This window comes from Serpentinimonas raichei, from assembly GCF_000828895.1.
GTDB classification, from domain to species: domain Bacteria; phylum Pseudomonadota; class Gammaproteobacteria; order Burkholderiales; family Burkholderiaceae_C; genus Serpentinimonas; species Serpentinimonas raichei.
In genome coordinates, this window is sequence record NZ_AP014568.1 from 389,072 (window position 1) to 444,312 (window position 55,241).

Genomic DNA, 55,241 nt, shown 5'->3' on the forward strand with positions numbered 1-55,241 from the left:
TACCCGCTGATCTCGCGGCCCCGGCCAGCCTGAGGTCAGGATGAGTCTCGGCTGCTGGTGGGGTGTCTTCCACATTAAGCTCGGTCATCGCCCTGTTATTGTAACGGGAATTTTCTGGCTTGAAGCCGCCTTGCGCTTTTTTTTGAGGAAAATGGTGTCAGGCCACGGTTTCGGCATACAAACTTTTCCCAAGCGGCATCGATCAGAGGGAGGCCACCCGGGCTGTCATGGGTTTGTGAGCAGGGCGGTCGTAGCGCGGGATGTGGGGCAGCACATCGGCTAGGCGCTCGCGCACCACTTGCGCATCGTAGTGCGCCTGCAAGGCCAGCCAGCCCTCGGCATCGACGCCAAAGAAAGCACCCAGCCGTGCAGCGGTATCCGCGCTGATGGCCCGGTGGCCTTGCACGATTTCATTGATGCGCCGACGCGGCACATCAATCGCCTTGGCCAACGCGTACTGGCTAATCCCCAAGGGTTCGAGCCAGTCTTTGAGCAGGATTTCACCCGGATGGATGAGGGGTACTTCGCGTGTCATGGTGTGTTCCTCCATCAGTGGTAATCCACGATTTCAACCTGCCTAGCATGCCCTGCATCCCACACAAAGCACACCCGCCACTGGTCATTGATGCGGATGCTGTGTTGCCCCGCCCGATCTCCCGAAAGCGCTTCCTTCGCGGCGTGTGAGCCTCAGCGCTTGGACGCGGCAGGGTGGGTGTTCCCGCCCCCCTCACTCCCGCGTCACGCGCAGCAGTTCTTCGGGGCTGGTGAGGCCCTGGGCGAGCAGGCGGAATGCGCTCGATAGCGATCTGAGGCCCTTGCTCTTGGCCCTGGCGACCGACCAGCCGCCGTCATGGGCGGCGCTGGTACACCTCGCGCCTGTTACCGATACGAATGACCAAAATTCGCAGGGCATCGTCTTCGATCAGGCTTATGACTCGATAGTCGCCGACGCGGTATTTCCAAAACGCACCCAAGCTCGAGCCTTTGAGCGGTTCTCCGATGCTGCGGGGATCATCCAGCAGCGCCACGCGCTCACGCAAAAATGCGGTGATGCGTCTGGCAACTGGTTTGTCGAGCTTGGACAAGTCATTTTCAGCGGCACCATCAATCTTAATCAGATAGGCCAAGGCGGCGCTCCACTTCTTCGATTGAGTGCGCCTCGCTGCGTCCGGCGCGGGCCTGTAGCAGCCTGTGCTCAGCCAAGTACAAATCCTCTAGATCGTCCAAGTGCTCGATGATCGCCTCACGTGCATAGTAGGTCTTGGTCCGTCCGGTGGCGTGCGCTAGCGCGCTCAGCCGGCTTTCGATTTGCTCGGGTAGTCGTATGGCAAGCATGGCAGTCCTTTGGGCGTTGACTGCCTTGATTATACGTGTATATCAAAGATCCCGTACCCCCCCCTCACTCCCGCGTCACGCGCAGCAGTTCTTCGGGGCTGGTGAGGCCCTGGGCCAGCAGGCGGGCGCCGTCGTCGCGCAGCAGGGTCATGCCTTGGGCTTGGGCGGCGGCGCGCAGTGCGGCTTCGGGGGCGCGCTGGTGCACCAGCGATCGCAGGGCGTCGTCGGCCAGCAGCAGCTCGAAAATGCCGCTGCGCCCGGCGTAGCCGGTGTGGCCGCAGTGGCTGCAGCCCACGGGGTGCAGGTGGCCGTCAGGGCCGGGCTGGCGGCAGTGGGGGCAGAGTTTGCGCAGCAGCCGCTGCGCCAGCACGCCCAGCAGCGAGCTGCTGAGCAAAAAGGGCTCGACACCCATGTCGGTCAGGCGTGTGACGGCGCTGGCGGCGTCGTTGGTGTGCAGGGTGGCCAGCACCAGGTGGCCGGTGAGCGAGGCCTGGATGGCGATTTGCGCGGTCTCGAAGTCGCGGATTTCGCCGATCATGATCACGTCCGGGTCTTGGCGCAAGATGGCGCGCAGGGCGCGGGCGAAGCTGAGCTCGATTTTGGGGTTGACCTGGGTTTGCCCGATGCCGCTGAGCTCGTACTCGATCGGGTCTTCCACGGTCATGATGTTGAGCCGCAGCGCGTCCAGCCGCTGCAAGGCGGCGTAGAGGGTGGTGGTCTTGCCGCTGCCGGTGGGGCCGGTGACGAGCACCAGGCCGTGCGGTTGCGCGATCAGGTGCTCGAAGCGCTCAAGCGTGCTGCCCTGCATCCCGACGGCGGGCAGGGTGAGCTTTTGGCCCGATTTGTCGAGCAGGCGCAGCACGGCGCGCTCGCCCTGGGCGCTGGGCAGGGTGGAGACGCGCACGTCGATGGCGCGCTGCCCCAGCCGCAGGCTGATGCGGCCGTCTTGGGGCAGGCGTTTTTCGGCGATGTCGAGCTCGGCCATGATTTTTAGGCGCGAGATCAGGGCGGCGTGCAGGGCGCGGTTGGGTTGCACCACTTCGCGCAAGATGCCGTCGATGCGAAAGCGCACGCTGGAGTGGCGCTCGTAGGGCTCGATGTGGATGTCGCTGGCGCCATCGCGGGCGGCTTGCGTGAGCAGCGCGTTGAGCAGGCGGATGATGGGGGCGTCGTCGGCGGCTTCGAGCAGGTCTTCGATGGCGGGCAGCTCTTGCATCAGGCGCCCGAGGTCGGCTTCGCTCTCGACTTCGCTGACCACGGCGGCGGCGCTGTCGGCGTCGCGCTCGGCGTAGGCGGCGCTGATGTGCGCGCTCAAAGCGCTGGCTTCGCTGGCCTGCCAGGCGCAGGGGCCGTGGCGGCGCAGCACCTCGTTGATGGCTTGCAGTTGGGCGCGGGCGGCTGCGGGCTCGGTGCAGTGGCCGATGAGCAGCGTCTGCTGGCCCGATTCGTCGAGCAGCAGCAGCTTGTGCTGGCGCGCAAAGGCGTAGGGCAGCGGGTGGCGGCGGCTCATGGGGTGGATTGCGGGGCGGGTGCCGTGGGGGTGGGTTGGGGCAGCAAGCGCAAGGGCAGTTGCGGCTGGCTCAAGTCGAGCGCTGGCAGCGCCGGGGCCTGGTTGATGGAATGCACCGCGCTGGGGGTGGGCTGCTGCTGCTGTTGGGCGGCGCGGATCAGGTCGTAGCGGTCTTGTGACAGCGCGTCGCTGGCGCGTTGGTCGCGCAAAATCACGGGTCGCAAAAACACCATCAGGTTGGTTTTGTTGCGGTTGCGCCGTTCGCTGCGAAACAGGCTGCCCAACAGCGGCAGCTGGCTCAGGCCGGGGACTTGGTCTTGGGCGGCGCCGTATTCGTCTTGCAGCAGGCCGCCGAGCACGATCACGGCCCCGTCATCGACCAGCACGTTGGACTCGATCGAGCGCGTGTTGGTGATGGGGCCGGTGGGCGAACCGATGGAGGCCGGCACCACCGAACTCACTTCTTGGAAGATCGACAGCCGCACGGTGCCGTTTTCGCTGATCTGCGGCCGCACCCGCAGCGTGAGGCCCACATCGCGCCGCTCGATGGTCTGAAAGGGGTTGACGGCGCCACCTTGGCCGCCGACGTTGGTGAAGCTGCCGGTGATGAAGGGCACGTTTTGCCCGATCACGATGCGCGCTTCCTCGTTGTCGAGCGTGAGCAGGTTGGGGGTGGACAAGATATTGGCCTGCCCGCTTTGCTCCAGCAGCCGCACCAAGGCCGAGAGCACGTAGCTGCCGTTGATGCGCTGCGCTAGCCCCAAGTTGAGGCCGGTGGAGGGCATTTGTTGAGCACCCGTGGCCAGGTTGAGCAGATTGGCTCCCCGTTCACCGAAGTTGGTGCCCAAAAAGCCGATGGTGCCAGCGCCCGAGCGGCCGATCAACTGCTGCCACTGGATGCCGAATTCGCTCGCTTGGTCGGCGCTGACTTCGGCGATCACGCTCTCGACGAAGACCTGCGCACGCCGGGTGTCGAGCCGCTCGATGAGGGCGCGCAACTGCCGAAACACCGGCTCGGGGGCGCTGATGATGAGCGAGTTGGTGGCGGCATCGGCCTGGATTTGGCCGCCGGTGCTGCTGGGGGCAGGGGCTGCTCCAGCGCCCGCTGCGCCGCCGCTGGCACCCACGGCGGCCCCGGCAGCGGTGCGACGCAGCGCTCCCAAGGCCCCTGCGGGTGCGCCAGCCGCCGGGGCGGTGGCTGCGCCGGTGGCGGGGCTGGTGTCGCCGCCTAGGCCGGAGTCGGCAGCCAGTGCGGCGCGCAGCGTGGTGGCGAGCTCGACGGCGTTGGCGTTGCGCAAGTGCACCACGTGGATGTTGCCTTGTGCGCCGCCGCTGGGGGCGCGGTCCAGTTGCGCCACCAGCGAGCGCACCAGCGCCACCCGGGCCGGGTTGGCGGCGCGCACGATGATCGAGTTGCTGCGCGGCTCGGGCAGCAGCACGGTGCGAAAACCCGCAGCAGCGGTGGCGGGCTGGCCAGCGGCGGCGGGAGCGGCGGCATCGCCATCGAGCAGGCGCTGCAGCACCGGAATCAGCTCACCCGCCAGCGCGTGCTGGAGCCCAATCACCTCGACCCCGGTGGCGTTGGCCACATCAAAGGCGGCAATGATTTGGGCGATGCGGCGCAGGTTGTCGGCGTAGTCGGTGATGATCAGGCTGTTTTGGCCCGCATTGACGTTGATCGGGTTGTGCGCGCTCACCAGCGGGCGCAGGATGGGCACCAGGTGGTTGGCGTTTTCGTGCGTGAGGCTGAAGATCTGCGTCACGATCTGCTGCCCACGCGGCATTTGGGCTTCATCGAGCACCGCGCCGCTTTGCAGCCGGGCGTCGGCCTCGGGCAGCACCTTGAGCAGGCCTTGGCTTTCCACGATGGCAAAGCCGCGCAGGCGCAGCGCCGAACTGAACAGTTGCAGCGCCTGCGCCGGCGTCACGGGGCGCTCGGTTTGCAGGTTGAGCGTGCCGCTGATGCGCGGGTCCACCACCACGTGGCGCCCGACCAGCACCCCCATGGCGCGCGCCACGGCGTCGATTTCGGCCTGCACGAAGTTGAGCGTGATGGGCGCACCGGGGCGCACGGCGGGCGTGAGCGCTAGGGTGGGTGTGCTGGCTGCCGTGGCTGGGGCAGGGGCCGGGTTGTTGGCCAAGGCAGCGCCGGTTGTGGCGGCCAACAGGGCCGCGCCACTCAGGTGGAGCCAGGTGCGGAGCAGGGTGCGGGGCAAGTGGGGCATGGGGGTCATCCGATTCTGATGTGGGCGCGCAGGCGGCCGTCGCGCTGGCCCAGCATGTTGAGCAGGTTCGACAGGGCGCCCAGATGGGCTTCGTCGGACTCGGCCAGCCCACGAAAATGCACGCGGCCACTGACGATCTGCCCTTGGCCGCTGAGCTGAAATGGCCCGGCCAGGGTGCTGAGGCGGATTTGGGTGGGCTGCTCGGAAGGGGCGGAGGCAGCGAGCGGGCTGCCCTCGATGTGCAACTGGTAGCTGCCCAGCGGGCGCAGGGTGGAGAGCGCGGTGGCCAGCCCGTGCGCTTGCAGCACCAGGCTGCCGTGCAGTTGGGCGCGGCCCAGGTGCAGGTGCAAGCGCAGCCCTTCGCTGTGTAGGCCGATCTGGCCTTGCAGATGGAGCGAATTCCAGGGGCTGCCTAGGCCGCTGAGCAATTCGGCCGGCCAGGCGCTTTGGTGTGCGTCGAGGTGCAGGGTGGCGCTTTGCCAGCCTAGGCTCAAGACCCCGGCCAGCGGCTGCGGGGTGCAGCAAGGCGCGCGGATTTGCCAAGCCAGCGCCGGCCCGCCCTGCCAGTGCGGCCGCAGCCGCCACTGCAGCCCTTGCGCCAAGGCCGTGCGGTCGTGGCTGCCGGCACCGGCGCTCAGCAGCAGGTCGGAGCGGCCATTCCAGACGCTGCCCTGTGCATTGGGCAGGTTGATGCGCCCGGCGCTGGCGCTGCTCACGGCCTGCGCCAGCCACTGCGCCGGGGCAAACAGCGCCAGGCCCAGCAGGAGGCCCAGCAGCAGCCCTATGAGCGCCGCCAGTGCGGCCCAAGTGCCGGCCCCCTTGCCTTGGGCGTGCTTGGGGGGCGCTTTAAACGCCGCCGCCAGCCGTGGCAGGGTTGCGGATGGGTTGGGCTTCATGGTGCCGCCAGCCCAGCGCCGCCAAACCACACGGTGCCGCTCCACTGCGCCGCAGGGGAGGCTCCGGCGGGGGTGGCGGGGGCGGCATCGGCGCGCTGCAAATCGGCGCGCAGTGGCAGCAAGCGGGTGTTGAGGCGCACCGCTTGCAGCCAATCGGCCAGCGCCTGTGGACTGGCTTGGCTAAAGGCGACCGCCAGCGCATCGGGCTGCGCGCTGATGCTCGCCTGTGGCCCGAGGTGGCTCAGGCTCAGGGCTTGCAGCGCTTGCAAGGTGGCTTGGCGGCTGGGCGCGGCCCCGGGCGGGGCTTGCTGCAAGGCCTGTGCCTGCGCTGCCAGTGCCTGCATCTGTTGCCACTGCGCCAGTGCAGCGGCGCGCTGCTCGGGCGCCTGTTGCAAGGTGCGCAGCGCCGGATGGATGGCCCACTGCCACAACACAAAAGCCAGCAGCACGGCCGCACCCAAGATGGCGGCGCGGCGCTCGCGCTGGGCCAAGGCGCGCCAGCGGGCTTGCAGCACGGCCAGGGCGGCCTTCATCGGGCGCTGGCCCAGCGCAGGGTGCTGCGCTCGGAGTTTTGGGGCTGAAATTGCCAGCCGCTGGGGGCCAGCGCCGCGCCCAGCTCCTGCTGCGCCGCCGCGCTCAAGGGGGCGTGAGCGAGTTCGGCGCTGCCGCCTTCAAAACGCAACTGGCGCAACTCCAAGGGGCTGCGGGAATGGGCGCGCCCCATTTGCTCCAGCAGCGGCTCCAGGTCGCTAGGGCTGAGTTCGCTGCGCGCTTGGCGCAGGCGGTCGAGCTCGCGCTGCATTTGCAGCGGCGCATCGAGCACCAGTTGCACCTGGGGGAAACTTTGCTGCAAGGTGGCATGGCTGAGCTGGCGCAACTGCACGATTTCTTGGCGCGCCTGCCAGGCGTTCAGGTTCAGGCCCAGCAACTGCAGCGCCACCAAGGCCCCCAAGCCCCAGCGCAGCGGCCGCCAAGCTGGGCTGCCCCAGTGCTGGCGCACCTGCTCCAGTGCCAACCGCCAGCGCGCGCTGCGTGCTTGCAAGTGCAAATCGAACTGCGCCAAATCCCAGCCGCTGGCCAGCGCCTGCTGCCAAGGGTGGGCACCGCTGCGGGTTTGCCAAGCCAGCTCGGGCAAGTGCTGCTCGGCCAGGCCAACCAGCGCCGGGCTGGCCCAGGCCGTGCTGCCGGCCTCGAGTGCGCCCACGGCTTGCAAGCTGCTGTGCAGCAAGGCGCGGTCGGCGGCGCTGGCTTGGGGCTGCAGCGGCCAGCACAGCGCACCGTGGGCCGCACTGGCCAGCAGCTCAGGGGCCTCGCTGCTGCCGCAAACCCAGACCCAAGGCGGGTGCTGCGGCGCGCAAGCGGGCAGCACCGCAGCCAGCGGGTGCTCAATCGACTGCAAATAGGCCACGGCCCGATGCAGCGGCTCGCGCTGGCAGCAAGCCACCCAAGTGTCGGCGGCGCGGCCGGGCTGAAAACCTGGGGTCAGGGCGTAGTGCAAATCGGGCAAATCGCTCAGCAGCCGCTCTTCGAGCAGGCCATCGAGCAAGGCGCGCAACTTGTGCGCAGGTGCCTTGGGCAGGCTCAATTGCAACCAGCTCAAAGCCTGCGCCGGCCACACCAGTACCGTGGCGGGCTGGCGCGCAATCGCCTCGGCGCTGTCGCAGCCCTGCCCGGTGAGGGTTGCGCCCTGCAGCGTCACCCAGTCCCACAGCGCAGTGGGCGAGTCGCAAGCTAGGGGTTGGCGGGGTGAGATCAGCAGCACGGTAGGGGGGGTGGGCGCAAGCGGTAAAAAAAGCAATCGATGATGATACTTCAGGCTCGTGGCGCAACCGGCGCGCCGCCGCGTTGGCGCCAGATGGTGCGCACGTTGATGCCCTCGCGCAACACCAGCGAGCGCTCTTGCACCGTCAACTCGTCGAGCCGCAACTGCCCGTGCAGCAGAAAATAGCGGCTGCTCAAGGTGAAGCGTTCGGCGTTGATGTGCGTGCGGGCGCTGCCGAAAGCAGGGGCGGCTTGCTCCAGGCTGGTGAAGTGGGAGCGCTCGCGCTGCTGCACCAGGCGCTGCGCCTGTGCCCGATCCAGCCCCGGCACGCTGGCGTAGAGCGCCAGTTCGCTGCTGGTGTTGAGGTTGAGCGCGGTGCGCTCGGGCAGCCAGGTGGCGTGGTCGGCCATGCGCTGCAAGGTGGCGGGCGAGAGCCCGAGCCACTGCAATTGTTCAAAATGCTGCGGCAACAAGGCGGCACCCTGGCCGGCTTGCAGCGTGCGCAGCAGGCGCTCGGAAAACTGCAGCAGATCTTCCTGCGGCAGGCCGAGGGCCTGAAACAGTTTGGCAAAGCTGGCCATGCCGGTGCCAGAGAGCCGCAGGTTCTGGCCGCTGCCCTCGACCAGGTTGCGCAGGTTCATCCGCGCCTGCATGTCGTGGATGCGGCCCGATAAAAAAGACTCGGTCAGCAGGGCTTCGGGGTTTTGCTCTTGCGCGGCCAAAAAGGTGTTGAGGCGCGACTCTTGCAGCGGCACCGACCAAGGCTCGGCCAGATGATCGATCTGGCTGGCGCGGGCGTCTTCGCGCAAGATCAGGCGCGCCCAGTCCAGCGCCCCGGTGAGCAGCCAGGCCGATTGCACGCGCTGGCGCTCGCTTTGCTCGATCTGCCAGGCTTGCCACTGCTGCCAGTAGCCCGATGCGCTCAGGGTGGCGGCCAAGGCCGCCGTGAGCAGCGCCAGCAGCAGGGCGGCGCCGCGCTGCTTGTGCGGACCGCTGGGTGGGGTGCGGCTGCCGTGGCGGCTGGTGAGTGGGCTGTGGCCAGTGCCCGTGCCGGGGTCCAAGAGGGGCTTCATCCGCTTTTGCCTCCGCCCACGCGCGGGTGGATCCAATCGTGGGTGATGGGGCCGCCCGGCACCGCTTGCCCCTCAAGCGGTGTGAGCAGCAGGCGCACGCCCTCGGGTGCGCGCAGGGCTGCCGGGTCGGTCGGGGCGGCTTGGTTGGGTGCGGTTTGTGCGGGTGTGGTCGCAGGCTGCCACTGGCCGCCTTGGTTGAGCAGCACCTGCCACGAGCGCAGCGGCAGCAGCGCCAGCGCCTGCTGTGGCAGGTCTGCATTGGGCTCGCGCTGCCACAGTTGGGCCGCCTGCCAGGCGCGCAGCAAATCGTGCTGCTGCGTCACGGGCGGCGAAACCCAGCGCGACCAGTGCGCTGGGGCCTCGGCGCTGGCAGGGCTCAAGGCCCAGGCCACCACCACCAGTCCCGGCTCTTGGTCCGGCGGCGGGTGCGGGTCGGTGCGCACCAGGCGCAGCAGTTGGCCGTCGAAGCTCAGCGCGGGCACCACGGCGTTTTCGTGCAGGTGGTTGAGGTCGGTCGACCACTGCGCCAGCGCGGTTTGCCACTGCAGCCAGCCTTGGGTGTGGCTGCGGGTGTGCGACTCGGTGCGGCTCATGCCGTCGAGGCCGCGCCAGCTAAACAGCGCCAGCGCCGACATGATGGTGAGCGCGACCAGCAGCTCGATCAGCGTTAGGCCGCGAGTGCGCGGACGCGGCCATGGCTTGGGGGCGAGAGCGCGCAGCGGCTGCATTCAGTGCCGCCCGATCACGGTCAACAAGGAGAGCAACTGCACCGGCGCGGCTTCGGGCGTGCTGCTGGGGCCCTGCACCTCGGCGCGCACGCGCCTGAAGCTCGGGTTCAGGGTGGGGCTGACGTCGAGCGTGACCTCAAACACGCGACCGCCTTGCTCGCAAGTCTGGCTGCTGCGCCCCACGGCGGGGAACTGGGGTTGCAGGCGCAGGTTCACGAGCGCGTTGTCGGCGCACAACTGGGCCAACCACTGCTGCGACTGGCGCTCGGCCAGCCGGGTCAGGGCGGCGCTGGCTTGCAGGCCAGCCGTCAGGCTGATGGCCACGATGGCGAGTGCTACCAGCACCTCGATCAGCGTGAGGCCAAGCTGGCGTGGGGCTGGGCGCGGGCATCGGCCGTGGCGACTTGGTTTATCCCGAAAAGCGGCAACCGCAGGCGCAGGCGCTTGGGCTGTTGGGTGTGCTGGGGCAGGCATCGGGCCAATCCTCAAGGTTGACCTTGGCCGGAGGGCAGGATGGCAAAGGGCAGCGCGCCATTGCTGCCGATGCGGATTTCGTGCTCGCCCAAGCGCAAGCTCAGGGTTTGGGCGGCGATGATGGGCTCCGGCCCCAGCCGCAGCACCTGGGCTTGCGCGGGCCGCAGCACCTGGGCCTGCACGCCGGGGTGGAGCCAGTTTTTGGGGCCTGCCAAGGAAGCACCCTGAGCGATTTGGCCCCTCTGCACCGCTGGCGCACCGGCTGTAGCCGCGCCAACAAACTCAAAGCCGCTGGCCGTGCTTTGCCAGTGCAGCGCGCTGCCGCTGGCGCGCGACAGGGCGCGCCCGGCCTCTAGCCAAGCCACCAGGCGCTGCGCCTCGCGTTCGAGCTGCTGGCTCGGGCCGTCGCGCAAGGACACGCTCACGGCCCCCGCAGCCAGTGCGACGATGAACAGCACCACCAGCAGCTCCAGCAGGGTGAAGCCGCGCGGGCTGAAGGGGCGAGGGCGGTGAGGCACAAGGCGGGCTCTGACGCTGTGCAACGGGGCGGGCCGCTGGGTGGCTGGGGTGGGCAGGCGCTACTGCCAGCTGCCGATGTCGGCGTTGATGCCTTCGCCACCGGGCTGGCCGTCGGCCCCGAGCGAGAGCACGTCCACCGGCCCATGCACGCCCGGGTTGAGGTAGCGGTAGGGGCGGCCCCAGGGGTCGGTGGGCAAGCGCTCGATGTAGGGGCGCCAGTTGGGCGGGGCGGGGGCTGTGGTGGGGCGTTGCACCAGCGCCTCCAGGCCCTGCTCGGTGCTGGGAAAGGCTTGGTTATCGAGCCGGTACAGGCGCAGGGCTTGCATCAGGTTGTTGACGTCGGTGCGGGCGGCGGTGACGCGCGCGTCGTCGGCCCGATCGAGCACGTTGGGCACGATCAGCGCCGCCAGCACGCCGATGATGACCAAAATCACCATCAGCTCGATCAAAGTAAAGCCACGGCTGCGGTGCGAACGCCGGTGGGCGCTGGCGCGTGCGTGCAGATCAGTCAGGCGCAGTGAGGTGTGCAATCGAAGGCTCCCAAAGCTCGAGGTCAAGATCATGGCATCATAATCGGTGCCCATGAAACCATTGCTGCGCACGCCCAACCTAAGTCTGCCCTCGGGTACGCCCGCCGTTGCAGCCCTAGGGCGGGGCGGGCGTGTGGGACGCCGGGTGCAGGGTGGGCGCGTCCAGCTCGGGCCGGTGCTGGCCGCGCTGCTGGTGTGGGCGCTGGTGGGATTGTCGCTGGCCTTTTGGGCCAGGCCGTGGTGGCAGCCCAACCCGGTGCCGCTGCCACCGGCTGCCCCCCCCGCAGTGCAAGTGCAGGCCGAGCAGGTGGCGCGCGCTTTGGGTGCGCAAGCGGCTGCGCCCAACCTTGCCGGGCAAGGTGAGCCCCTGTCGGCGGCCACGGTGCTGCAATTGCTGGGCGTGGTCAGCGACGGCCACGGGCACGGGGTGGCTTTGCTGGCCGAAGCCGGGCAGCCAGCCCGGGCGCTGCGCGTAGGCCAAGCGCTGCCCGATGGTTGGGTGCTGCATTCGCTCAGCGCCACCGAGGTGGTGCTGGCGGCCCCGGCTGGCCAAAGCGGTGAGCGCCGGCTGGCGCTGCCGCAGACCGAATAAACCGCAACCCTCTGGGGCATCCAGCAGCAGCCCTGTAGCTATTGCACCAACTGGTTGAGTTCGATGATGGGCAGCATCACCGCCAGCACGATCAGCAACACCACCATCCCCATGCCGATGATGAGCAGCGGCTCCAGCACCGTGGCCATGCGGGTGGCGCGGCGCTGCACCTCGCTGCCCAGTTGGTCGGCCGCACGCTGCAGCATGGTGGGCAATTGGCCGGTTTGCTCGCCCAAGCGGGCAAAGAGCGGCAGCAACCCAGGAAAGCGCTGCTTGGCGGCCAGTGCGTTGGCCAGCGGCGCCCCTTCGCGCACCAGCACCAGCGCGGCCAAGGCGTCGGCGCGCAAGGCCTGGTTGTGCAAGGTGTCGGCGGCGGTGTGCAGGGCGCGCAGGATGGGCACCCCGGCACCGGCCAGCATGGCCAGGGTGGCAGCAAAGCGGGCCGCGTTGTAACCCTGCGCCAGCGGCCCCAGCAGGGGCAGGCGCAACCAAGCCGCATCCAACCGCAGGCGCAGAGCCGGCTGCTTGCGCGCCCACGCCAAGGCCATGCCGGCACTGGCCAGCAGCAGCGCCAGCAGCCAGCCCCACTGGCGCAGCAAGTCGCTGGCGGCCAGCATCAGCACGGTTAAGGTCGGCAGGCTGCGTTGCCCGCCCGCAAAGGCTTGCGCCACCTGGGGCACCACGTAGCTCATCAGAAAAACCACGATCGCCAGTGCAAAAACGGTGACGATGGCCGGGTACAGCGCCGCCGCCAGCACGCGCTGGCGCAACTGCTCGCGCTGCTGCATGTCGTCGGCCAAGCGCTGCAGCACCAAGCCCAGTTGCCCGCCCTGCTCGCCAGCGGCGACCACGGCCAAAAAGCTGGCATCAAACTCACGCGGGTAGTGGCCCAGCGCACGCGCCAAGCTGGAGCCGGCGTTGACTTCGGCGCGCAAGCCAAACAGCAGGCTGCGCTGCGCGGCGTGCTCGGCTTCATCGGCCAGCACCGCCAACACCCGTTCGAGCGGCAAACCGGCCCCCAGCAAGGCCGCCAACTGCTGGGTAAACAGCAGCAGCGCGGTGTGGCCGAGCACACGCCGCTGCCACAGGGTGGGGTTCCAGCCGCTGCCCTCTTGGGTTTGGGCGGCGGGCTTGAGTTCCAGTGGCACCAGGCTGCGCGCGCGCAGCAAGCCACGCGCCAGCCGCGCCGATTCGGCCTCGATCAGGCCACGGTGAGCGCGCCCTTGGGCGTCGAGGGCTTGATAGCTGTAGGCGGGCATGGGCTCATTTTAGGGGCGGACCGAGGTGGACGGATCGGATTGCATCAGCAGAAAAGCTAGCAATTGGGCCGCTGAAAGCAAGAAATGGCGGTTATGCAACCCCCTATGCAAGCTCCAAAGCCGCAGACTTGGTTTGCAGCAGGTCGCGGCAGCGTCACGAAAATGGTGTAGAAAGTGGGGCGCGCCTGTTTGGCGTGCCATGGCCGGTTCTCAATTTTCACCACAACCCTCCGGAGCCCCCGCATGCAGCAAGCCTCTCGACGCGATTTCGTCATCCGCCTGGCCTCGGTGGCCGCTGTAGCCGGTGCCGGCACCGCCCTCACCGGTTGCTTGGGCGACGGTGGTGACTCGGTGCCACCCCAATTCTCCTTTGGAGTGGCCAGTGGCGATCCGCTGGTCGACCGCGTGATGCTCTGGACGCACGCACAATTCCCCGACTCCAGCGTCGATGTGGCCCTGACTTGGGAAGTGGCCAGCGACGCCGCCTTCACGGCCATGGTCTCCAGCGGCAGCGCTGTGGCTGCAGCCGCTACCGGTCATACCGTGAAAGCCGATGCCGGCGGGCTGGCACCGGGGCGCGAATATTTTTACCGCTTCCGCTTTGGCGTGCACAGCTCCCCAGTCGGGCGCACCCGCACCCTGCCCGCCGCCGGGGCAAGCCAAGTCAGCATGGCGGTGATGAGTTGCTCCAACTTCCCCGCGGGTTTTTTCCATGCCTACTCAGAAGTCACGCGCTCCGGGGCGCAGTTTGCGCTGCACCTAGGCGACTACATTTACGAATACCCCACCGGGGTTTTTACCGGCCTCAACGCGCCCGCCGAGCGCTTGCAGGCCAACCCAGCCACCGAACTCATCACCCTGTCGGACTACCGGCGCCGCTACGCGCAGTACCGTTCCGACCCCGACAGCAAAGTGATGCACGCGGCGCTGCCCCTGATCGCCATTTGGGACGACCACGAGCTGGCCAATAACTCTTGGGTAGCTGGTGCCCAGGAACACGACCCCTCCACCGAAGGAGCCTTCAACGCCCGCCGCGACGCCGCCATACAAGCCTGGCACGAGTGGTTGCCGGTGCGCTCACCCAACCCGGCCAATCTGCGCTCCATCAACCGCAGCTTTGATTTTGGCGGGCTGCTGGCGCTGCATCTGCTGGAAACGCGCCTGCTGGCGCGCGACCGGCCGCTGGAAGTGCAAGAATTGGTCAATCCAGCCACCGCTGCAGCCGCGCGCGCCACCCTGGCATCCGCCACCCGCACCATGATGGGCCGGGAGCAACTGCAGTGGTTGCAAGGCCGCATGGCCGCCTCGCGCGCCACCTGGGAGGTGCTTGGCCAGCCGGTGCTGATGGCGCGCATGACATTCCCAGTCAGCGTGTTGCAGCACCTCAACCCGGCCAACACCTCGCCCGCAGCCGTGGCGGCCGGCCAACAGGCTGTGACCGAATACCTGACGGCGCTGGCGACGCAGGCGCAAGCCCCGGCGAGTTTGACCGCCGCGCAGCGCGCCTTGCTGGACCCGGTCCAGAACCCGCAGTTGGGCTACAACCTCGACGCCTGGGACGGCTACCCGGTCGAGCGCGAAATGCTGCTGGGCATGGCGCGCCAGTTGAACAAGCGGCTGGTGGTGCTGGCGGGCGACACCCACAACGCCTGGGCCAGCCGCCTGACGCTGATGGACGGAACCGTGGTCGGCAACGAATTCGCCACCCAGAGCATCAGCTCGCCCGGTCTGGAGGAATACCTGATCGGCCTGACGCCCGTCCAGACGCAGCAGATTTTCCGCGGCGTGGTGGGCGATCTGCGATTTGCCGACACCGGCCGGCGCGGCTTTTTGCTGATGGAGTTCACGCCCCAGCATGCGCGCGGCACCTGGCACTTCGTCAGCAGCGTCAAAACCCGCACGTACACGCTGGACACCAGTCAGTCGTTGAGCGTGAGTGCCTGAGGGTGCGCATAGGGGGCATCGAGGGGCTGTGACCGCAGCTTGTCGGGTCGGCGCTCAGGCAGCATTCACATGCGCCCCCATGCGCGAGCGGTACCACTCGTGAAAGTGCTGCATCCCGTCTTCCATCGGGCTTTGGTAGGGGCCGACTTCGCTGGTGCCGCGCGCCAGCAGGGCTTTGCGGCCAGCGTCCATGCGCTCGCCGATTTCGTCGTCTTCGAGGCAGGTTTCCATATAGGCGGCGCGCTGGGCGGCCACGAACTCGGGCTCGAAGGCGGCGATATCTTCGGGGTAGTAGAACTCGACCCGGTTCAGCGTCTGGCCGGGGCTGATCGGGTGTACGGTCGAGACCGTGAGCACGTGCGGGTACCACTCCACCATCAGGTGTGGGTAGTAGGTGAGCCAGACCGCGCCGCGTTCGGGCAACTGGCCGTTGCGGTAGCGCAGCAGCACCTCCTGCCAGTGCTTGTAAACCGGGCTGCCGCCGCCTTGCTGCAGGTTTTGCACCCCCACCGTTTGCACCGAATACTCGGGCTTGAAGCTCCAGCGCAGGTCGTCGCAGGTGACGAAGCGGCCCAATCCGGGGTGGAAGGGCACCACGTGGTAGTCCTCTAGGTAAACCTCGATGAAGGTTTTCCAGTTGTAGTGGCACTGATGCAGCTCCACGTGGCCCAGCACCATGCCCTCGAAGTTGAGCTCGGGCAGGCGCTCCAAGCCGGCCAAGTCGGCGGCGATGTCGCGCCCGTTGTCTTCGAACAGCAGGCCGTTCCACTCACGCAGCGGGAAGCGCTGCAGGTTCAGGCAGGGGTCGTGGGCAAAGTGTGGCGCGCCGATCAGCTCGCCCAGCCGGCCGCTGTGTTCGGTGCCGCCGCCGGCGTAAGTCCAGCGGTGCAGCGGGCAGACGATGTGGCCGCCGCCGTGCCCGCTTTGTTGTTGTTGCAGGTTGCCGCGGCCCTTGAGCATCACGGCCTGGCGGTGCCGGCAGACGTTGCTCACCAGCTCCACGCCTTGCGCGGTGCGCACCAGCGCCCGCCCTTCGCCTTCGTGTGGCAAGGCATAGTAATCACCCAGTTCGGGCACCGAATTCACATGCCCCACGTAGCGGGGCCCACGCTGAAAGATCAGCTCCAACTCGCGCTGCAACAGCGCCTCGTCAAAATAGCTGGAAACGGGCAATTGGCTTTCGGCCTGCTGCAATGGAAGACTCAAATCAGACATGATGGTCCTGACCTCGAGAGACTCCCCCTATTAAGGGGCAGGGAAGCGCGTGACGGTGCGAAGCAACGGATCGGCGCGGACTAAGGGTGAAACAACTCCTTCGAGTTGAAAACAAGGGAGCGCGATTGTACCCCCGGGGTTCCCGGGGTCGGGTCACAGCTGCACACGCAAAGGGCGCGAGCGCCTAAAATCCAGCCTTTCTGCCGCAGCCCGATGCGCGGCCTTGGTTTTTTTGCCACTCCCATGCCCAAATCCAAAGCCAGCCCCGCTGCTGCCCCCACCCCAGCCACCTTCGAGGCAGCGACGCAGGAGCTTGACGCCCTGCTGACGCGGCTCGATGCCGGCCAGTTGCCCTTGGACGAGCTGCTGACGCAGTACCAACGCGGCAACGAGTTGCTGGCCTACTGCCGCGCCCGCCTCGACGCGCTGGAGCAGCAGCTCACGGTGCTGGAAAACGGCAGCGAGCGCCCTTGGACGGCCACCCCATGAGCGCCCCTGCACCAGCCCAGGCAACGCCCCTCGTCTCGCCCGCGCTGGGCGTTTTTGCTGCGTGGAGCACCGCGCGCTTGACCGAGGTGGAAGCGGCGCTGGAGGCGGCGCTGCCGCAGCAGGCCCCGGCTGAGTTGGGCGCTGCCATGCGCTACGCCGTGCTCGACGGCGGCAAGCGCCTGCGCCCGCTGCTGGTTTGGGCGGCGGCGGAGGCGGTTGCCGGTGCCTCCCTGGGCCCGGCCAGCCACGAAGCAGCCCGGCGCTGCGCCTGCGCGGTGGAGCTGATCCACGCCTACTCGCTGGTGCACGACGACCTGCCTTGCATGGACAACGACGTGCTGCGCCGGGGCAAGCCCACCGCGCACGTGCGCTTTGGTGAGGCCACCGCGCTGTTGGCGGGCGACGCGCTGCAGGCGCTGGCCTTTGAGCAGGTGCTGGGTTTGGCCCAGGCCACCGAAACGGCGGCCCTGGCGGCACGGCTCGGCCTGTGCTTGGCGCAAGCCAGCGGCCACCAAGGCATGGCGGGCGGGCAGGCGATCGACTTGGCGGCCGTGGGGCGGCAGCTGAACCTGGCCGAGCTCGAAGACATGCACCGGCGCAAGACCGGCGCCCTGCTGCGGGCCAGCGTGCAGATGGGGGCGCTGGCTGGTGGGGCCGATGCCGCTGCGCTGGCGGCCCTGACGCGCTACGGCGCGGCGCTCGGGCTGGCGTTTCAGGTCATCGACGACGTGCTCGACGTGGTGGCCGACTCCGCCACCTTGGGCAAGACCGCCGGCAAAGACGCCGCCGCCGACAAACCCACTTTCGTTTCGCTGCTGGGGCTCGACGGCGCGCGCGCCTACGCCCTCGCGCTGCAGCAGCAGGCCCAAGCCGCCCTGCACGAAGGCGCGCTGCCCGCGCCGCAAACCCTGCACGCGCTGGCCGACTGGGTGCTGCAGCGCTCAAACTGAATGATGAATCCCACCCCCATGACTGGCTTGCTCGAAACCATCCACTCCCCGGCCGATTTGCGCCGCCTGCCGCGCGCCCAGTTGCGCCCCTTGGCCGACGAACTGCGCCAGTTTTTGCTGCACAGCGTAGCCCAGACCGGTGGCCACCTGAGCTCCAACCTCGGCACGGTCGAGCTCACGGTGGCGCTGCATTACGTATTCAACACCCCGCACGACCGGCTGGTGTGGGACGTGGGGCACCAGACCTATCCACACAAAATCCTTACTGGCCGGCGCGAGCGCATGCACACCCTGCGCCAGTGGGGCGGGGTGAGCGGCTTTCCGGTGCGCACCGAGAGCGAATACGACACCTTTGGCACCGCGCACTCATCCACCAGCATTTCGGCCGCGCTGGGCATGGCGGTGGCGGCGCAGCAGCAGGGCACCGACCGGCACGCGGTGGCCGTGATCGGTGACGGCGCCATGACCGCCGGCATGGCCTTCGAGGCGCTCAACAACGCCGGCGTGCTGGAGCAGGCCAAGCTGTTGGTGATCCTCAACGACAACGACATGTCGATCAGCCCGCCGGTGGGGGCGCTGAACCGCTACCTGGGGCAGCTCCTGAGCGGGCGCTTTTACTCGGCCGCCAAACAGGTGGGCAAGCAGGTGCTGGGCGTGGCGCCGCCGCTGCTGGAGCTGGCGCGGCGGCTCGAAGAAGGGGCCAAGGGCCTGGTGCTGCCGATCACCCTGTTCGAAAAATTTGGCTTCAACTACATCGGACCGATCGACGGCCACGACCTCGACGCCCTGATCCCGATGCTGGAGAACATCCGGCGCCTGCCGGGGCCGCAGTTCCTGCACGTGGTGACCAAAAAAGGCCAAGGCTACAAGCTGGCCGAAGCCGACCCGATTGCTTACCACGGGCCGGGCAAGTTCGACCCCGCAGTCGGGCTGCAAAGCCCGGCGCAAGCGCCCCGTCTCACTTTCAGCCAGGTGTTTGGGCGCTGGCTGTGCGACATGGCGGCGCACGACGAGCGCCTGGTGGGCATCACCCCGGCCATGCGCGAAGGCTCGGGCATGGTGGAGTTTCATCAGCGCTTCCCCGAGCGCTACCACGATGTGGGCATTGCCGAGCAGCACGCCGTCACCTTCGCCGCCGGGCTGGCTTGCGAGGGGCTGAAGCCGGTGGTGGCGATCTACTCCACTTTTTTGCAGCGCGCCTACGACCAGTTGATACACGATGTGGCCTTGCAAAAGCTGCCGGTGCTGTTTGCGCTGGACCGCGCTGGCATCGTCGGGGCCGACGGCCCGACCCACGCCGGGGCTTACGACATCCCCTTCTTGCGCTGCATCCCCAATGTGTCGATCGCCTGCCCGGCCGACGAGGCCGAGTGCTACCAGTTGCTCTGCACCGCCTACCAGCAAGCGCACCCGGTGGCGGTGCGCTACCCGCGCGGCAGCGGGGCCGGTACGCCATTGCCGAGCGATTTGCAAGGCCTGCCCTTTGCCCAAGGCGAAGTGCGCCGCCGTGGCCAGCGCGTAGCCCTGCTGGCTTTTGGCACCTTGCTCTACCCGGCGCTGCAAGCGGCCGAGCGGCTAAACGCCACGGTGGCCAATATGCGCTGGGCCAAGCCGCTGGACCGTGCGTTGCTGCGCGAGCTGGCGCAGCAGCACGACTGCCTAGTCACGCTGGAAGAGGGCGCCTTGGCCGGCGGGGCGGGATCGGCGGTGCTGGAAGCCCTGCAAGAGGAGGGCCTGCTGCGCCCCGTGCTGCGGCTGGGGCTGCCAGACCGCTTCATCGAGCACGGCGACCCGCACAAGCTGATGACGCTGCTGGGGCTGGATGCGGCCGGCATCGAGGCCAGCGTGCACGCTTGGCCGGCCTTTGCAGAATTGCCTGCCGCATCGGATGCGTGAATCCGGGTGCTTAGAGTTTGATATTTTTTCAACCGATTGCATCGCGACCTAGGGTTTACGTGGCCGTTTGAACCCTTATGCGCAACCTACAATCTTTGGCAGTCGCCTGCTTTCTGAAGCAGTGAAGCCTGCGGCATTTACCCCAAAACTACTCAATCGGAGTCACTCAATGGATCGTCGCTCAATCATCGCCGGCACTGGCGCAGTTGGTGTAGCTGGCTTGCTGGCCGCTTGTGGCCCACGCGAACAGGCTGCAGCACCGGCCGCAGCCCCCGCAGCCCCGGCCGTCATCACCGGCGAGACCGTGCGCTGGCGCTTGGCCTCGACCTTCCCGCGTGCGCTCGACACCATTTGGGGCGCGGCCGAAGTGTTCGCCAAGGCCGTCTCCGACGCCACCGGTGGCAAGTTCCAGGTCAGCACGCACCCAGCCGGTGAAATCGTGCCTGCCATGGGCGTGTTTGACGCTGCCCAAACGGGTGCCATCGAAGCCGCCCACACCGCCACTTACTTCTTCTTCGGCAAAGACGACGCCTTGGCTCTTGCCAACGGCGGCATTTCCTTTGGCCTCAACGGACGCCAGATGACCTCTTGGTTCTTTGAAGGCGGCGGGCTGGCCTTGAGCCGCGAACTGCTCGACACCTTCAATCTGGTCAACTTCGCCTGCGGCAACACCGGAGTGCAAATGGGCGGCTGGTTCCGCCGCGAAATCCGCACTCCAGCCGACCTGCAGGGCTTGCGTTTCCGTGCCGGTGGCTTTGCTGGGCGGGTGCTGGAGCGCATTGGCATGGTGCCACTGGCCATGCCGGCGGGCGAGATCTACCAGGCGCTGGAGCGCGGCACGGTAGACGGTGCCGAGTTCGTCGGCCCCTACGACGACGAGAAACTCGGCTTTCACCGTGTGGCCCCGTTCTACTACTACCCAGGCTTTTGGGAAGCCGGCACCCAGCTCGACCTGCTGGTCAACAAGACCGCTTTCAACGCCCTGTCGCCCGAGTACAAGGCGATCGTCAACCAAGCGGCCACACTGGCCCACACCACCATGCTGGCGCGCTACGATGCCCTCAACCCGGCCGCCCTCAAGCGCCTGGTGGCCGGCGGCACGCGCCTGATGCCCTTCCCGCGCGCGGTCATGGATACAGCGTTTCGCGCCGCACACACGCTGTACGAAGAACTCAACGCCACCAACCCGCGCTGGAAGAAGCTCTACGACCATCAAATCGCCTTCCGCCGCGACCAGGTGCTGTGGCACGGCTTGGCCGAAGCCAGCTTCGACAGCTACATGCAGCTTCAGGGCCGCAACAACCGCCTGTGATGTGGCGGCGGGCGCACCGCCCGCCCCGTTTCAACGCCCCGCCGCTGTTTGGCGGGGCGTTTTTGTATCCAATGGAACGCTGGTTGTCATAAAAAATCACAGTGTCATGCCATTGTGAAGGTTAGCTTGTATGAAATACCTCCTCCTTTTTTCGCGCGCCATCGACGCCCTCAACACAGCCGTCGGCAAGGTGGCGATGTGGCTGATTTTGCTGATCGTCTTGATCAGCACCGCCAACGCCATCAGCCGCTACGCCCTGCACATCAGCTCCAACGCCTGGCTGGAAATCCAGTGGTACCTGTTCGGTGCCGTGTTCCTGCTTGGGGCCGGGTTTGTCTTTTTGCGCAACGCCCATGTGCGCATCGATGTGGTCTCCAGCCGCCTGACGGCGCGCACGCGCAACTGGATCGATGTGGTCGGCATCTTGGTCTTTTTGCTGCCCCTGTGCTACCTGATGATCATTTTGGGTTGGCCGGTGTTCGAGCGCTCTTGGGTGACGGGCGAAATGTCGCCCAACGCCGGCGGCCTGATCCGCTGGCCGGCTTACCTGATGATCCCGGCCGGCTTTGCCTTGCTGGCGCTGCAGGCCATTTCTGAGCTCATCAAACGCTTCCATTTCCTCTACGGTGGCGGCCCCGATGCGCTGGCCCAAGGGGCTTCCAGCGACGTCGAGCAACTGGCGCGTGAAATCGCCTTGGCCGAGCACGACCGCATCGAAAGCGCTGCGGCTGCGGCTGTGCTGGCTGATGGAGGACGCAAATCATGATCGAATTTCTCATCAGCATCTTCGTGCCCCTGATGTTTCTGGGGCTGATATTTTTCCTGCTCACCGGCTTTCCGGTTGGTTTTGCGCTCTCGGCCGTGGGCTTGCTGTTTGGCTTGCTGGGCATGGAGCTGGGTCTGTTTCCGGCCACCCTGTTTCAGGCGCTGCCCTTGCGCGTGTTTGGCATCATGCAGAACGAAATTCTGCTGGCCATCCCATTCTTCACCCTGATGGGCATCATCCTCGAGCGCAGCGGCATGGCCGAGGACTTGCTGGAAACCGTGGGCCAGGTCTTTGGCCCCTTGCACGGCGGCCTGGCGGTGGCGGTGGTGCTGGTTGGTGCCCTCATGGCGGCGACCACCGGCGTGGTGGCGGCGGCGGTGATTTCCATGGGCCTGATCTCGCTGCCCATCATGCTGCGCTACGGCTACAACCGCCCCATCGCAACCGGAGTCATTACCGCTTCGGGCACGCTGGCGCAGATTTTGCCGCCTTCGCTGGTGCTGATCGTGCTGGCCGACCAGCTCGGCGTCTCGGTGGGCGATATGTACGCCGGTGCCATGCTGCCGGCCCTGATGCTGATCGGCCTGTACCTGGCGTTCGTGATTGGCATTGCCGTCGTCAAGCCGCAGTGGATGCCGCCGCTGCCACCCGATGCGCGCATCTACAACGAGCCCACCGGCTCCAGCGGGCACCGCTCGCTGATCGTGCTGATGGCGCTGGCCACCTTGGCCGGCTATGCCTGGGCGCAGGTGCACAACCAGATGATGCACCGCTGGTTCGAGCGCATTGCCGACGCCCCGGCCGACGAGACCTTCATCATGTCGATGCTCGCCGGTGCCTTGGTGGCCTTGGTGCTGGCCTTGGCCAACAAGGGGCTGCGCCTGGGGCTGATCTCCAAGCTGGCCGAGCGCGTCACCTTCGTGCTGATTCCGCCGCTGGTGCTGATCTTTCTGGTGCTGGGCACGATCTTCTTGGGCATTGCCACCCCGACCGAGGGCGGTGCCATGGGGGCCGTGGGGGCCTTGATCATGTCGCTGGCGCGCAGGCGCCTGAGCTATAAGCTGCTCAAGCAGGCGCTGGAAAACAGCGCCCGGCTGGCCATCTTCGTGATGTTCATCCTGATCGGCGCGACCGTGTTCGGCTTTACCTTCAACGCCGCCGACGGGCCCATCTGGGTCAAGGCGCTGTTCGACGGACTGCCGGGCGGGCAACTCGGTTTCCTGCTGGTCGCCAACCTGCTGGTGTTCCTGCTGGGCTTTTTCATCGACTTCTTCGAGATCGCCTTCATCGTCGTGCCCTTGCTGTTGCCGGTGGCCAAGATGCTGGACATCAACCTAGTCTGGTTTGGCGTCATTTTGGCGATGAACCTGCAAACCTCGTTCCTGACCCCGCCCTTTGGCTTCGCGCTGTTTTACCTGCGCAGCGTGGCCCCGCGCAACGACTACCTCGACTCCATCACCAAGAAGCGCGTGGCCGGTGTCACCACCGAGCAGATCTACAAAGGCTCGATCGCCTTCGTGCTGATGCAACTCATGATGGTGGGTGCGCTGATTGCCTATCCGAACCTGGTGACGGGGCAAATCGAGCAGGTGGAACTGGCCGACGAGGCCGAGGTGCAGCGGCGCTTGCAGCAAATCCCGGGCTTTCATGGGGCCGAGCCGGGCAACCAAGTGCCGGGTCAGGAACAGGAGCAAGGGCAGTGGGGCGGTGCCGGCATGTGGGACGAGCCTGCGCCGGTCGATGGCGCCCCAGCCAATGGCGCACCGCTCGATCCAGCCCCAGCAAACGGTGAGGCAGGCGCAGCCACAGCGCCCGAGCCTGCGCCTGCCCGTTGAGTAGGGCGCAGCACCCATGCGCCTAGACTGCCGCATACTCGATGCGCGCCTGCGCGAGCTGCAGCCCGCCTATGCCACTTCCGGCAGCGCCGGGCTGGACCTGCGTGCGTGCTTGGCCGAGCCGCTCACGCTGGCAGCCAACGCCTGCCAGTTGCTGCCCACCGGCTTGGCCATCCACTTGGCCGACCCGGGCTATGCGGCCCTCATCCTGCCGCGCTCGGGGCTGGGGCACAAGCACGGCATCGTGCTGGGCAATTTGGTGGGTTTGATCGACAGCGACTACCAAGGCCAGCTCATGGTGAGCGCCTGGAACCGCAGTGAGCGCGCCTACACCATCGAACCGCTGGAGCGCATCGCGCAACTGGTGATCGTGCCGGTGCTGCAGGCGCAGCTTAACTGGGTGGACGACTTTGCCCAAGCCAGCGCGCGCGGCGCCGGGGGCTATGGTTCAACCGGGCGGGCTTGAGCCCTAGCAGGCAGCTGGCCGGGCTGGCTTGGGCTGGGGCTCAGGCTTCGAGCCGGAAAAACCCGGCACCCAGGCTGCCGCGCCCCACTTCGTCCACCGTGGCCTCGCGCACCGCATGGATTTTTAGGTCTAGGCGCAGCGCAATGCCGGCCAGCGGGTGGTTGCCGTCGAGCACCACGTGTTCGGGGTAGATTTCGCTCACGAAATACAAGCGGTCGGGCTGCGCGGCGCCGCTGCAACCCGGTGGCAGTTGCTCGAAAGCCAGGCCCACTTCGAGCTCGGTCGGGAAGGCGCTGCGCGGCTCCAGCAGCAGCAACTGGTCGTCAAAATCGCCAAAAGCGCGCTCGGGCTCTAGGTGCAGCTCCATTTCTTCGCCTGCGCCGTGGCCATGCAGCGCGGCCTCGATCGATTCCAGCAGATCGCGCCCGCCTACCAGAAACTCGACCGGTTCGTCGAGGCGGTCCAATTCTTCGCCCAAGGTGTCGGAAAGCGTCCAAGTGAGGGCGGCGACGCATTGCTCAGTGATTTTCATCGCACAATTGTCCCATGACTACACATGCCCCAAACCCACACGCGGCCACCGCGCCCGATGTCCCCACGCCCTTGCTTGGCGGCTTGACGCCGCAGCAGTTCATGCGCCGCCATTGGCAAAAAAAGCCGCTCCTGATCCGACAAGCCATTCCCGGCTTTGCCCCGCTGCTCGAGCGCCCCGAGTTGTTTGCGCTGGCGCAGTCGGCGCAGGTGGAGTCGCGCCTGATCGAGCGCCAGGGCGAAGATTGGAGTCTGGCCCAGGGCCCGTTCGAGCGCCGGCAATTGCCGCCGCTCAAGCAGCCCGCTTGGACGCTGCTGCTGCAAGGGGTGGACTTGCACCACGATGCGGTGCACCAGTTGCTGCAGCGCTTTCGCTTCGTACCCGACGCACGGCTGGACGATTTGATGATCTCCTGGGCCAGCGAGGGCGGTGGCGTGGGGCCCCACTTCGACAGCTACGACGTGTTCCTGCTGCAAGCCAGCGGACGCCGGCGCTGGCGCATCGGGCGGCAAAAGGATTTGAGTCTGCAGCCCGACAAGCCGCTGAAAATTTTGCAACACTTCGAGCCCGAGCAGGAGTGGGTGCTGGAGCCGGGTGACATGCTCTACCTGCCGCCGCAGTGGGCGCACGACGGGGTGGCGCTCGATGGCGGCTGCATGACCTATTCGGTGGGTTTTCGGGTGCCGCAGCGCGGGGCCTTGGCCGCAGAGCTGGTGCAGCGCCTGGCCGATGAGTGCGCCGACGAGCGCCTGTACCGCGACCGCAACCAAGCAGCCACCGCCACGCCGGCGGCGGTGCCCGAGGCCTTGGTTGACTTTGCCCGCGACGCGCTCAAGCGCCTGTTGCGCGACAAGGTGGGGCTGCGTCTGGCCTTGGGCGAGGTGTTGAGCGAGCCCAAGCCCTCGGTCTGCTTCAGCGCGCCGCAGCAGCCGTGGCAGCCCGGGGCGGTGACACTGGATAAGTGCACGCGCATGTTGTACGACGCGGAGCACGTGTTTGTCAACGGCGAAGCCTGGTGCGCCAGCGGCAAGGACGCGCGATTGCTGCACGAGCTGGCCGACCGACGCGCGCTCAGTGCCGAGCAAGTGCGCCGCGCCAGTGCACCGGTGCAAGAGCAACTGGCCGAGTGGCAGCAGGCGGGCTGGCTGCACGTGCAGCCGGTGGCAAAAAGCACCGATCAGGAAGGATAGCCTAAACCCTTGTTGCGCTGCGCTGGAGCCGATTTGTTGTTTTTTGGCAACAATTTAAGGCCTCTGCAAGTAATTTTTTCTGTACCTCTGCGGCTTTTTCTGCTTTGGATTATCATCAAGATTGCTAGGAAATTTTAGGGTTTACCCTTCGATTCCAGCCGCCAGTGGCTGTGCTTTGTGCTCGCAATGCGGGCTTAATGCTTGCCGAGGCAAAAACCCAGATCGCCACCACCTTCCATTTGATACGATATGAAAATCTCTGCCCTGCTCGCCGCCCTGCTCGCCGCTGCCCTGTTGACCGGTTGCCCCCAAGCTCCGGCCCCGGCTCCTGAGCCTACACCAGCCCCGGCTCCAGCTCCTGAGCCTACACCAGCCCCGGCTCCAGCTCCGGCTGAGGCCGCTCCTGCAGCACCGGCCGACGCCGCTGCACCGGCTGCTGGTGGTTCCCATACTGCTCCTGCAGCACCTGCTGGCGGCGCTTACTCTGCTCCTGCCGCTCCCGCACGCTGATCCTCTTTAGCGCGCCGCACCTCGGCGCCGTGGCCCGCTTGCGAGCCACGGTCCGGGTGCAAAAAACCGCTTGGTGCAAACCCGGCGGTTTTTTTACGCCTGTCGTTCACAGGGGGCATCCCCCCAGTGCCGTGCTCAGCGCGGCGCCGCCCGCGTAGGCGGCCCTTTAGTTCAGCCGCTTGACCAGCACCCGGCTGCGCCGGTCCCAGTTGTATTTGCGCTTGCGCGCTTCGGGCAGCCAGTCGGCATCGACCGGTGCAAAGCCGCGCTTGATGAACCAGTGCATGGTGCGCGTGGTGAGCACAAAGAGGCTCTCCAGCCCCAGCAGGCGCGCGCGCTGCTCGATGCGCTTGAGCAGCTTTTCGCCGTCGCCCTGGCCTTGCGAGTGTGGCGAAACGGTGAGCGCGGCCATTTCGGCGGTTTTGGCCTCGGGGTAGGGGTAGAGCGCGGCGCAGCCAAAAATCACTCCGTCGTGCTCGATCAGGGTGTAGTTGGCGATGTCGCGCTCGATTTCGGTGCGGCTGCGCTTGACCAGGGTGCCGTCTTGCTCGAACGGTTCGATCAGTTGCAAAATGCCGCCCACGTCGTCGGCATGGGCTTCGCGCAGGCTTTCGAGCTTTTCATCGACCACCATGGTGCCGATGCCGTCGTGCACGTACACCTCCAGCAGCAGCGCCCCATCGACGGCAAAGGGCAAGATGTGGCTGCGCTCTACCCCGCCCTTGCAGGCGCGCACGCAGTATTGCAAATAAAAGCCGGTGTCGCTGGGTTGCAAGGCCGGGCCGCAAGCGGCCAAAATTTGCTCGGCCTGCGCCAGCGGCAGTTCGGTGTCGATCGGGTTGTCGGGGCTGGCCGCTTCGTGGGGCTGCACGCGGATGCCCGGCACCTCGGTGATGAACAGCAGCTTGTCGGCCTGCAAGGCAATGGCCACGCTGGTGGCCACTTCCTCCATGTTCAGGTTGAAGGCCTCGCCGGTGGGCGAGAAACCAAAGGGCGACAGCAGCACCATCGCCCCCATGTCGAGGGTGCGCATCAGCCCGGCCACATCGACCCGCCGCACCTGGCCGGTGTGCTGGAAGTCGATGCCATCGATCACCCCCACCGGCTGCGCGGTGATGAAGTTGCCCGAGAGCACGCGCACCGTGGCCCCGGCCATGGGGGTGTTGGGCAGGCCCTGGCTGAAGGCGGCCTCGATCTCGTAGCGCAACTGCCCGGCGGCCTCTTGGGCGCAGTCCAGCGCCACTTCGTCGGTGATGCGCATCCCCAGGTGGGTGCGCGATGGGTGCCCCTTGGCGCGCAACTGCTCGTTGACCTGCGGCCTGAAACCATGCACCAGCACGATGCGCACGCCCATGCTCTGAATGAGGGCCAAATCCTGCGCCAGATTGGGCAGCTTGCCCGCCGCTATGGCCTCGCCTGCAATGCCGACCACAAAGGTCTGGTTGCGAAACTTGTGGATATAGGGTGCCACCGAGCGAAACCAGGGCACGAAGGTGAAATTAAAGACCGTGGACATGGGCGGTTGAGGCTTGGGCGGCTGGGGCTGTAGGACGCGGGCAGTGAAACGCGGGCGGTGCAAGGGGCGGCGCTTGGGGCGGCTGGGCGCAAGCATACGCCAGCCAAGCATACGCCACAGCCCACATCCCAAGCCGAGGCCACTGCGGGGATAATCGGGCGGCCCCCATTTTGCACGTGAGCCGCCCGCGCCTTGATTATCGAGTTTCCCGAATCCCTGCCTGTAAGCGCCCAGCGCCAGGCGATCGAAGCCGCCTTGCGCGCGCACCAGGTGATCGTGGTGTGCGGCGAGACCGGTTCCGGCAAAACCACCCAGTTGCCCAAGATCGCGCTGGGCATGGGGCGCGGCCGCCTGCACGCCCGCCCGGGCGAGCGCGGGCGCTTGATCGGCCACACCCAGCCGCGCCGCATCGCCGCCAGTTCGGTGGCCAGCCGCATTGCGCAAGAGCTCGGCACGGCGCTGGGCGAGGTGGTGGGCTACAAGGTGCGCTTCCAGGACCGGCTCAGCCCCGGGGCCTCGATCAAGCTCATGACCGACGGCATTTTGCTGGCCGAAACCCAGACCGACCCGCTGCTGCAGGCCTACGACACGCTGATCATCGATGAGGCGCACGAGCGCAGCCTGAACATCGATTTTTTGCTCGGCTACCTGCGCCAGATTTTGCCGCGCCGGCCGGACCTGAAGGTGATCATCACCTCGGCCACCATCGACGCCGAGCGCTTTGCGCGCCACTTCGAGTCGGCCCAGGGGCCGGCGCCGGTGCTCAATGTGGAGGGCCGCAGCTTTGCGGTGGAGCAGCGCTACCGCCCCTTTGAGGAAAGCCGCGACTACGGCCTCAACGAAGCCATTGCCGACGCCGTGGACGAGCTCTGGCGCGGCGGCGCGCTGGCTGGCGACGTGCTGGTGTTTTTGCCCGGCGAGCGCGAAATCCGCGAATGCGCCGACCACCTGCGCCAGCACCTGAGCCACCAGCCGGTGCTGCGCCAGACCGAGGTGCTGCCGCTGTTTGCGCGCCTGAGCCAGGGCGAGCAAGAGCGCATCTTCCGGCCCAGCGGCGCGCGGCGCATCGTGCTGGCGACCAACGTGGCCGAAACCTCGCTCACCGTGCCCGGCATCCGTTACGTGATCGACTCGGGCCGGGCGCGCGTGAAACGCTACAGCCTGCGCAGCAAGGTCGAGCAGTTGCTGGTCGAGCCGATCAGCCAGGCGGCGGCCAACCAGCGCGCTGGGCGCTGTGGTCGGGTGGCCGACGGCGTCTGCATCCGCCTCTACGACGAGGCCGATTACCAAGGGCGGCCGCGCTTTGGCGACCCGGAGATTTTGCGCTCCTCGCTGGCGGCGGTGATTTTGCGCATGAAGTCGCTGCGCCTGGGGGCGGTGGAGGATTTTCCTTTTCTGGAGGCGCCTTCGCAGCGCGCCATTACCGACGGCTACCAGTTGCTGCAAGAGCTGGGTGCGCTCGACGAGGGCTTGCAGCTCACCGCCTTGGGCACCGAGCTGGCGCGCCTGCCGCTGGACCCGCGCGTGGGGCGCATGATCCTGGAGGCGCGCGAGCGCCACGCGCTCGACGAGGTGCTGGTGCTGGCCAGCGCGCTCACGGTGCAGGATGTGCGCGACCGCCCCTTGCAGGCGCAAGCGCAGGCAGACCGGGCGCACGCGGCCTTCGACGACGACAAGAGCGAGTTCGTGGGCTACCTCAAGCTCTGGCGCTGGCTGGAGCAGGCGCGCAGCGGCAAGCCCAGTGCGGCCGCAGCGCCCGTTGTGGACCAAGCCGCCGGTGCAGCCGGTGCCGGGGCCAGCAGGGCTAAAGGGCGGCCCACTGAGGGCTTGGCCGATGCCACTGGATTGGCGCTGGCTGCGCCGCAGCACAAGCCGAGCCAGCGCCAGTACGAGGCGCTGCTGCGCCAGCACTACCTGAATCCGCGCCGGGTGCGCGAGTGGCGCGACATCCACAGCCAGTTGCACACCGTGGTGGCCGAGCACGGCTGGAAGCTCAACACCGCCCCGGCCAGCAGCGAGCAGTTGCATTTGTCCCTGTTGGCGGGCTTGCTCGGGCACGTGGGCTGCAAGCACGAGAGCGAGGCGCATTACCAGGGCGCACGCGGCATTCGCTACTACCCGCATCCGGGCGCGCGTTTGAGCAAAAAGCCGGGGCGCTGGATCGTTTGCGCCGAGCTGGTCGAGACCACGCGCCTGTTTGGCCGTGGCATTGCCGCCATCGATCCGCAGTGGCTGGAGCAGGTGGGCGCGCATTTGCTGAGCAAGCAGGTGCTCGATCCGCGCTGGGAGAAAAACGCCTGCCGGGTGGTGGCCTCCGAGCGCGCCACGCTTTATGGCTTGCTGATCTACAACCAGCGCCGGGTCGATTACGCGCGCGTCGATCCGGTCGGGGCGCGCTCGATCTTTATCCGCCAGGCGCTGGTGGCGGCCTTGGAGGAGGAGGTGTGGCCGCCCGATTTCGAGCGCCGTCTGCCTTTTTTGGCCGGCAACCGCCAGGTGCTGGCGCAGGTGCAGGCGCTGGAACACAAGTCGCGCCGCCAAGACGTGCTGGTCGATGAGGAGCTGATCTACGCCTTTTACGACAGCCAGTTGCCGCCCGACCTGAGCAGCGGGCAGGAGCTGGAGCGCTGGTACCGCGCCCACGTGCGCCAGCAACCCGAGCTGCTGCGCCTCAAGCGCGAGGAGCTGATGCGGCATCAAGCCGCGGGCGTGACCAGCGTGGCTTTTCCGCCCACGCTGGCGCTGGGTGGCACCGAATGCAGCGCCAGCTACCTGCACCAGCCGGGTGATGCGCGCGACGGCCTGAGCGTGGCGCTGCCGATCTTTGTGCTCAACCAGGCCAGCGAGGAGCGCTGCGAATGGCTGGTGCCGGGGATGCTCAAAGAGAAAATCAGTGCCCTGCTCAAGAGCCTGCCGCAAAAGCCGCGTGCGCGCCTGCTGCCGCTGCCCGAGACCGCCGGGCAACTGGCCACGGAGCTGAGCCAGCCCGGGCACTGGGCCCAGGGCAGCCTGATCGAGGCGCTGCTGGCGCGCGTGCGCACGCGCACTGGGCTGGATGTGAAGCGCAGCGATTTCAAGCTCGACATGCTGCCCGTGCACCACTTTATGCACCTGCGCGTGCTGGATGAACACGGGCGCCAACTCGGCCAAGGGCGCAGCCTGGCCGCCCTCAAGGCCGAACTGGGCGCGCAGGCGCGTGGGGCCTTCCAGGCGCTGGCGGGCTTGCAACTGGCGGCGCGGGTGGGTGCGGGAGCGGGAGCGGGTGCGAGCACGGCAGTGGGTGTGGGTGTGGCTGCGGTGCCAGCCTCGGTGCCGCCTGCGGGGCGCTCCGGTGCCCGCCAAGCCGCTGCTGCGCCGCCGGCCCGCGCTCCATCTGCCGAGCGCAAGCAAACAAACGATCCAAGCACCCAAGGCCAAGCCGCCCACGCCCAGTCTGCCCCGCGCAAGCAAGCAGCCGTTCCAAGCCACCAAGCCCACGCCCCAGCAACCCAAGCCCATGCCCAAGCCACCACCGCCACCGAGCGCTACCGCGCTTGGACCTTTGGCGACTGGCCCGAGCTGATGGAGCTGGCCAGTGGCGACCACACTGTAATCGGTTTTCCGGCGCTGCTCGACGCCGGCGACGCCGTGAGCTTGGCGGTCTATGACGAGCCCGAGGCGGCGGCGCGCCAGCACCGCGCCGGGCTGCGTCGGCTGTTTGCGCTGCAACTGCGCGAGGCGCTCAAGCAACTCGAAAAAAGCCTGCCCGGCTTGCAGCAAATGGCGGTGTCGTACCTGGCGCTGGGCTCGCTGGAGGAGCTGCGCGGCCAGATCATCGAAGTGGCGCTGGAGCGCGCTTTCATGGCCGAGCCGTGGCCGCGCAACGCCGCCGAATTCCAGCAGCGGCTGGACCAAGGGCGTAGCCGCCTAGGGCTGATCGCGCAGGAAGTGGCGCGCCAAGCGGCGGCCGTGCTGGTCGAATACGCCGCCGTGGTGCGCAAGCTCAAAGAGGGCAAGTTTGAGGCGCAGCCGCTGGCCGACGCCCGATCCCAGTTGCAGCGCCTGGTGGGGCCGCGCTTTCTGGCCGAAACCCCGTGGGCGGCGCTGCAACACCTGCCGCGCTACCTGAAGGCGATTTTTCTGCGGCTCGACAAGCTGCGCGCCGACCCGGCCCGCGACGCCGCGCACATGGCCACCGTGCGCGCCCAGGAGCAGCGCTACACGCGCCTGCTGGCCGAGCGCAAGGGCGTGCCCGATGCGCGCTTAGACGAGCTGCGCTGGCTGCTGGAGGAGCTGCGCGTGAGCCTGTTTGCGCAGGAGCTGCGCACGCCGCAGCCGGTGAGCGTCAAGCGGCTCGACAAGCTCTGGGCGCAACTGGCGGCCTAAAACCCACCGCTGCCGCTGCCGCTGCCGCTGGCACCGCCGCGGGTGCTCACAAGCGCGCCAGCCGCAGCAGCGCCGCTTCCAGCGTGGCCTCGCGCTTGGCAAAGCAAAAGCGGATCAGGCGCTGCTCGCGGCCGTCGCCGTAAAAGGCCGATAGGGGAATGGCGGCGACGCCGATCTCGCGCGTCAGCCAGCGGCAGAACTCGGTCTCGGGCAAGTCGCGCTCGGGCACCGCCAAATGGGCGTAGCGCACGCACTGGAAATAGGTGCCTTCGCAGGGCAGCAGCTCAAAGCGCGTGCGCGCCAGCCCGGCGCGAAAGCGGTCGCGCTTGGCGGCGTAAAAATCGGGCAACTGCAGGTAGGGGGCCGGGTCGGCCAGGTAGGCCGCCAGCGCGTGCTGCATCGGCGTATTCACGGTGAACACATTGAACTGGTGCACCTTGCGAAACTCGGCCATCAGCGGCGCCGGGGCCAGCACGCTGCCCACCTTCCAACCGGTGACGTGAAAAGTCTTGCCAAAGCTGCTCACCACCAAGGCGCGCGCCGCCAGCCCGGCAAAGCGCGCCGCGCTCTGGTGCAGTTGGCCGTCAAAGACCATGTGCTCATAGACCTCGTCGCTGATCAAAATCACCTCGGTCGGCGCGAGCAGCTCTTGCAGGCGCAGCATGTCGGCGCGCTGCCAGACGCGGCCGCTGGGGTTGTGCGGGCTGTTGATGAGCATGGCCCGGGTGCGCGGGCCGATGGCGGCGGCGATGGCGTCCAAGTCGGGCCCAAAATCGGCGCGCAGCGGCACCCGAACCGCCACGCCACCGGCCAGTTCGATATTGGGCACGTAGCTGTCGTAGCAGGGCTCGAGCACGATCACCTCGTCGCCCGGCTGCACCACGGCCAAAATGGCGCTGAAAATGGCTTGCGTGGCCCCGGCGGTGACGGTGATTTCGTGCTCCGGGTCGTAGCGGCGGCCATACAGCGCTTCGGTTTTGCGCGCCAGCGCCTGGCGCAGCGCCGGCACGCCGGGCATCGGCGGGTACTGGTTGTGGCCGGCGCGCAGGGCCGCCTCGACCGCGTCCAGCAGGCGCGGGTCGCAGTCGAAGTCGGGGAAGCCCTGCCCGAGGTTGACGGCGGCGCACTCGTTGGCCAGCGCCGACATCACGGTAAAAATCGTCGTGCCCACGGCGGGCAGGCGGCTGCGCACGGCCGGGGTGGGCGGGGCGGCGGGATCGGGGCGCAGTTCGGTGGCGGGCATACGCGGTTTCACAGTTCAAAATCGGTGCCGCCGCCCAACATCGCCTTGTTGATGAGCTCGCGCGACAGGCGATCGCTTAAAAACTCGGCAAAGCGCAGCACGAACTGGCGCAAATAGGCCCCGCGCTTGAACGCCACCCGGCTCACGTTCTGGCCAAACAGGTGCCCCAGTGGGCGCGCCACCAGCTCCGGGCTGCGTTCCTCGCCCTGCATCGCCATTTCGGCCACGATGCCCACGCCCAGCCCGAGCTTGACGTAGGTCTTGATCACGTCGGAGTCGATCGCTTCGAGCACGATGTGGGGTTTGAGTTGGCGCTGGGCAAAGGCGGTGTCGATGCGGGTGCGGCCGGTGTAGGAGGGGTGGTAGGTGATCAGCGGCACCTGCACCAAGTCTTCGAGCGCGATGCGTTCGCGCTCTAGCAGCGGGTGCCCCGCGGGCAGCACCAGCGTGTGCTGCCAGTCGTAGCAGGGCAGGGTGATGAGCTCGGGGTGGTCGCTGAGCGCCTCGGTGGCGATGCCGATGTCGGCCACGTCGTCGAGCAGCATGCGCGCCACCTGCTCGGGCGCGCCCTGGTGCAGGCTGATCGAGACCTTGGGGTAGGCGTGGCGCAGCTTGGCCACCGCAGCCGGCAGCACGTAGCGCGCCTGGGTGTGGGTGGCGGCGATGCTGAGCGCGCCACTGTCTTGGGCCGCGTACTGGGCCCCGATGCGTTTGAGGTTGTTGACCTCGCGCAGGATGATCTCGATGCTGCGCAGCACCTGCTGCCCCGGTTCGGTGACGCGCTTGATGCGCTTGCCGTGGCGGGCAAAAATATCGATGCCGAGTTCGTCTTCGAGCTCTAGGATGGCCTTCGAGACGCCGGGCTGCGAGGTGTGCAGCGCCTTGGCCGCTTCGGTCAGGTTGAGGTTGCGGCGCACTGCCTCCTGGACGAAACGGAACTGGTGCAGATTCATGGCTTGGATTCTGCCACGGCCAGTTCGGCCAGCAGCGCCAGCAGGCGCGGCTGTTCGGTGGGGGTGGGCAGCCACTCGAAGCGCACGCTAGGGTGCGCCTGTTGCAGCGCCTCGGCCAGCCGGGGCAAATCTTGGCGGGCGTGTTTTCCCAGGCCAAAAAACAGCGGCAGCACACGCAGCGTGGTGGCCCCGGCGGCCACCAGTTCGGCTGCGGCTTCGGGCAGGCTGGGGCCGCACAGCTCCAGATAGGCGCAGCGCACCGGACTCTGCGGTGCTCGGGCGGCCACGGCCTGCGCCACCGCCTCGATGGCTCCAAACCACTGCGGGTCGCGCGAGCCATGCGCCAATACGATCACTCCCAGCATAAGCTACATCTTTGTAAATGTGGGGCCAAGCGCGCTAGCGCCGCAGCACCAACCAGCCAAAGGCCCCCAGCGAGGCCACCGAATACAGCAGCGAGGGCGCGGCCGCCGCCAGCCACGGTCGCCACGCCAGCAAGTTGCCGACGTAGCCAAACATATTGCTCAGCAACACGAAGCTCAGCCCCAGCATGACGCCGGCAAACACATAGGCCGCCAGCCCCTTGGAGCGGAAATGCAGGTAGGCAAAGGGCAGCGCCAGCACCACCATCACCAAGCAACTCAAGGGAAAGAACAGCTTGCGCCAGAGCTCGATCTCGTAGCGCTGCGTGGCCTGCTGGTTGGCTTGCAGGTGTTCGATGTACTGGTACAGGCCCCAGGTGCTCATGCGATCCGGGCGCAGCAAGGCCACCGAGACCATGTCGGCGCTCAGGCCGGTGGGCCAGTCCAGCGTGGGCAGTTGCTGCGTGAGCAGGCGCGGCGGGCTGGCCTGGGTGTCGAACTGGTGCAGTTGCACCTGCTGCAATTCCCACAGCCCGCGCTCGGGCACCACGGTGGCGCGGGCCGCAGTCAGGGTGCGCGTGACGCGCCCCTCGGCGTCGAACTCAAACAACCGCACGCCCAGCAAGCCGCGTGCGCCCTCCAGCGCCGCCACATTGACCGACACCTGGTGCCCTTCGGTGCGCTCCTTGAGCCAGGCACCGGTCTGCCCGAGGCTCAGCGGCCCCTCATAAACCGCCTTCAGCCGCTGCGCCTGGCGATCGGTCCAGGGCGCCACGTAATCGCCCAGCACGAAGGTGAGGGCCGCAAAGGCCGCACCGAGCACCAGCATCTGGCGCAAGGCCCGGCCCGGCCCGAACCCGCTGGTGCGCAAAATGGTGAACTCCGAGCTTTGCGCCAAGCGCACCAAGCCAAACACCGAACCGATCAGCACCGCAATCGGCAGCAGCTCGTACAAATGGCTAGGCAGTTTCAAGCCCACGTAGAGCAGGGCCTGCGGCAGGCCGTACTCGAGCGCGGGATCGAAGGGCGAGCGCTGGCCGAGCGCGGGCAGTTCTTCGATCAGGTCAAAGAAGGCAAACAGCGCCAAAAAAGCCAGCGCCACCAAGCCGATCGCCCACAGCAGCTCGCCGTAGATCAGTTTGCGCAGCGTTTTCATGCCGGGGCTGCGCGCCACCACGGCCGCGTCCAGTTCAGCTCCCAGCCCCAATGGCGTTTGGCCAGCCAGAGCGCGCAAGCGGCCCCCACGCCGCCATGCAAGGCCAGCATGAAGGCCAAGGCGGAGACCTCGCCGGTGCCGATCCAGCGCTGCCCCATGGTCATCAGGTTGTAGTAGAAAATGAAGCCAAACAGCAGGAACAACACGTTGCCGCTCTTGTTGGCGCGCGGGTTGCTGGTGGACAGCGCCAGCGCCATCAGCACAAAGTTGAAGGCCGCCAGCGCCAGCCCGATCCGCCACGCCAGCTCACCTTGGTTGGCCGGGGAGGGGTCGGTGAACAGGGTCCAGGTGGGGCGCGACTTGAGCCCCTGCGCCACCCCGGCGGGCAGGGCCGGTTGATCGATCAGGATGCGGTAGCTGGCAAATTCACTCACCTGCACCTGGCCGGGCTGGCCCGGTCGGTCGAACAGCAGGCGCTGGCCATGGTTCACTTGCAGCCACTGCTGCTGGTCGATCGACTCGACGCGCCCGCTGGCGGCGCTGATCAAGATGCGGCTGCCATCGGTTTCGGTGCTGTAGACAAAGATGTTGCGCGCCATGGTGGGCTGCTGTGGGTCTTGCTCGATGAAGAACACGCGCCGTCCGTCGGCGCTTTCCATGAACTGTCCGGCTTGCACCCGCTCGAGCGCGCCGCGTTGCTGAAAGCGGTCGCGCAACTGCTCGGCCTGCTGATTGGCCCACGGCCAGACCAGCAGCACCATCAGGGCGATCACCGCCAGCACCGGCCACGCAAAGTGAAACACCGGCCTCAGAAAAGCCGCCAGGCCGCGGCCGCTGGAGTACCAGATCACCATTTCGCTTTCGCGGTGCATGCGCGTCAGCGTCGAGGCCACGGCAATGAACAAGGCGATGGTGAGCACGATCGGCAGCCGGCCCACCACGGTGTAGGTCAGGACCAGCACAATTTCTTGCGGATTGATGCGCCCCTGGTCGGCTTGGCCGAGGGTGCGAATGAGCAGCATGGTGACGACGATCACCAACAGCACCAGCAGCGTGGCGCCAAAACTGCGCGCCAGTTCACGGCGCAAGGAGGAATGGAATAACATCGTCAAAAAACCACTTGAGCCCCGATTATGGACTTTGAACTCAAAACCCTCACGCTGCCACAAGCCACCGACGTGGCCGCTGACGCTTTGATCCTGCTCTGGCCCGATCGTGCCGATGCCGATGCCGATGCCAACACCGATTTGGCGCAATGGGCGCGCGCCGCCGTGGCCGACGCCGACATCGAGCAGGCCGTGGGCAGCGTGTTGCTGGCGCACCGCCTGCCCGGGGTGCAGGCGCGCAAGGTGGCGCTGGTGCGCAGCGGCGATGGCAGCCCAGCCGCCACGCGCAAGGCGGTGCTGGCGGCAATGGCCGCGCTCAAGCTCGGCAGCGCCCAGCGCTTGCTGCTGTGGGCGGGTGACGTCAGCGCCGGGGCGCTGGCGGCGCTGCTGCAGGCCACCGCCGAGGCCAGCTACAGCTACACCCACACCAAGCCCAAGGCGAAGGCGCGCACCCTGCAAAGCGTGACGGTCGGGGTGCGCGATGCGGCGGCGCTGCAAGCGGCTCTGGCCCAGGCCCAGGCCTGCGTGAAGGGGGTGGAATGGGCCAAGGAATGGGCCAACCGCCCGCCCAACCACGCCACCCCCACGCGGCTGGCCGAGGCGGCGCAGCAGTTGGCGCAAGGCAAACGCTTGCAGGTCGAGGTGCTGGGCCCCCAAGAAGTGGCCAAGCTGGGCATGGGGGCCTACTTGGCGGTGGCACAGGGCTCGCAAGAGCCGCTGCGCTTCATCGTGCTCAAGTACCAGGGCGCACCCAAGGCCAGTGCGCCGGTGGTGCTGGTGGGCAAGGGCATCACCTTCGATACCGGCGGCATCAGCCTCAAGCCCGGCCCCGAGATGGACGAGATGAAGTTCGACATGGGCGGTGCCGCCGCCGTGCTGGGCACCTTTGTGGCGCTGGCCGAGCTGCAACCGGCGCTCAACGTGATCGGGCTGGTACCCTGCTGCGAAAACATGCCCGACGGGCGCGCCGTCAAGCCCGGCGATGTGGTCACCAGCCTGAGCGGGCAGACGATCGAAATCCTCAACACCGACGCCGAAGGGCGGCTGATTTTGTGCGACGCGCTCACCTACGCAGCGCGCTTCAAGCCGCGCGCCCTGATCGACGTGGCCACCCTCACCGGGGCTTGCGTGATCGCGCTGGGCAATCTGCGCGCCGGCCTCTACAGCAACCGCGACGAACTGGCGCAGGCCCTGCAAGCGGCGGGCGACGCCACGCTGGACCCGTGCTGGCGCATGCCGCTCGACGACGAATATGAAGAAGGCTTGAAATCCAACTTCGCCGACATGGCCAACATCGCTGGCCGCCCGGCCGGTTCGGTGACGGCGGCCAAGTTCCTGCAAAAATTCGTCGCCCCCGAGCAAGCGTGGGCGCATTTGGATATTGCGGGCGTAGCTTGGAAGAGCGGCGCCAGCAAAGGGGCCACCGGCCGCCCGGTGGCCTTGCTGCTGCAGTACCTGCTCGACGAGGCGGCGCGCATGGCCAAGGAATCGGTTCCTATGCCCAAGGCCGCCGCCGCAGGCGCCAAGCGGGGCAAGCGCTGAATGCGTCTGTCCACCAAGCCCACCCCTTGGGCGGCTGCTGAGGCCGCAACGGCCACGCCTGCACGATGAACGCCATTGCTTTTCACTTCAATGTGCCGGCCCCCGTGCCCTACCTGTGCCGCTTGCTGCGCAAGGCCACCCATGCCGGCCAGCGCGCATGGGTCTTGTTGCCGCCTGCGCTGGCGCACGAGCTCGACGTTGCGCTCTGGACCTTTGCCCCAGAGGAGTTCATCGCCCATGCGCGCCACGCAACGGTCGAGGCCGAGGAGTCGGGGCAAGTGGGCTCAGGCCAGTGCTTGTGGCAGCGTTCGCCGGTGGTGCTGGCGGCCCAGTTGATCCCGCAAGCCAGCGACTGGCCGTTGCTGATCAACCTGCTGGAGCCGGTGCCAGAGGGTTTCGAGCGCTTCGGGCGCCTGATCGAAATCGTGCCGCAAGACGAGGCACTCAAGCAAGCCGCGCGGCTGCGCTGGCGCCATTACAGCCAGCTCGGTCTGGCGCTCAAGCACCACGACGCCGCTGCATGAGGGTGCAGCGGCCGCGGGGCTGAGGGCCAAGGGCTGATGATGACGAGGGCTGGGCGATCAGGACAGTTGCGTGCTGATCAGCTTGGTCATCTCAAACATCGACACCTGAGGCTTGACGAAAATCGGCTGCAGCTTGGCGTCGGCGTTGATCATGCGCTTGTTGGCCGGGTCTTGCAGTTTGTGTTTTTTGATGTATTCCCACACCTTTTTGGTCACTTCGGTGCGTGGCATGGGTTTGCTGCCGATCACCGCGGCCAAGGCAGCGCTGGGGGTCATGGGCTTCATGAAGGCCGCATTGGGGGTGCGCTTGGCGGGCGCATCGGCGGCGGCCGGGGCGGGAGCGCTGACCTTGGGGGCAGCTACCTTGGTGGCGGCCGCTTTGGGAGCGGCTTTTGCAGCCGGTGCAGCGGCGCTGGGTGCTGGGGCAGCAGCAGCTTGGGTGGTGGGAGCCTTCGCAGCAGGAGCTTTTTTTGCAGTTGCCATTTGTTGAATCCTTCTGTGGGTTGGTCTTCGCCACGGCAGCGGCATATTGCCATGCGCAGCGCCTTGGCATCCTAAACCGAAAGTGGGTCATTTGGCCGACACGAAGCGGCAATTTTTTTGTCATTGTGCGGCGCTGCCAAGCCGCGTGGCTTAAGGCGCGCGCAGGCCTTGGTAGAGCATGAACGCGGCCAGCGCGTAGAGCACCAGCGCGAACAGGCGCTTGAGGGGCTTGACCGGCAGCGCATGCGCCGCCCGTGCGCCCAGCGGGGCGCCGAGCACGCTGGCCAGCGCAATCACCAGCAGGGCGGGCAGAAAAATGTAGCCCAAAGAGGCGTCGGGCAAGCCGGCAACCCTTTGCCCGGCCAGCGCATAGCCGGCTGAGTTGGCCAGCGCGATCGGAAAGCCCAGTGCGGCGCTGGTGGCCACCGCCTGGTGCATGGCGACGTTGCACCAGACCAGAAACGGCACGCTGATGAAGCCGCCGCCCGCACCCACCAAGCCCGAGAAAAAGCCGATCCCCCCACCGGCGGCCAACTGGCCCGTGGGGCCAGGCAGGGTGCGGCTGGCGGCCGGTTTTTTGTCGAGCCACATCTGGGTGGCTGAAAACGCCACAAAAACCGCAAACACCAAGGCCAGGGTTTGGCCACCCAAAGCGGCAAATACACCCAGGCTGGCCAGCGCCGCACCCAGCACGATGCCGGGCGCCAAGCGGCGCACGATGTCCCAGCGCACCGCCCCGCGCCGGTGGTGCGCGCGCACGCTCGAGAGCGAGGTGAAGACGATGGTGGCCATGCCGGTGGCAATCGCCATTTTGACCGCCAAGCCCGCTTCGACGCCTTGGTTGGCCATGATGACCGTCAGAAACGGCACCAGCACCATGCCGCCGCCTATGCCCAGCAGCCCGGCCAGAAACCCCCCGCAAAGCCCAAGAGCCAGCAGTTGCAGCACCAAGAGCGGGTCGAGCGCAGCGAAGAAAGACAAGGGGGTTGGGGTTTGGAGGGGCAGACCGGCACAAGACCTTGGGCGCGCCATAAAAATTAGGTGTCTGCCGCCGGACCGGACCGGCATCCTGAACGGTCGGGTTCAGGTGGGCCGGGGCAGCGCAGCTTCGGGTTCATCTGACGCGAGACGATCACACCCACTGCACAATGTACCCAGCCCGGGCTCCAAGAGCATTGGTTCAAGGAAATATAAAGCCCGGCAACGGCGGCAGACGGCTCTATTCTAGACGCAAAAAAACAGAGCAACCCAAGCTTCCGAGTGCCATCAAGGGCTTTGCCGCGGTGCAGCACATTGGGTTTGAGCGCCGGCAGGTGCGCCCAAGGGATAGCCTGGGTTTAAATCAGCCGCCCGTCTTGGGTCAGCGCCTGGTCCAGGCGCTCCAGCAGCTGCTGCAGGCGGGTTTCTTGCAAGCGGTCGCTGGGGTCGGTCCATTCACCCGCTTCGGTCTGGCCAAACGAGGTGTTGCGAAAATTGCCCAGTTCTTTTTGGTGCAACTCATAGGCAATATTGAGTGCGGCCAGCACGGCAATCCGGTCGCGCGCCTTGACCTTGCCGGCATCGCGGATGCGGCACATGGCGGCATCGACCTTGGTCACCGCTTCGCGCAGCGCAGCCTCGCCACCGGTCGGGCAAGCCAGCAGATAGCTCTGGGCCATGATCTGGACTTCGATTTGCTTGATGGGGGGCTGATTCATGGGCGGCTGTCGTCGGACTCGGCGGGCAGTTGCTCGATCAGGGCATCAAGCCGTTGGCGCACGGCTTGTGACTGCAGGCGCAGCAAATCGCGCTCCTGGCGCAGCGCCTCGACCTGCTGCTGCAACAACTGGTTGGCGCGCAGCAGCTCCTCGTGGCGCAACAGCAGGCGGTTGACGCGTTCGGAAATATGGTCGATAGAGGTCTGGACGGGCATACAGCTTGCATTGTAGGCTGCTCTGGGCCCGTCTACAGCCCGTCCGCGCCCTTACAATTGCAACTGTTGGTGCTCGCTGCGCCTAGTCTGGCGCGGCGGTTAAACGGGAAGCAGGAGGGTTGCGGCCACATGGTCCGAAGCCCAACCTGCGCTGCCCCCGCAACGGTAAGTGGACGGGCCTCGGCTTCATTTTGAAGCCCGGCCCTGCTGTGTGCCCCTATCAGCCACTGGATGCCCTATGGGTAACCGGGAAGGCGGCACCGGTCGTTTCCACCAGCCCGGATACCGGCCAACAGGGTGGTTCGCGCCTGCCAAGGGCGGCGAGCCGTTGCGCCCATGCGCTGCCGGGGATGGTGGTGCGGGCCTATCTGTGGTGTTTCAATTTTTATGAAAAAGTCTGAACTGCGTGCCCGAGTGGCCGCAATTCCCGTGGCCGTTCTGGGTCTGGCGGGAGCTTTGGGGGTGTCTGGCGCGGCGGCGCAAGGCACGGAGCTGGAGGCGGTGGTGGTGACGGCCACGCGCACTCCGGTGCCGCCTGATCAACTCGCTGCACAGGTGGTGGTGATCGACCGAACTGCGATCGAGCAGGCCCAAGGGGCGACGCTGGCGGGTTTGCTGCAACGAGCCGCCGGGGTGCAGATCAGCAGCAGCGGCGGGCTGGGCAAGGCCTCCACCGTGTTCATCCGCGGCACCGAGGGGCGCCATGTGCTGCTGCTGATCGACGGTGTGCGCTATGGCTCGGCCACCTTGGGCACGCCGAACTGGGACAACCTGCCGCTGGCGGCGATCGAGCGCATCGAGGTGCTCAAGGGCCCGGCAGCCGCTCTTTACGGCAGCGACGCCGTGGGCGGCGTGGTGCAGATTTTTACCCGCCGTGGCCAGGAAGGGTTCCATCCCCACGCCGAACTGGGTTTGGGCGCATACGGGCGGCGCAGCGTGGCGCTGGGCGTGGCTGGCGGGCAGGGTGGCTTGAGCTACCGCTTCGGCGTTTCGAGCCTGCGCGAGAGCGGGTTTTCGGCCACCAATCCGGCCGTACCCTTCGGTTTGCACCACCCAGACGCCGATGGTTTCGAGCAAGATGCGTTGGATGCAAGCGTGCGGCTGGCGTTGGCTCCGGGCTGGGCCTTGTCAGCCAACGGGCTGCTGGCCAGTGGCGACAACGCCTTCGATTCGGGCTCCGGCGCCTTTGCGGTGCGGGGTTTGACGACCACGCGCGTGCTCGGGCTTGGGCTAGAGCGCACCTGGGCTGCCGGGGCGCGCACCCAACTGCGCTTGAACCGCGCCGACGACCTGACACGCAACTTCATGTCGGCTACCAACGCCTCGCACATCGACACCCGGCGCCGCCAGTGGACGCTGCAGCACGATCAGCCGACTGGCCTTGGCACCCTGACCTTGGGTGCGGAACATACCCGCGAGCAGGTCAACAGCAGTGTCGCCTACACGGTGCGCGAGCGCCGCATCGAGGGCGTGTTCGTCGGTCTGCAAGGCAGCGCTGGGCCGCACGCCTGGCAGGCCAGTGCTCGGCAAGATGACAACTCGCAGTTTGGCTCGGCCAGCACCGGCTCGCTCGCCTATGCGTTTGAATTTGCCGAAGGCTGGCGCATGCGTGCCGCGCACGGCACCAGTTTTAAGGTCCCCAGTTTCAACCAATTGTATTGGCCCGGGTTTGGCAACCCCAGCACCCAACCCGAACGCGGCCGCTCCAGTGAGATCGGGCTGAGTTACGAATTCGGCCAGCAGTCGCTGCAACTGACCCGTTTCGAGCAGCGCATCCGCGGCTTCATCACCGCCGCGCCGACGGTGGCCAACGTGCCCCGGGTGCAGATCGACGGCTGGAACCTGGTCTGGCAAGGCAGCGCAGATGACTGGCGCTGGCGCACCGACCTGGAGTTGCTGGAGGCGCGCAACCGCACCCCGGGGGCCAACTTCGATCGTCAACTGCCGCGCCGCGCCGAGCAGCAATTGGCTCTGAGCGTGGAGCGGGCCTGGGGCGACGCCTGGTGGTTGGGGGCCCACGCCCTGTTGGTGGGCGAGCGCTTCGACGACGCCGCCAACACCCAACGTCTGCCGGGCTACGGCAAGTTGGACCTTAGCGCCGAGCACCAGTTGTCTAGCGACTGGCGGCTGCAACTGCGCCTGAACAACGTGGGCGACAAGCGCTATGAAACCGCGCTGGGCTTCAACCAGCCCGGCCGCGCGCTTTTTGCCAGCCTAACATGGCAGCCGCAGCGCTGAAAGCCGGTGGCCACCTGTCCCGCTCTTTTGATTGCTGCCCCGGCGTCGGGGCAGGGCAAAACCAGTGTCACCTGCGGCTTGGCGCGTCTGCATGCGCGGGCCGGGCGGCGGGTGCAGGTATTCAAGTGCGGCCCTGATTTCCTCGATCCCCAATGGCTGGCACTGGCCAGCGGGCAGCCAGTGGACAATTTGGATCTGTGGATAAATGGCGAGGCCGATCTGCGCACACGGCTTTGCCATGCCTCCGAGAGCAATGAGGTGATTTTGATCGAGGGAGTGATGGGTCTGTTCGACGGCGAGCCCAGCGCGGCTGATTTGGCTCAGATGCTGGGCGTTCCCGTGCTGGCGGTGGTGGATGCCTCGGCCATGGCTCAGACATTTGGTGCCTTGGTGCATGGTTTGCGCCACTATCAGGGCGGGTTAAAGTGGGCGGGCGCCTTGGCTAACCGGGTGACCAGCGATGGCCATGCCCACGCGCTGCAGGCTTCAGTGACCGCTGGCCACGAGGATCCACTGCATGCGGGCTGGTTGGGCGCTTTGCGCTGGGATGCGGCTTTTGCCCTGCCAGAGCGGCACTTGGGCCTGACCGCCGCCAGCGAGCTGCCGGACGCCACGGCTAGGCTGGATGCCATGGCCGATGCCTTGGCCCTAACGCCTTTGGGTCAATTGGATTTTGTAGAGTGGCAGCGTTGGGCGGTGCGTTTTGACATGCCTGCCGAAGCGCCACCCGAGACACCGAAACTGCTGGCTGGTCGCACGGTGGCGGTGGCCCAAGATGCAGCCTTTTGCTTCATTTATCCCGCCAATTTGGCAACACTGGGCGCCTTGGGTGCGCGGGTTATGGCCTTTTCGCCCTTGGCCGACCATGCGCTACCCCCCTGCGACGCCGTCTGGTTACCCGGTGGCTACCCGGAGCTGCATGTCGAATCGCTGGCCCGCCTGCAGCGCACCCGGCATGGCTTGGCCGCCCATGTGGCAGCGGGCAAACCGCTGTGGGCTGAATGCGGGGGCATGATGCCCCTGTTTGAAGGATTGACGCTTGGTGACGGTCGTCGGCACCCCATGTGGAGTTTGTTGCCCGGAGAGGTCACCATGCAGCCACGCCTGGCGGCACTGGGGTCGCAACAATGGGATACGCCCCATGGCGCCTTGCGCGGGCACAGCTTTCACTACTCAACGGTCGACACCTCCCACCCCCCAGCCGCGCAGACCCAACCTGCGCGGCGCTTTGGGCGGCCCGAGGCGGTTTACCGCCATGGTGCCTTGCAGGCCAGTTATTTTCACGCATGGTTTGCGTCGTCTCCCAAGGCCACAGCGCACCTGTTTTTGCCGGAGGCCGCATGAAGCTGCCCGGACCGCAGCGCATTGTCTGTTTGACCGAAGAAACCACGGAGTGGCTGTATCTGCTCGGACAGGAGGCGCGCATCGTCGGCATCAGCGGCTACACGGTGCGGCCGCGCCGGGCCCGGGAAGAAAAACCCAAGGTGAGTGCTTTTCTGAGTGCCAAGATCGACAAAATCCTGGCGCTGGAGCCAGACTGCGTGTTGGGTTTTTCCGACCTGCAGGCGGACATTGCGGCAGCGCTGATCCGCGCCGGGGTGCAGGTGACCGTGTTCAACCAGCGCAGCGTGGACGGGATTTTTTCTGTGCTGTATCAAGTGGCGGCGATGGTGGGCTGTGTGGAGCAGGGTCAGCAGCGCATCAAGGCCATGCAGGCCCAACTCGACGCGATTGCGCAGGCCGCCACCGCGCAGGATGCCGCAGGTTTGCGCCGCCCCAGGGTTTTTTTCGAGGAATGGGACGAGCCCCACATCAGCGCCATCCGCTGGGTCTCGGAACTGCTGACGCTGGCGGGCGGCCAAGATGTGTTTGCCGAGCTGGCATTGCAGCCCTTGGGCAAAGATCGCATCATTGCCGATGGGGCTGAGATCGTGCGGCGTGTGCCCGACATGGTGATCGGTTCGTGGTGTGGCAAGAAATTTCGGGCCGAGAAGGTGGCTGCTCGTGCGGGTTGGGCTGACTTGCCGGCCGTGCGCAACGGGCAACTGTTCGAAATCAAGTCGGCCGACATCCTGCAACCCGGCCCTGCGGCTCTGACCGATGGAGTGGCCCAGTTGCATCGGTTAATCAATCAGTGGCGCATCCAATATGGCTGATACGGCACGTTTGGAACTCATCCTCGGCGGCCAAAAAAGCGGCAAGTCGCGCCATGCCGAGCAGCGGGCGCAGCAGTGGCTGGCGGGTGCGCCGGGGCGGCGCGCGCTGCTGCTGGCCACCGCCGTGCCCGGCGACGCGGAAATGCGCCAGCGCATCGAGCGCCACCAGCATGACCGGGCGCAGCGGGTGCCGGGCCTGCAAACGCGCGCAGTCGGGCAGGGCCTGGGGCCGGGCCGGATGCGCGAGTTGGCGCTGGCGCTGCAGCACGAGAGCGCACCGCAGACGCTGCTGCTGGTGGACTGCCTCACGCTGTGGCTGACGCAAGCGCTCATGCCGCCGCCGGGGCTGGCGCCACTGGCCGACAGCGAGGCGGCCATCGAGCACCTGTGCCACACCTTGGCCGCTCTGCCTGGGCCGGTGCTGCTGGTGGGCAACGAAATCGGGCTGGGCGTGATTCCACTGGGGGCCGAGGTGCGCGGTTTTGTGGACGAACTCGGGCGCCTGAACCAGACGCTGGCGGCGCGGGCGGATCGCGTCACCTTAATGGTGGCGGGCTGCCCGTTGCGGGTGAAAGGCGGGGATTGATGGCTACGGCGTTGCGTTTATCTTTCCGGTGGGTGTGGTGGTGGGCCATCGTGCTCATGGCTGGGCTGGTCCAGGCGCAGGCGCAGCCTATCCAGGTCACGGACGACCGCGGCCGCACGGTGCTGCTGCCCGCGCCGCCGCAGCGGGTGGTTTCGATCCTGCCCTCGCTCACCGAAACCGTGTGCGCACTGCAGCAGTGCCAGCGCCTGGTGGGGGTGGACCGTTTTTCCAACTGGCCCGCAGCGGTGCAGGCGCTGCCCCAAGTGGGGGGCGGGATCGACCCGAATATCGAGGCCATCGTTGCCCTGCGGCCCGATGTGGTGCTGGTGGCCACTTCCAGCCGGGGCAGCGAGCGGCTGGAGGCGCTGGGCCTGAAGGTGGTGGCGCTGGAGCCCAAAACCCATGCCGACGTGCAGCGGGTGCTGGGCACGGTGGCGCGGGTGCTGGGGTTGCCGCCGGGGGATGCGCAGCGCCTGTGGCACCAGATCGACGCGGGGGTGCAGGCGGCGGCGCAGTCGCTGCCGGCTGGGGTGCGCCAGACGCGGGTGTACTTTGAGGTAAACCGCGCGCCTTTTGCAGCCGGGGCTTCATCGTTCATCGGCGAGACGCTGACACGGCTGGGGGCGCAGAATATTGTGCCGGCTGAATTGGGGCCGTTTCCGAAATTAAACCCCGAGTTTGTGGTGCGCGCCAACCCCGACGTGATCATGGTGGGCGATCGCAACTTTGCCGGCCTGACCGACCGGCCGGGTTGGTCGCGCATCCGGGCGGTGAGTCGGGGCCAGATGTGTGTGTTCAGCAACCAAGAGGCCGATACCATCATTCGCCCGGGGCCGCGCATGGCCGAAGGCGCGCGCCTGTTGGCCGATTGTCTGCGGCGCTACGCCCAGCCGTGATGACCCAGGCCGCATCCACCCAAGCCGCCGCGCCCTCAAAGGCGGGCGCTGCCGTGCACGCCACGGCGGATCAAAGCCGCAGCGCCTGGCTGGCTTGGGTGTTGATGGGCGCGGCCGCCGTGCTGGTGCTGCTGGGCTTGGGGGTGGGAAGCACCGGCGTGGAGCCGGTTTGGACCATGCTGGCCGACCCGGTGGCGGCGCAGATTGTGTGGGACATCCGGGCCCCGCGCACGCTCGGCGCTTGGGCGGCAGGGGCGCTGCTGGGATTAGCAGGAGCGGTGGCCCAGGGCCTGTTTCGCAATCCACTGGCCGATCCGTTTTTGCTGGGCAGCGCGGCGGGTGCGTCGCTCGCCGTGGCGGTGACGCTGGTGGGCTTGGGGGTGTCGCCCTTTGCGGCGGCTTGGGTGGTGCGCTTGGGCCTGACGGGCGCGGCTTTTGTGGGGGCGGTTGCTGCGGTGCTGCTCACGCTGGCGCTGGCGCGCGGGGTGCAGCACACGTTTCGGCTGTTGCTGGCCGGCGTTGTGGTGGGCATGGTGCTGGGCGCACTCACCGCACTGGTCACCCTCATGGAGCCCGCTGTGCTGCAAGCCATGCAGGCTTTCATGCTGGGCTCCACGGGCTTTGTGGGCTGGTCTTCGTGGATCATCATGGCCTCGGTGGGGGCGGTTTGCGTGGCGGCGGCGTGGGCGCTGGCCAAAGTGCTCGACGGGCTGAGCCTGGGCGAAGCCACGGCGCAGAGCCTGGGCTTGCCGCTGGGGCCGCTGCGGGCGGCGCTGGTGGCCGTGATTGCGCTGGCCACCGGCGCGGCCGTGGCGCAGACCGGGCTGATCGCCTTTGTGGGCTTGGCGGCGCCGCATCTGGTGCGCGCCGTGGTCAAGACGACCCACGCCCGGCTGGTGTGGCTGTCTAGCCTGATGGGCGGCTTGCTGCTGCTGGCGGCCGATCTGCTGGCGCGCGGTTTGCTGGCCCCGCAGGAAATCCCGGTCGGGGTGCTCACGGCGGTGCTGGGCGGAGGCTATCTGCTGTGGTTGATGCACCGGAAGATGGCATGAGCACCTGCCCCGCACCCGCCATGCTGGCGGCGCACGAGCTCTGCGTTCAGCTTGGCCCGGCACGCCAGCCGCGTCGGGTGTTGCAGCGCGTGCAGGTGGCGGTTCATGGTGGCCGCTGGACCAGCATCGTGGGCCCCAACGGCGCCGGCAAATCGACCCTCTTGCGTGCGCTGGCCGGCCTGGTACCTTTTCAGGGGCGGGTGGAGTTGCAGGGCCGGCCTATACAAGACTGGTCGCAGCGCGAACGGGCCCGAGCGCTGGCGTGGCTGGCGCAAGGGGGGGCATCTGACATGGGGGCCGACGACCTGAGCGTGCGCGACGTAGCCATGCTGGGGCGCCTGCCGCACCAAGGCTGGCTGGCCGCGCCGAGCGCGGTCGACCATGCCGTGGTAGAGGCTGCCTTGCGCCAGACCCATGCCTGGGACTGGCGCGACCGTGCCTTTGGTGCCTTGTCGGGCGGCGAGCGCCAGCGCGTGTTGCTGGCCCGGCTGCTGGCGGTGCAGGCCCAGGTGCTGCTGATGGATGAGCCCCTGACGAGCCTGGATCCGCCGCACCAGGCGGACTGGCTGGCCTTGGTGCGCGAGCTGGTGGCGCAGGGCCGCACCGTGGTCAGTGTGCTGCACGAAATTTCCATGGCCCTCATGGCCGATGACGTGATCGTTATGCGCGAGGGCGGCATCACGTATCAGGGGCCAGTGAACCATCCCGACGCCCACGCGGCGATCTCAAAGGTGTTTGAGCACCGCCTGCGCATCCATGCCCTCGATGGGCGCTGGGTGGCATTGCCCCACTGATCAGGATAGCCCATGCAGATTGAATCGCCCCCCACCGAAAAGCGTTACGAAAAGCCCGAGGGCGAGCGGCGCGGGCTCGTGATCGTTCACACCGGCGACGGCAAGGGCAAGAGCACGGCAGCCTTTGGGCTGGCATTGCGTGCCTTTGGGCGCACCCATGTGCACGGCAAGCAGGTGCGGATTTTCCAGTTCATGAAGGTTCCCAGCGCACGTTTTGGCGAGCACCGCATGTTTGAGCAGATGGGCCTGCCCATTGAAGGCCTGGGCGATGGTTTCAGTTGGAAAAGCAAGGATTTGGACCATTCTGCGCAACTGGCTCGCGATGGCTGGCAGCGCGCCAGGGCGGCCATACTGGATGGGCAGCATTTTTTGCTGGTGCTCGACGAAATCACCTACCCGCTCATTTACGGCTGGTTGCCGCTGGACGATGTGCTGCAAACCCTGCGCGAGCGCCCGCGCGACGTGCACGTCTGCCTGACCGGTCGCCGCTGTCCGCCAGAAATCATCGAACTGGCCGATACCGTGACCGAAATGACCTTGATCAAACACGCCTTCCAGGCCGGGGTGCCGGCGCAGCGTGGCATTGAAGACTGAGGGCTGAGATGCAAGACCTTGCTCCCGCTTGGATAGCCATTCTCAGTCCGGGGGTGGCGATAGGGGTGGCCCTGCTGGCAGACCGCTGGCTGGGTGAGCCGCCGCTGCGCTGGCATCCGGTAGCGGCCATGGGGCAGGCCTTGGCGTGGCTGGGCCGCTGGGCAGCGCCGCCAGCCCATGTAGGGGCCGAGCAGCGCTGGGGTCCATGGGGCCGCGGCGCTCTGGGCTGGATGGTGGGGGCCGTGGTGGTGGCGGGTGGTGCCGCGCTGCTGGCAGGTCTGGTGGCTTTTGTGCCGCTCTGGCTGCAGGCCGTGCTGCTGGGGTTGTTGCTCAAACCCTTGCTGGCATGGCGCATGTTGCACCAAGAGGTGCAGCAGGTGGAGACCGCCTTGGCCGTGTCGCTGCAGGCCGGGCAGGCGCAACTGTCGCGGCTCGTCAGCCGCGAGGTGTCGTCGCTGGATGAAGCCGCTGTGCGCCAAGCGGCCTTGTCCTCGTTGTCAGAAAACCTCAACGATTCTGTGGTGGCCCCCCTGTTCTGGTTTGCCGTGGCCGGCTTGCCCGGCGCTGCGTTGTACCGCTGGGCCAACACCGCTGACGCCATGTGGGGCTACCGGGGCGAGCGCAACGGTCGCATCTGGACGTGGGCTGGCCATTGGGCCGCACGGGCAGACGATGTGTTGTCGTGGCTGCCCGCCCGCCTGACCGGGGTGCTGTTGCTGGGCTGGGGCTCGGTGCGGCGCGTGCGGGCGCTGCCGCAACAGGCCCGCCGCACCCCCTCGCCCAACGGGGGCTGGCCCATGGGCGCTTTGGCGCTGGCTTTGAACGTGCGCTTGTGCAAGCCTGGCGTGTACGCGCTCAATGAACATGCCGCTGCACCCACCCCGAGCTGCACCCAACGGGCCATCGTTTTGTGCAGCCACACCCTATGGCTGGCTGCTGGCCTGCTTGCGGCTGCAGCGGCATGCGTTGCCGCGTTGCGACAAGGGGCGGGAGCATGAGCACCTGGGATGGGCGGGTACACGGCGGCACCGACGACCAAGGTGTTGCCCAATGGGACTTTTCATCCAACGCCAACGCCTGCGGTCCATGCCCAGACGTTGAGGCTGCGGTGCGACAAGCCGACCCCCGCCGCTACCCGGACCCTGCCTACACGGCGCTGAGCCGCGCCTTGGCTGGTTTGCACGGGGTCGAACCCGAGCGCATTTTGTTGGGCACCAGTGCCAGCGAATGGGTGCAGCGCCTGTCGGCTTGGGCGCGGCAACGGGGGCAGCTTAAAGTCTGGTGGCCGCGCCACGCCTACGGCGACTACGCCCAGGCGGCGAGCGCATGGGGCTTGGAGCAGACCGATGACCCCCTTCAGGCTAGGCTGGCATGGCTGTGCGAACCCAGCAGTCCATTGGGGCAAAACGAAAGCCCCGAGGTGGTTGCCGCGCTGCTGGGCAACGCCCGCGCCGTGGTGGCGTTGGACTGCGCCTACGTGCCGCTCAGGCTCGATGGGGTGCCCGCCTTGACACCCGAACAGCGCCAGCGTTGCTGGCAGATCTGGTCACCCAACAAAGCCCTGGGCCTGACCGGGGTCCGCGCTGCCTACGCGATTGCGCCGCCAGCGCAAGCCCCCATGCGTCGGGAACTGGAATCCTTGGCGGCCTCTTGGCCGGTGGGCAGCCATGGGGTGGCCATGCTGCAGCAGTGGTGCCGACCGCAGGTGCAGGCATGGGTGCAAGGGTGCCTGCCCGAGCTGCAACGGTGCAAGGAGCGCCTTTTGCAAGGTCTGGAGCGCCGGGGCTGGCGCTGTTTGCCCAGCCATACCCCCTTCTTTTGTGCCCAGCCGCCGGCGCCGCTGCCGGCACCACAACTGCGGGCGCGGGGAATCAAGTTGCGCGATGCCAGCTCATTCGGCTGGCCCGGTTGGTGGCGTTTGAGTGCACAGAACGATGAGGCTGTGCAGGCTTTGCTGCGGGCACTGGATAGTCTGAGCAGCATGGAGACCTCCTCATGAGCGCCCCCTGCATCATGGTGCTGGGCACCAGCAGCGGGGCTGGCAAGAGCTGGATTGCCACCGCCTTGTGCCGTCACTATGCCCGCTTAGGGCTCAAAGTGGCCCCGTTCAAGGCGCAGAACATGAGCAACAACGCGCGCGTGGTGGCAACACCGGGGGGCGGCTGGGGCGAGATCGGCAGCGCGCAGTATTTTCAGGCGCTGGCGGCCGGGGTGCGGCCCGAGGTGCGCATGAACCCGGTGCTGCTCAAGCCCGAGGCCGACACCCGCTCGCAGGTGGTGCTGCTGGGCCAAGTCAGCGCGGAACTGGGCGCCATGCCTTGGCGCGAGCGCAGCCAGCGCTTGTGGCCGACGGTGGCGCAGGCCTTGGACGAACTGCGCGCGGCGCACGATCTGGTCGTGATCGAAGGGGCGGGTTCCCCGGCCGAAATCAACCTGATGGACAGCGACATCGTGAACCTGCGCGTGGCGCGGCACACCCGGGCGCGCTGCCTGCTGGTGAGCGACATCGACCGCGGCGGCGCTTTTGCGCACCTGTACGGCACCTGGGCGCTGCTGCCCGAGGCCGAGCGGGCCTTGCTGCGCGGTTTTGTGCTCAACCGCTTCCGCGGTGACCCCAGTCTGCTGGCACCGGGGCCGCAGCAGTTGCAGCAGCTCACCGGCGTGCCCACGCTGGCGACCATCCCCCTGCTGCGCCAGCATGGGCTGCCCGAAGAAGACGGCTGGTACGGGCCGGCTGCGGGCCAGGCGGCGGGGCCGTTGCGCCTGACGGTGGCCATCCTAGCCGGGCCGCACATCAGCAACCTCGACGAGTTCCAGCCGCTGTGCCAGGTGCCCGGTCTGCGGCTGCTGTGGGCGCGCCAGCCGGCCGATCTGGCCGCAGCAGACTGGATCATCCTGCCCGGCAGCAAACAAACCGCAGCCGACTTGGCCTGGTTGCGCACGCAAGGGCTGGATTGGGCGCTGGCGCAGCACGCGGCGCGCGGCGGGGCGGTGCTGGGCATCTGCGGTGGCCTGCAAATGCTGGGCGAGGTGCTGCAGGATGCGCACGGCATCGACGGCAACGCCGCCGGGCTTGGCCTGCTGCCGCTGCTGACGCAGTTTGCGCGCCACAAAACCGTCACGCCCAGCGAGGCGGTCTTTGCCAGTCCGGCGCTGGCGCAGGGGCCATGGGCCGCCTTGCAGGGGTTGCCCGTGCAAGGCTACGAAATCCACCACGGGCAAACCCAGGCCGATGCCGCCCGGGTGGCCGCCGGCCAGCCGCTGCTGGCGGCCCTGCACCACCGCGCCAGCGGCCAGCCGTTGGGCTGGTGCAACGCGGCAGGCAACGTGCTGGGGCTGTATCTGCACGGCCTGTTTGAGCAGCCTGTCGTGTTGCAGGCCCTGTTCGGGGCCGCGGTGCCGCTGCCCGATCAGGTGTTCGATCGCTTGGCCGACCACGTTGCAGCCCACTTCGCACCCGGCGCGCTGGCGGCGCTGCTGGAGCCCTGATTTTTTTGCTGAACATTCCGAAAGCCCCCATGAACTGGACCCTGCCCGAACTGGCCGACCTCGATGCCCTCAACCCGGCCGCGCTGCGAGCGCGCCTGCAGCAGCGCCTCGACGGCAAGACCAAGCCCTTGGGGTCGCTGGGGCAAATCGAGGCGCTGGCGCTGCGCTTGGGGCTGATCTTGGGCACCGAGGCGCCGCAGTTGCAACAGCCGCAGTTGCTGGTGTGCGCCGCCGACCACGGGCTGGCAGCGCAGGGCGTGTCGGCCTACCCGAGCGAGGTCACGGCGCAGATGGTGCTCAACTTTTTGGCCGGCGGCGCGGCGGTGAGCGTGCTGGCGCGCCAGCATGGGCTGGCGCTGACGGTGCTCGACTGCGGCGTGCGTGCCGAGCTGCCGGCGCACCCGGCCTTGCGCGATTGCAAGGTGGCACCCGGCAGCGCCGACTCCAGCCTGCAGCCGGCCATGAGCGCGGCGCAGTGCCGGGCCGCGCTCGGGCACGGGGCCGCTGCGGTGCGCAGCCTGCCTGGCAACGCGTTGCTGCTGGGCGAGATGGGCATAGGCAACACCTCGGCCGCTGCGTTGCTGCTGGCGCGCTTGGGCGGGGTGCCGATCGAAGACTGCACCGGGGCCGGCACCGGGCTGGATGCCGCCGGGGTGCAGCGCAAGACCGCCGTGCTGCGCGCCGTGTTGCAACGGCACGCGCAGGCGCAAGAGCCGCTGGATGCGCTGGCGGCCTTGGGTGGCTTCGAGATCGCCGCCTTGGTGGGGGCGGTGCTGGAGGCGGCGGCGCAGCGGCGCGTGATCGTGGTCGATGGCTTCATCACCGGGGCCGCGGTGCTGGTGGCGGCGCGCCTGCGGCCAGCGCTGTTGCAGCGCTGCGTCTTTGCCCATTGCGGTGCCGAGCGCGGCCACGCCCGGCTGCTGGAGCTGCTGGGGGCAGAACCCTTGCTGCGCCTGGGTTTGCGGCTGGGCGAAGGCTCGGGTGCGGCGCTGGCTTGGCCGCTGCTGGTCTCGGCCTGCGCGCTGCTGGAGCAGATGGCCAGTTTCGAGTCGGCTGGGGTGAGCCAGTCGGTGTCTCGATGAGCCCCAACGTCCTGCGCCGCCTATTGCTGGCGCTGCAATTTTTGACCCGCATCCCGGTCACGGGCCGGCTGGCCGACTGGGTCGGCTACAGCCCGCAGTTGCTGCGCGAATCGGCACCCTACTTCCCGCTGGTGGGGGCGCTGGTGGGCGTGCTGGCTGCCGCCGCCATGGGGGCGCTGTGGTGGCTGCTGCCCGCCGTGCCGGCCGCCGCTTGGGTGGCCGCCGTGGTGGCGCTGGCGTGTGGCCTGTTGCTCACCGGGGCTTTGCACGAAGATGGGCTGGCCGACACCTTTGACGGCTTGGGCGGTTCGCCTAAGCGCGAACGCGCGCTCGAGATTATGAAAGATTCGCGCATCGGCAGCTACGGGGCGTTGGCGCTGGGGGTGGCGCTGCTGGCCCAGTGCGCCTTGCTGGCCACCTTGCTGCAAACCGATGTGGCGCTGGCGTTGGTGGCGCTGGTGTGGGCGCACACGGTGTCGCGCTGCGCCCCACTGTGGATGCTGCACCGGCATCATCATGTGGGCGATCTGGCTGGTGCCAAATCGAAGCCACTGGCCGACGGCCTCACGGGGCGCGGCTTGCTGGGGGCGCTGGTGCTGGCAGCATTGCTGGTCGCGCCGGGGCTGTGGTGGGTGTCGGGCGCTGATTTGCTCGCCGGCCTGCTGGGTGCGCTGCTGGGCGCGCTGTGGATGGGGCGCTGGCTGCTGCGCCGCTTGGGCGGCTACACCGGCGATGGGCTGGGTGCGATGCAGCAGGCCGCCACCTTGGGGCTGCTGCTGGGGGTGGCGCTGCAGTGGCCGGGCGCTGCTGGCTGAGTGGGGGCTGGTGCACATATGACGCCCAACCCGGTCAGCCCGGCCCCGCCAGCCGATCCGGCCTCTGACGCGCTGGGCCGCCTGTGGCTGGTGCGCCATGCCCGCGTGCTGTGTCCGGTCGAGCCGGTGCGTGCCACCTGCTATGGTCGGCTCGACTGGCCCGCCGACCCGCAGGCGACCCAAGAGCTGGCCCGCACCCTAGCCGGCCAATTGCCAATCGGGGCACGGTTGCGCAGCAGCACGCGCCAGCGCACCCGCTTGCTGGCACACGAGCTACAAGCCTTGCGCCCCGACCTGCAGCCCGGCGGCGCCGACGCGCGGCTCGACGAGCTCGACTTCGGGGCTTGGGAAGGGCGGCGCTGGGACGAC

The 55,241-nt window shown here is 67.4% G+C and carries 52 protein-coding genes, 2 pseudogenes and 1 riboswitch (1 of these 55 cut by a window edge); of the genes and pseudogenes, 27 read left to right on the plus strand and 27 right to left on the minus strand.

Features of this window, described 5'->3' with window-relative positions; translation table 11 throughout:
* Positions 1-202: 202 nt before the first annotated feature.
* The 14 genes and pseudogenes from SRAA_RS01870 to gspG form a co-directional block, all read right to left on the minus strand.
* Complete coding sequence (locus SRAA_RS01870; protein ID WP_045533080.1) at positions 203-535, minus strand: HigA family addiction module antitoxin; 333 nt, start codon at positions 533-535, stop codon at positions 203-205.
* Between the two features lie 14 nt (positions 536-549).
* Positions 550-669: pseudogene (locus SRAA_RS12575) on the minus strand (type II toxin-antitoxin system RelE/ParE family toxin); the annotation flags it as partial.
* A gap of 179 nt (positions 670-848) precedes the next feature.
* Positions 849-1,127 carry a type II toxin-antitoxin system RelE family toxin gene (locus tag SRAA_RS01875; protein ID WP_045530666.1) on the minus strand — a complete coding sequence of 93 codons (279 nt, stop codon included), beginning with the start codon at positions 1,125-1,127 and terminating at the stop codon, positions 849-851.
* Positions 1,111-1,335: a type II toxin-antitoxin system RelB family antitoxin gene (relB, locus tag SRAA_RS01880; RefSeq protein ID WP_045530667.1), complete on the minus strand. Its 225-nt coding sequence runs from the start codon at positions 1,333-1,335 to the stop codon at positions 1,111-1,113. Before relB ends, SRAA_RS01875 begins: the two co-directional genes overlap by 17 nt.
* Positions 1,336-1,399: 64 nt before the next feature.
* Entirely contained in the window at positions 1,400-2,845 is a 1,446-nt protein-coding gene (gspE, locus tag SRAA_RS01885) for a type II secretion system ATPase GspE (protein ID WP_045530668.1), read from the minus strand.
* Positions 2,842-5,070: a type II secretion system secretin GspD gene (gspD, locus tag SRAA_RS01890; RefSeq protein ID WP_045533082.1), complete on the minus strand. Its 2,229-nt coding sequence runs from the start codon at positions 5,068-5,070 to the stop codon at positions 2,842-2,844. Before gspD ends, gspE begins: the two co-directional genes overlap by 4 nt.
* Positions 5,071-5,075: 5 nt before the next feature.
* Positions 5,076-5,966 carry a hypothetical protein gene (locus tag SRAA_RS01895; RefSeq protein ID WP_052467442.1) on the minus strand — a complete coding sequence of 297 codons (891 nt, stop codon included), beginning with the start codon at positions 5,964-5,966 and terminating at the stop codon, positions 5,076-5,078.
* Positions 5,963-6,499: a type II secretion system protein GspM gene (gene gspM, locus SRAA_RS01900; RefSeq protein WP_045530669.1), complete on the minus strand. Its 537-nt coding sequence runs from the start codon at positions 6,497-6,499 to the stop codon at positions 5,963-5,965. The genes SRAA_RS01895 and gspM overlap by 4 nt, the downstream gene beginning before the upstream one ends.
* On the minus strand, positions 6,496-7,728 hold the full coding sequence (gspL, locus tag SRAA_RS01905) for a type II secretion system protein GspL (protein ID WP_052467443.1): 1,233 nt from the start codon (positions 7,726-7,728) through the stop codon (positions 6,496-6,498). The genes gspM and gspL overlap by 4 nt, the downstream gene beginning before the upstream one ends.
* 50 nt (positions 7,729-7,778) lie before the next feature.
* The gene (gene gspK, locus SRAA_RS01910) at positions 7,779-8,801 is read right to left on the minus strand and encodes a type II secretion system minor pseudopilin GspK (protein ID WP_082039849.1); all 1,023 of its coding nucleotides are present in this window, start codon (positions 8,799-8,801) and stop codon (positions 7,779-7,781) included.
* The gene (locus SRAA_RS01915; RefSeq protein WP_045530670.1) at positions 8,798-9,529 is read right to left on the minus strand and encodes a PulJ/GspJ family protein; all 732 of its coding nucleotides are present in this window, start codon (positions 9,527-9,529) and stop codon (positions 8,798-8,800) included. The genes gspK and SRAA_RS01915 overlap by 4 nt, the downstream gene beginning before the upstream one ends.
* A pseudogene (gene gspI, locus SRAA_RS01920) lies at positions 9,530-9,910 on the minus strand (type II secretion system minor pseudopilin GspI); the annotation flags it as partial. It lies immediately after the preceding gene.
* A 104-nt stretch (positions 9,911-10,014) separates the two neighbouring features.
* Positions 10,015-10,521 (minus strand): prepilin-type N-terminal cleavage/methylation domain-containing protein, encoded by a 507-nt coding sequence (locus SRAA_RS01925; RefSeq protein ID WP_045530671.1) that lies wholly within the window; start codon positions 10,519-10,521, stop codon positions 10,015-10,017.
* Between the two features lie 60 nt (positions 10,522-10,581).
* The gene (gspG, locus tag SRAA_RS01930) at positions 10,582-10,959 is read right to left on the minus strand and encodes a type II secretion system major pseudopilin GspG (protein WP_231849376.1); all 378 of its coding nucleotides are present in this window, start codon (positions 10,957-10,959) and stop codon (positions 10,582-10,584) included.
* 145 nt (positions 10,960-11,104) lie between these two features.
* On the opposite strand from gspG, the gene SRAA_RS12000 reads away from it, so the two are divergent.
* Complete coding sequence (locus SRAA_RS12000; protein ID WP_144318683.1) at positions 11,105-11,644, plus strand: hypothetical protein; 540 nt, start codon at positions 11,105-11,107, stop codon at positions 11,642-11,644.
* Positions 11,645-11,682: 38 nt separating this feature from the next.
* Here SRAA_RS12000 and gspF read toward each other — a convergent pair whose 3' ends face one another.
* Positions 11,683-12,903: a type II secretion system inner membrane protein GspF gene (gene gspF, locus SRAA_RS01940; RefSeq protein ID WP_045530672.1), complete on the minus strand. Its 1,221-nt coding sequence runs from the start codon at positions 12,901-12,903 to the stop codon at positions 11,683-11,685.
* A gap of 243 nt (positions 12,904-13,146) precedes the next feature.
* On the opposite strand from gspF, the gene SRAA_RS01945 reads away from it, so the two are divergent.
* Positions 13,147-14,847, plus strand: a complete 1,701-nt coding sequence (locus tag SRAA_RS01945) for an alkaline phosphatase D family protein (protein ID WP_082039851.1) — start codon at positions 13,147-13,149, stop codon at positions 14,845-14,847.
* A 54-nt stretch (positions 14,848-14,901) separates the two neighbouring features.
* On the opposite strand, the gene SRAA_RS01950 is transcribed toward SRAA_RS01945, so the two are convergent.
* Positions 14,902-16,062 (minus strand): aromatic ring-hydroxylating oxygenase subunit alpha, encoded by a 1,161-nt coding sequence (locus SRAA_RS01950; protein WP_045530673.1) that lies wholly within the window; start codon positions 16,060-16,062, stop codon positions 14,902-14,904.
* Positions 16,063-16,305: 243 nt separating this feature from the next.
* On the opposite strand from SRAA_RS01950, the gene xseB reads away from it, so the two are divergent.
* The 7 genes from xseB (at position 16,306) to dut (ending at position 23,776) form a co-directional block, all read left to right on the plus strand.
* Positions 16,306-16,551 carry an exodeoxyribonuclease VII small subunit gene (xseB, locus tag SRAA_RS01955; RefSeq protein WP_045533099.1) on the plus strand — a complete coding sequence of 82 codons (246 nt, stop codon included), beginning with the start codon at positions 16,306-16,308 and terminating at the stop codon, positions 16,549-16,551.
* A complete protein-coding gene (locus SRAA_RS01960; protein WP_045530674.1) occupies positions 16,548-17,501 on the plus strand; it encodes a polyprenyl synthetase family protein in 954 nt (317 codons plus the stop codon). The genes xseB and SRAA_RS01960 overlap by 4 nt, the downstream gene beginning before the upstream one ends.
* An 18-nt stretch (positions 17,502-17,519) precedes the next feature.
* Positions 17,520-19,397 (plus strand): 1-deoxy-D-xylulose-5-phosphate synthase, encoded by a 1,878-nt coding sequence (dxs, locus tag SRAA_RS01965; RefSeq protein WP_045533101.1) that lies wholly within the window; start codon positions 17,520-17,522, stop codon positions 19,395-19,397.
* A 169-nt stretch (positions 19,398-19,566) separates the two neighbouring features.
* Positions 19,567-20,709 (plus strand): TRAP transporter substrate-binding protein, encoded by a 1,143-nt coding sequence (locus SRAA_RS01970; RefSeq protein ID WP_045530675.1) that lies wholly within the window; start codon positions 19,567-19,569, stop codon positions 20,707-20,709.
* Positions 20,710-20,839: 130 nt separating this feature from the next.
* A complete protein-coding gene (locus SRAA_RS01975; protein ID WP_082039852.1) occupies positions 20,840-21,475 on the plus strand; it encodes a TRAP transporter small permease subunit in 636 nt (211 codons plus the stop codon).
* Positions 21,472-23,310 (plus strand): TRAP transporter large permease, encoded by a 1,839-nt coding sequence (locus tag SRAA_RS01980; protein WP_045530676.1) that lies wholly within the window; start codon positions 21,472-21,474, stop codon positions 23,308-23,310. Before SRAA_RS01975 ends, SRAA_RS01980 begins: the two co-directional genes overlap by 4 nt.
* 16 nt (positions 23,311-23,326) lie before the next feature.
* A complete protein-coding gene (gene dut, locus SRAA_RS01985; RefSeq protein WP_045530677.1) occupies positions 23,327-23,776 on the plus strand; it encodes a dUTP diphosphatase in 450 nt (149 codons plus the stop codon).
* Positions 23,777-23,816: 40 nt separating this feature from the next.
* On the opposite strand, the gene SRAA_RS01990 is transcribed toward dut, so the two are convergent.
* The gene (locus SRAA_RS01990; RefSeq protein WP_045530678.1) at positions 23,817-24,308 is read right to left on the minus strand and encodes an FKBP-type peptidyl-prolyl cis-trans isomerase; all 492 of its coding nucleotides are present in this window, start codon (positions 24,306-24,308) and stop codon (positions 23,817-23,819) included.
* Positions 24,309-24,322: 14 nt separating this feature from the next.
* On the opposite strand from SRAA_RS01990, the gene SRAA_RS01995 reads away from it, so the two are divergent.
* Positions 24,323-25,498 (plus strand): cupin domain-containing protein, encoded by a 1,176-nt coding sequence (locus SRAA_RS01995; RefSeq protein ID WP_045530679.1) that lies wholly within the window; start codon positions 24,323-24,325, stop codon positions 25,496-25,498.
* A gap of 676 nt (positions 25,499-26,174) precedes the next feature.
* Here SRAA_RS01995 and argA read toward each other — a convergent pair.
* The gene (gene argA / locus SRAA_RS02005; RefSeq protein WP_045533105.1) at positions 26,175-27,524 is read right to left on the minus strand and encodes an amino-acid N-acetyltransferase; all 1,350 of its coding nucleotides are present in this window, start codon (positions 27,522-27,524) and stop codon (positions 26,175-26,177) included.
* A gap of 192 nt (positions 27,525-27,716) precedes the next feature.
* Here argA and hrpA point away from each other — a divergent pair, with 192 nt between their 5' ends.
* Positions 27,717-31,889, plus strand: coding sequence for an ATP-dependent RNA helicase HrpA (gene hrpA / locus SRAA_RS02010; RefSeq protein ID WP_082039853.1), 4,173 nt, complete (start codon positions 27,717-27,719; stop codon positions 31,887-31,889).
* Positions 31,890-31,935: 46 nt separating this feature from the next.
* Here hrpA and SRAA_RS02015 read toward each other — a convergent pair whose 3' ends face one another.
* Genes SRAA_RS02015 through lptF form a run of 5 tightly spaced genes read right to left on the minus strand, consistent with a single transcriptional unit; the run spans position 31,936 to position 36,709 of the window.
* Complete coding sequence (locus tag SRAA_RS02015; protein ID WP_045530681.1) at positions 31,936-33,132, minus strand: pyridoxal phosphate-dependent aminotransferase; 1,197 nt, start codon at positions 33,130-33,132, stop codon at positions 31,936-31,938.
* 8 nt (positions 33,133-33,140) lie between these two features.
* Entirely contained in the window at positions 33,141-34,085 is a 945-nt protein-coding gene (locus tag SRAA_RS02020; RefSeq protein ID WP_045530682.1) for a CysB family HTH-type transcriptional regulator, read from the minus strand.
* Entirely contained in the window at positions 34,082-34,450 is a 369-nt protein-coding gene (locus SRAA_RS02025; protein ID WP_045530683.1) for a sirohydrochlorin chelatase, read from the minus strand. The genes SRAA_RS02020 and SRAA_RS02025 overlap by 4 nt, the downstream gene beginning before the upstream one ends.
* Before the next feature lie 34 nt (positions 34,451-34,484).
* Entirely contained in the window at positions 34,485-35,603 is a 1,119-nt protein-coding gene (gene lptG / locus SRAA_RS02030) for an LPS export ABC transporter permease LptG (protein ID WP_045533109.1), read from the minus strand.
* Positions 35,600-36,709: an LPS export ABC transporter permease LptF gene (gene lptF, locus SRAA_RS02035; protein ID WP_045530684.1), complete on the minus strand. Its 1,110-nt coding sequence runs from the start codon at positions 36,707-36,709 to the stop codon at positions 35,600-35,602. The genes lptG and lptF overlap by 4 nt, the downstream gene beginning before the upstream one ends.
* A 27-nt stretch (positions 36,710-36,736) precedes the next feature.
* Between lptF and SRAA_RS02040 the strand changes: the two genes are divergently transcribed.
* Both SRAA_RS02040 and SRAA_RS02045 read left to right on the plus strand, forming a co-directional pair.
* Positions 36,737-38,251 (plus strand): leucyl aminopeptidase, encoded by a 1,515-nt coding sequence (locus tag SRAA_RS02040; RefSeq protein ID WP_045530685.1) that lies wholly within the window; start codon positions 36,737-36,739, stop codon positions 38,249-38,251.
* A gap of 65 nt (positions 38,252-38,316) precedes the next feature.
* Positions 38,317-38,775, plus strand: a complete 459-nt coding sequence (locus tag SRAA_RS02045) for a DNA polymerase III subunit chi (protein WP_045530686.1) — start codon at positions 38,317-38,319, stop codon at positions 38,773-38,775.
* Between the two features lie 57 nt (positions 38,776-38,832).
* On the opposite strand, the gene SRAA_RS02050 is transcribed toward SRAA_RS02045, so the two are convergent.
* The 4 genes from SRAA_RS02050 to SRAA_RS02065 form a co-directional block, all read right to left on the minus strand.
* Positions 38,833-39,258 carry an SWIB/MDM2 domain-containing protein gene (locus SRAA_RS02050; RefSeq protein ID WP_045530687.1) on the minus strand — a complete coding sequence of 142 codons (426 nt, stop codon included), beginning with the start codon at positions 39,256-39,258 and terminating at the stop codon, positions 38,833-38,835.
* A 150-nt stretch (positions 39,259-39,408) separates the two neighbouring features.
* Positions 39,409-40,239: a sulfite exporter TauE/SafE family protein gene (locus SRAA_RS02055; protein ID WP_034113814.1), complete on the minus strand. Its 831-nt coding sequence runs from the start codon at positions 40,237-40,239 to the stop codon at positions 39,409-39,411.
* A gap of 356 nt (positions 40,240-40,595) precedes the next feature.
* Positions 40,596-40,940: a cell division protein ZapA gene (locus SRAA_RS02060; RefSeq protein ID WP_045533110.1), complete on the minus strand. Its 345-nt coding sequence runs from the start codon at positions 40,938-40,940 to the stop codon at positions 40,596-40,598.
* An 11-nt stretch (positions 40,941-40,951) separates the two neighbouring features.
* The gene (locus tag SRAA_RS02065) at positions 40,952-41,170 is read right to left on the minus strand and encodes a hypothetical protein (protein ID WP_034113816.1); all 219 of its coding nucleotides are present in this window, start codon (positions 41,168-41,170) and stop codon (positions 40,952-40,954) included.
* 50 nt (positions 41,171-41,220) lie between these two features.
* Positions 41,221-41,478: riboswitch (cobalamin riboswitch) on the plus strand.
* Positions 41,479-41,584: 106 nt separating this feature from the next.
* On the opposite strand from SRAA_RS02065, the gene SRAA_RS12580 reads away from it, so the two are divergent.
* The 14 genes in view from SRAA_RS12580 to SRAA_RS02135 are tightly spaced (at most 56 nt apart) and all read left to right on the plus strand, a layout consistent with a single transcriptional unit that may run on beyond the window.
* Positions 41,585-43,408, plus strand: a complete 1,824-nt coding sequence (locus SRAA_RS12580) for a TonB-dependent receptor domain-containing protein (protein WP_197538517.1) — start codon at positions 41,585-41,587, stop codon at positions 43,406-43,408.
* 27 nt (positions 43,409-43,435) lie between these two features.
* Positions 43,436-44,752 carry a cobyrinic acid a,c-diamide synthase CobB gene (locus SRAA_RS02075; RefSeq protein ID WP_231849308.1) on the plus strand — a complete coding sequence of 439 codons (1,317 nt, stop codon included), beginning with the start codon at positions 43,436-43,438 and terminating at the stop codon, positions 44,750-44,752.
* Positions 44,749-45,564, plus strand: coding sequence for an ABC transporter substrate-binding protein (locus SRAA_RS02080; RefSeq protein ID WP_045530689.1), 816 nt, complete (start codon positions 44,749-44,751; stop codon positions 45,562-45,564). The genes SRAA_RS02075 and SRAA_RS02080 overlap by 4 nt, the downstream gene beginning before the upstream one ends.
* Positions 45,557-46,150: a bifunctional adenosylcobinamide kinase/adenosylcobinamide-phosphate guanylyltransferase gene (locus tag SRAA_RS02085; protein WP_045530690.1), complete on the plus strand. Its 594-nt coding sequence runs from the start codon at positions 45,557-45,559 to the stop codon at positions 46,148-46,150. The genes SRAA_RS02080 and SRAA_RS02085 overlap by 8 nt, the downstream gene beginning before the upstream one ends.
* A 56-nt stretch (positions 46,151-46,206) precedes the next feature.
* Positions 46,207-47,046: an ABC transporter substrate-binding protein gene (locus tag SRAA_RS02090; protein ID WP_231849309.1), complete on the plus strand. Its 840-nt coding sequence runs from the start codon at positions 46,207-46,209 to the stop codon at positions 47,044-47,046.
* Positions 47,046-48,098, plus strand: coding sequence for a FecCD family ABC transporter permease (locus SRAA_RS02095; RefSeq protein WP_082039856.1), 1,053 nt, complete (start codon positions 47,046-47,048; stop codon positions 48,096-48,098). The genes SRAA_RS02090 and SRAA_RS02095 overlap by 1 nt, the downstream gene beginning before the upstream one ends.
* Positions 48,095-48,892, plus strand: coding sequence for an ABC transporter ATP-binding protein (locus SRAA_RS02100; protein ID WP_045530692.1), 798 nt, complete (start codon positions 48,095-48,097; stop codon positions 48,890-48,892). Before SRAA_RS02095 ends, SRAA_RS02100 begins: the two co-directional genes overlap by 4 nt.
* Positions 48,893-48,904: 12 nt before the next feature.
* Positions 48,905-49,486: a cob(I)yrinic acid a,c-diamide adenosyltransferase gene (cobO, locus tag SRAA_RS02105; RefSeq protein WP_045530693.1), complete on the plus strand. Its 582-nt coding sequence runs from the start codon at positions 48,905-48,907 to the stop codon at positions 49,484-49,486.
* Between the two features lie 8 nt (positions 49,487-49,494).
* Positions 49,495-50,484 carry an adenosylcobinamide-phosphate synthase CbiB gene (cbiB, locus tag SRAA_RS02110; RefSeq protein WP_045530694.1) on the plus strand — a complete coding sequence of 330 codons (990 nt, stop codon included), beginning with the start codon at positions 49,495-49,497 and terminating at the stop codon, positions 50,482-50,484.
* Positions 50,481-51,485 carry an aminotransferase class I/II-fold pyridoxal phosphate-dependent enzyme gene (locus SRAA_RS02115; protein WP_045530695.1) on the plus strand — a complete coding sequence of 335 codons (1,005 nt, stop codon included), beginning with the start codon at positions 50,481-50,483 and terminating at the stop codon, positions 51,483-51,485. Before cbiB ends, SRAA_RS02115 begins: the two co-directional genes overlap by 4 nt.
* Positions 51,482-52,975, plus strand: a complete 1,494-nt coding sequence (locus SRAA_RS02120; RefSeq protein WP_045530696.1) for a cobyric acid synthase — start codon at positions 51,482-51,484, stop codon at positions 52,973-52,975. Before SRAA_RS02115 ends, SRAA_RS02120 begins: the two co-directional genes overlap by 4 nt.
* 29 nt (positions 52,976-53,004) lie before the next feature.
* Positions 53,005-54,057 (plus strand): nicotinate-nucleotide--dimethylbenzimidazole phosphoribosyltransferase, encoded by a 1,053-nt coding sequence (cobT, locus tag SRAA_RS02125; RefSeq protein WP_045530697.1) that lies wholly within the window; start codon positions 53,005-53,007, stop codon positions 54,055-54,057.
* The gene (locus SRAA_RS02130; protein ID WP_045530698.1) at positions 54,054-54,872 is read left to right on the plus strand and encodes an adenosylcobinamide-GDP ribazoletransferase; all 819 of its coding nucleotides are present in this window, start codon (positions 54,054-54,056) and stop codon (positions 54,870-54,872) included. The genes cobT and SRAA_RS02130 overlap by 4 nt, the downstream gene beginning before the upstream one ends.
* Positions 54,873-54,890: 18 nt before the next feature.
* Positions 54,891-55,241: the 5' portion of a histidine phosphatase family protein gene (locus SRAA_RS02135; protein WP_082039857.1), read on the plus strand. The gene runs 309 nt beyond the window's last position; the window shows 351 of its 660 coding nt (coding positions 1-351); it begins with the start codon at positions 54,891-54,893; the stop codon falls past the right edge of the window.

What these genes read in the sequence shown, in the direction of transcription:
- SRAA_RS01870 (WP_045533080.1), bottom strand. Translation starts at nt 535, where the DNA reads ATGACACGCGAAGTACCCCTCATCCATCCGGGTGAAATCCTGCTCAAA.
- relB (WP_045530667.1), bottom strand. Translation starts at nt 1,335, where the DNA reads ATGCTTGCCATACGACTACCCGAGCAAATCGAAAGCCGGCTGAGCGCG.
- gspE (WP_045530668.1), bottom strand. Translation starts at nt 2,845, where the DNA reads ATGAGCCGCCGCCACCCGCTGCCCTACGCCTTTGCGCGCCAGCACAAG.
- gspD (WP_045533082.1), bottom strand. Translation starts at nt 5,070, where the DNA reads ATGCCCCACTTGCCCCGCACCCTGCTCCGCACCTGGCTCCACCTGAGT.
- SRAA_RS01895 (WP_052467442.1), bottom strand. Translation starts at nt 5,966, where the DNA reads ATGAAGCCCAACCCATCCGCAACCCTGCCACGGCTGGCGGCGGCGTTT.
- gspM (WP_045530669.1), bottom strand. Translation starts at nt 6,499, where the DNA reads ATGAAGGCCGCCCTGGCCGTGCTGCAAGCCCGCTGGCGCGCCTTGGCC.
- gspK (WP_082039849.1), bottom strand. Translation starts at nt 8,801, where the DNA reads ATGAAGCCCCTCTTGGACCCCGGCACGGGCACTGGCCACAGCCCACTC.
- SRAA_RS01915 (WP_045530670.1), bottom strand. Translation starts at nt 9,529, where the DNA reads ATGCAGCCGCTGCGCGCTCTCGCCCCCAAGCCATGGCCGCGTCCGCGC.
- gspG (WP_231849376.1), bottom strand. Translation starts at nt 10,959, where the DNA reads ATGGTGATTTTGGTCATCATCGGCGTGCTGGCGGCGCTGATCGTGCCC.
- SRAA_RS12000 (WP_144318683.1), top strand. Translation starts at nt 11,105, where the DNA reads ATGAAACCATTGCTGCGCACGCCCAACCTAAGTCTGCCCTCGGGTACG.
- gspF (WP_045530672.1), bottom strand. Translation starts at nt 12,903, where the DNA reads ATGCCCGCCTACAGCTATCAAGCCCTCGACGCCCAAGGGCGCGCTCAC.
- SRAA_RS01945 (WP_082039851.1), top strand. Translation starts at nt 13,147, where the DNA reads ATGCAGCAAGCCTCTCGACGCGATTTCGTCATCCGCCTGGCCTCGGTG.
- SRAA_RS01950 (WP_045530673.1), bottom strand. Translation starts at nt 16,062, where the DNA reads ATGTCTGATTTGAGTCTTCCATTGCAGCAGGCCGAAAGCCAATTGCCC.
- xseB (WP_045533099.1), top strand. Translation starts at nt 16,306, where the DNA reads ATGCCCAAATCCAAAGCCAGCCCCGCTGCTGCCCCCACCCCAGCCACC.
- SRAA_RS01960 (WP_045530674.1), top strand. Translation starts at nt 16,548, where the DNA reads ATGAGCGCCCCTGCACCAGCCCAGGCAACGCCCCTCGTCTCGCCCGCG.
- dxs (WP_045533101.1), top strand. Translation starts at nt 17,520, where the DNA reads ATGACTGGCTTGCTCGAAACCATCCACTCCCCGGCCGATTTGCGCCGC.
- SRAA_RS01970 (WP_045530675.1), top strand. Translation starts at nt 19,567, where the DNA reads ATGGATCGTCGCTCAATCATCGCCGGCACTGGCGCAGTTGGTGTAGCT.
- SRAA_RS01975 (WP_082039852.1), top strand. Translation starts at nt 20,840, where the DNA reads ATGAAATACCTCCTCCTTTTTTCGCGCGCCATCGACGCCCTCAACACA.
- SRAA_RS01980 (WP_045530676.1), top strand. Translation starts at nt 21,472, where the DNA reads ATGATCGAATTTCTCATCAGCATCTTCGTGCCCCTGATGTTTCTGGGG.
- dut (WP_045530677.1), top strand. Translation starts at nt 23,327, where the DNA reads ATGCGCCTAGACTGCCGCATACTCGATGCGCGCCTGCGCGAGCTGCAG.
- SRAA_RS01990 (WP_045530678.1), bottom strand. Translation starts at nt 24,308, where the DNA reads ATGAAAATCACTGAGCAATGCGTCGCCGCCCTCACTTGGACGCTTTCC.
- SRAA_RS01995 (WP_045530679.1), top strand. Translation starts at nt 24,323, where the DNA reads ATGACTACACATGCCCCAAACCCACACGCGGCCACCGCGCCCGATGTC.
- argA (WP_045533105.1), bottom strand. Translation starts at nt 27,524, where the DNA reads ATGTCCACGGTCTTTAATTTCACCTTCGTGCCCTGGTTTCGCTCGGTG.
- SRAA_RS02015 (WP_045530681.1), bottom strand. Translation starts at nt 33,132, where the DNA reads ATGCCCGCCACCGAACTGCGCCCCGATCCCGCCGCCCCGCCCACCCCG.
- SRAA_RS02020 (WP_045530682.1), bottom strand. Translation starts at nt 34,085, where the DNA reads ATGAATCTGCACCAGTTCCGTTTCGTCCAGGAGGCAGTGCGCCGCAAC.
- SRAA_RS02025 (WP_045530683.1), bottom strand. Translation starts at nt 34,450, where the DNA reads ATGCTGGGAGTGATCGTATTGGCGCATGGCTCGCGCGACCCGCAGTGG.
- lptG (WP_045533109.1), bottom strand. Translation starts at nt 35,603, where the DNA reads ATGAAAACGCTGCGCAAACTGATCTACGGCGAGCTGCTGTGGGCGATC.
- lptF (WP_045530684.1), bottom strand. Translation starts at nt 36,709, where the DNA reads ATGTTATTCCATTCCTCCTTGCGCCGTGAACTGGCGCGCAGTTTTGGC.
- SRAA_RS02040 (WP_045530685.1), top strand. Translation starts at nt 36,737, where the DNA reads ATGGACTTTGAACTCAAAACCCTCACGCTGCCACAAGCCACCGACGTG.
- SRAA_RS02045 (WP_045530686.1), top strand. Translation starts at nt 38,317, where the DNA reads ATGAACGCCATTGCTTTTCACTTCAATGTGCCGGCCCCCGTGCCCTAC.
- SRAA_RS02050 (WP_045530687.1), bottom strand. Translation starts at nt 39,258, where the DNA reads ATGGCAACTGCAAAAAAAGCTCCTGCTGCGAAGGCTCCCACCACCCAA.
- SRAA_RS02065 (WP_034113816.1), bottom strand. Translation starts at nt 41,170, where the DNA reads ATGCCCGTCCAGACCTCTATCGACCATATTTCCGAACGCGTCAACCGC.
- SRAA_RS02080 (WP_045530689.1), top strand. Translation starts at nt 44,749, where the DNA reads ATGAAGCTGCCCGGACCGCAGCGCATTGTCTGTTTGACCGAAGAAACC.
- SRAA_RS02085 (WP_045530690.1), top strand. Translation starts at nt 45,557, where the DNA reads ATGGCTGATACGGCACGTTTGGAACTCATCCTCGGCGGCCAAAAAAGC.
- SRAA_RS02090 (WP_231849309.1), top strand. Translation starts at nt 46,207, where the DNA reads ATGGCTGGGCTGGTCCAGGCGCAGGCGCAGCCTATCCAGGTCACGGAC.
- SRAA_RS02095 (WP_082039856.1), top strand. Translation starts at nt 47,046, where the DNA reads ATGACCCAGGCCGCATCCACCCAAGCCGCCGCGCCCTCAAAGGCGGGC.
- SRAA_RS02100 (WP_045530692.1), top strand. Translation starts at nt 48,095, where the DNA reads ATGAGCACCTGCCCCGCACCCGCCATGCTGGCGGCGCACGAGCTCTGC.
- cobO (WP_045530693.1), top strand. Translation starts at nt 48,905, where the DNA reads ATGCAGATTGAATCGCCCCCCACCGAAAAGCGTTACGAAAAGCCCGAG.
- cbiB (WP_045530694.1), top strand. Translation starts at nt 49,495, where the DNA reads ATGCAAGACCTTGCTCCCGCTTGGATAGCCATTCTCAGTCCGGGGGTG.
- SRAA_RS02115 (WP_045530695.1), top strand. Translation starts at nt 50,481, where the DNA reads ATGAGCACCTGGGATGGGCGGGTACACGGCGGCACCGACGACCAAGGT.
- SRAA_RS02120 (WP_045530696.1), top strand. Translation starts at nt 51,482, where the DNA reads ATGAGCGCCCCCTGCATCATGGTGCTGGGCACCAGCAGCGGGGCTGGC.
- cobT (WP_045530697.1), top strand. Translation starts at nt 53,005, where the DNA reads ATGAACTGGACCCTGCCCGAACTGGCCGACCTCGATGCCCTCAACCCG.
- SRAA_RS02130 (WP_045530698.1), top strand. Translation starts at nt 54,054, where the DNA reads ATGAGCCCCAACGTCCTGCGCCGCCTATTGCTGGCGCTGCAATTTTTG.